Genomic DNA, 56,666 nt, shown 5'->3' with positions numbered 1-56,666 from the left:
GCCGCGGCGGTGGCGGGGGACCCGGCCCGTTCCTCCTGCTGCTGGTCGACGGCTATGAGAGCGTCGCCGCGCAGCTGGAGACGGCCGATCCCGCCACCGGCGCCGCGGGACTGCTGCGGCTCGCCCGGGACGGGGCCGCGGTCGGCCTGACCGTCGCGCTCACCGCCGAGCGCGCCGTCCCCGGTGGCCGGCTGGCCGGCGCCGTCCGGGAGCGCCTGGTGCTGCCGCTGCCCGACCGGGCCGACTACGCGGTGGCCGGGGTCGCCGCGCGGGCGGTGCCCGGTCACCGGCCGCCCGGTCGCGCCCTGGTCGGCGAGGAGGCCGCCGAGTGCCAGCTGGCACTCCCCCGCACTCCGCTCGTGCCGGCGGTCGACCCACCGGGGACGGTGCACGGCGAGCCGCCCGTCCGGGTGGTCGAGCTGCCCGAGGACCCACGTCTGCCGCTGCCCGCCCCCGCAGGCGCCGGAGCGGCCGGCGACGGACCGTGGACCTGGTGGTTGCCGGTCGGCCCCGGCGGCGACGGCGGCGGGCCGGTCGGCGTCGACCTCGCCCGCACCGGCGGCCTGCTGGTCGTCGGGCCACCGGGCAGCGGCCGGTCCAGCGCCCTCCGCGCCCTCGGCGCGCACGGCCGGTCGGCCGGGGCCGCCGTCCTGGACCTGGTCGCCTCGCCGGCACCCGCAGCGGCCGCCGAGGAGAGCTCAGCGGCCGACGGCGCACCGGCTCCCCACTGCGCCCAGCTGTCCACCAGGGACACCACCGGGGTACGGAGCTGGCTGGCCCGGCACGAGGGGCGCCGGGTCCTCGTCCTCGTCGACGACCTGAGCTCGCTCGCCGACGAGGTCGCCGACGTGCTGACCTCGTCGGGCGCCACGCCCGGCCACCTCGCGGTCGTCGGCGCCGGGACCGCCACGGAGGTCGCCGGGGCCTTCCGCGGTCCGGCGGCCGCGCTACGCCGTGGCCGCGCGGCCCTGCTGCTGCGGCCGGCACCCGGGGACGCCGATCTGCTCGGGCTCCGGTTGCCCCGGACCCCGCTGCCCGCGCGGCCGGGCGCGGGCTGGCTGGTCACCCCGCAGGAGGTCACGCGGGTTCAGGTCGCCCGGCACCGCACCGGGCCGGCCGATGCGTGAGGAGGACCGGCCGCTCAGAGCAGCTCGAGCGCCGGGCCGATCTCCTGGGTCGCGTACCAGGCCAGCTCGTGGCCCTCCGCCTGGTCGACGACGAACTGGGCCTCCTCGCTCCCCAGGTCGGCCTCCAGCACGACGGCGGTCGCGGCGCGGACGTCCGCCTCCGCCTCGGCTCCGTCGATGTGGGCGCTGGCGATGTCGGAGAGGGCCAGGCCGGCCGTGGTCCGCGCGGCACCCGCGTCGGCCCCCTCGTCCTGGATGGGGGTCACCGAGGTCTCCGGGACGTCCGCGGCGAGCACCACCCGGCGGCGGGCGGCCGACGGGTCGACGTCCATCAGCCGCAGGCTCGCCCGCGCCGCGGCGAGCAGGGCCGCGTACTCCAGCTCCTCCTCGTCGTCGCTGAGCTCGTAGAAGTCCCGCAGCTGCGGGGTGACCGTGAAGACCGTGTGCGGTCCCTCCAGTCGGCCCTCGTCGAGCAACCGCTGCAGCACGGTCGTCGTGGCCGGCAGGTACACGCGCACCGGGTTCGCCTCCTCCAGGTCGAGAGTTCCAGCGACGTCAACGTCGCCGACCCGACGATCTTCCCAGGCCCCGCTGCCGGTGCCGGGGCAGCGGGGCAGGCGTCAGCTCGACGCCTCCACCAGGTAGGCGATCTCCTGCTCGATGAGGTCGGCGAGGACGTCGACGTCGCTGACGCTGTCCCGGTCCGCGTTCAGCCCGAAGTAGACGGTGCCGTCGTAGCTGGTCAGCCCGATCGCCAGCCCCTGACCACGGACCAGGGGGACCACCGGGTAGACCTCCACCATCCGCGCGGAACCGGCGTAGAGCGGCACCTGCGGACCGGGCACGTTGGTCACGACCAGGTTGAACAGCCGACGGGAGAGCCCGCTGGCGGCGCGGGCACCGAGGGCGTGCAGCGTCGGCGGCGCGAAGCCGGAGAGGGCGCTCAGCGTGTCCGCACCGACCGACTGACCGCTGGGCGCCAGGCCCCGCATCGCGAAGCTGATCCGGGCCAGCCGCACCCGCGAGTTGGGCTCCCCCACCGGCAGGTCGACCAGGAAGGAGCGCACCTCGTTGGCCGCACCGTCCTCCTCGGCCCGCACCGACACCGGCACCAGGGCCCGGATGGACGTGCTGCCCACCACCGGCTCCCCCCGGGAGAGCAGCCACTCCCGCAGCGCGCCGGTCACCGAGGTCAGGAGCACGTCGTTGACCGTGCCCCCGTGCGCCTTGCGCACGGTCCGCAGGTCGTCCAGCGAGGCGCGGGCGACGGCCACCCGGCGCTGCCGCCCGATGGGCGCGTTCAGCGGGCTCGTCGGAGCCGGGGACACCGCGGTGCGGGCCACGGCGGCCACCAGCCCACCGGCCACGCCGGCCCAGCGGGTCGCCGTGGCGCGCAGGTCGCCCGCCGCCGTCCGGGCGGTCTCGAGCACCGCCGAGGGACGCTGCAGGTACTCCTCCACCGCCTCCCAGACCAGGGCGGCCGAGCCCGGGGGACGGCGCGGGCGCCACTCGCCCGAGTCGGTCGGCGCGGAACCCGCGTCCGGGTCGGGGTCGAGGATCACCTGCCCGATGTCGATCGCCCCGAGCCCGTCGACGAGCGCCGGGTGGGTCTTGGTCACCACCGCCGTCCGGTCCCCGGCCAGCCCCTCGACGAGGTACATCTCCCAGAGCGGCCGGCTGAGGTCCAGCGGCCGGGCGGTGAGCCGGGCGACCAGGTCCAGCAGCTGTTCCTCGGTGCCCGGACGGGGCAGTGCGGACCGCCGGACGTGGTAGGTCAGGTCGAAGTCGGGGTCGTCGACCCAGGCCGGGTTGGCCAGGTGGCCGGGCACCTCGAGGACCTTCTGCCGGTACCGCGGCACCAGGGGGAGCCGGGTGCGCACCAGCTCGATCAGGGCGTCGTGGTCCAGCGTCCCCGACGGGCACTCCAGGACCAGCACCGCACCGACGTGCATCGGGGTGCCCGGTTCCTCCAGGTACAGGAACGACGCGTCCAAGGCGGTGAGCCGCTCGACCAACGTGACCTCCCTCACCGGCGGTGCCTCCACGCTACGGGCCGGGCCCACGTCCGGTGACCCCACCCCTGCGCCGCCCCGCCGGGACGCCGCCGGGCCGCCGCTCAGCGGGAGCGCCGCCGACGACGACCGCTCGGCTCGGCGACCCCGCTCAGCTGGGACGCCAGCGTGCGCAGTCCGGCCCGCAGCGAGGACGTCGGAGCGACCTCGGCCAGCGTCCGGCCGGCCGCCAGGGCGGCGTCCGTGGCCCGCCGGTCGGCCGGGAGGAACGTGCGCACCTCGCAGCCGGCGAACCGGCTCAGCGCGCCGGCGATCTCCTGCCGCGCATCGCCGGGTACCGGTCCCCGGCGCAGCTGGTTGACCACCACGACCGGCTCGACGTCCGGCAGCACCTCGCGCAGCTCGGCCAGTGCCCGGACCGTGCGCTGCAGCGCCACCGGGTCGGCCCCGCTGACACAGAGGACCTCGTCGGCCTCCTCCAGCACGGTCAGCGTGGCCCCGTTCCGCCGCGGAGCCGCGGTGTCGAAGGAGAGCTCCTCGTCCTCCTCCAGGGAGAACCCGCAGTCCACCACGGTCAGCGAGGCCAGCCGCCGGGCCTCCTCGAGCACCACCGCGACGGCCTGCGGCCGCAGCTCGGGCCACCGGTCGGCGCGGGCCAGCCCGGTCAGCACCCGCAGGTGCGGGCCGACCGCCCACGCCAGCCGCGCCAGCGCAGCGACGTCCAGGGTCCCTGCCGCCGCCTGCCGCGCGGCCGCTGCCACGCCGGGCGACTCGTCCAGCAGGCCGAGCACCTGCGCGACCACCCCGCCGTACACGTCGCCGTCCACCAGCAGCGTGGACACCTCCAGCCGCGCGGCCTCGTCCGCGAGCCCGACGGCCACGGTGGTGCGACCGGGCGCCCCCGTCGGTCCCCAGACCGCCACCACCCGCCCCCGGCCGGCCGGGCGGGTCGACTCCTCGGGCGGGAGGCCCAGCACCGGCAGCGCCGACCGTGGGTCACCGACGTCGTGGCCGCCCACCGGCCCCCCGCTCACCGCCTCCCGCAGGGCCCGGGCGATCTCCTCGGCCGGGGCGTCGGCGGGCAGCACCCGGACGACGCCGAGCTGGCGGAGCCGATCGGTCGCCCGGGTGTCCCCGGGTTCGACCAGCCCGACGACGGCGATGCCGGCCGCGGTCAGCCGGGCCACCGCTGCGCCGTCCAGCCGGCGCAGCTCGGCCGACAGCAGCGCCGCCTGGCCGGTGCCGGTCGTCGCGGCGGCCAGCAGGTCGGCGACGTCGACGCAGCGCCGGACCACGGTGACCCCGTGGTCCTCGCGGTCCAGCGCCCCGACGAGCTCGGACTCCCAGGACGCCCCGGTGACCGCGGTGAAGACCTGCAGGGCCATCAGCCGGTCGGCCCGGCCGGGACGGCTCCGGCCGCGGCCCCACCGGGACCGTCCGTGGCCTCCACGGACTCCCGGACGACGACGACCAGGCCGCGCCCCCCGATCGAGGCGAGCACGTCGGCAGCGTCCTCGGCGGCCACGGCGACCACCACCTGGACGGTCGAGGTGGCGGTGGACAGGACGCCGTCCCCGCGGCCGGTGACCGCCTGCACCGGTGCCCCGGACACCACGACGTCGACCCCGCCGCCGGTCGGTGCGGACCCGCCCACCACCGGGTCCGCCACGGCGTAGACGTCGACCACCTGCCCACGGTCGAGCCCGGGTGGGACGAAGCCCGCCTGCACCGGGAGCGCGAGCTGCACCAGGTCACCCGGCTCCTCCAGCACCGACCGCGGCACGAGCTCGCCGTCCCGCACCGCGCGGGCGAGCACCCGGCCCGCCGGGCGGGTGCTGGTGGCCAGGTAGGCCTCCGCGACGTCGTCCAGCCGGACCGAGACCGGGACCAGGTCGGCCTCGGACAGCACCGTGCCGGCCGCCAGGTCACCGGCTGCGGACCAGACGGGCACGGTCGCGTCGGCGGCCGTCACGACCCGGGCGCCGACCAGGACCGAGCCCAGCACCAGCAGCACCCCGAGCACCAGCCGCAGGTCCAGCCAGCGGGGCGGGCGGACCCGGCGGGCCGCCGGGCCCGGCGGGGCCGTGTCGGTGCGCGCGCCGGACGGCGCCGCGCTGGAGGCGCTCATCGGTCGGTCATCCCCTCGCCCTGTCTGTCCGTCTGCGGCCGGTCACCCCGGCTGACCTCGCCGTACGTGGTCGCGGAGGGAGATCATGACCGAGGGGGCAGACGGCGCGCAGCCGTTGTCCACACCTTCGGGTGGACCGTCCGGGCCGCTGTCACCCGACTGCCACACTGGCGGGCACCTTCGACGGGAGAACACCGACCCCATGGCCACCCAGCGCTTCCTGACCCTCGACGACGTGGCGGAGATCCTCAACGTCTCCTGGTCACAGGCCTACGCACTGGTGCGCCGCAAGGAGCTGATCGCCATCCAGATCGGCGGGCGCGGTCAGTGGCGGGTCGAGAAGGACGAGCTGGAGCGGTTCATCCAGCAGAAGTACGCCGAGGCCCGTTCCTCGGCCGGAGCGGAGGAGCCGGTCCCGGACGACGCCGAGGTGGACTCCCCCCGCTGACCGCTCGCCGGGTGCTCAGCCGAGCGCCGGCCCGGCCGTCCGGAGCGCGACCAGCGCGGGGAGTGCGATCGCCCGCACCCCGGTGACCGCCGTGCGACGGCGCGGCTGGTCGATCGGGTGCTCGGCCAGTTCCAGGAAGTCCGCGCCGACCCGGTCGATCGTGCCGGCCAGCACGGCGCCGTCCGCCAGCATGCAGTGCAGGGCGGCCCGGTCCCGGCCCAGCGCCCGCGCCGCCCGGCGCAGGTCCAACGACCGGTCGACCGCGCCCTCCGCAGCGGCCGCTGCGGTCACCGCGGTGAGCCCGGACACCGAGCTGACCGCCGCCAGGGCGACCAGCACCTCACGCTGCTGCTGATCGACCAGCAGCACCCAGTCGACGCCCACGTCGACCAGCCGGCCGGCGAGCTCACCGGCGGCACAGCTCAGCGACACCCGCTGGCCGGTGGCGCCCCGTAGCCGGTCGGCCAGCCGGATCCGACCCTGCTCGGCGCGCGCCCGGGACGCCTCGTCGGCCTGGTCGACCGCGGCCTCCTGCTCAGCCAGCTGGGCCTCGAGGTCGGCGAAGAGCTGCTCCCAACGCATGCACGGAGGCTAGCTCGTCCACAAATCCTTGCGTTTGGTTGCGTTTGCTGTCGTTGGTGGTGTTTGGTCGTTCACATGACCGGAGCGGGGATGTCCGTGGTGCGCTGGACGGCGACGACGTCGGCGTTCGTCCTCGTCGCCGGCGCGCTGCGCTGGCTCGGCCCGGAGCCGGGGGCGATCGGCGCAGCGCTGGCCGATCCGCAACGGCTGGTCGACACCGCCGGGCCGGACGCCCTCGTGCTGGTCGTGGTCTCCGCACTGGCGTGGGCGTGCTGGGCCTGGGGCGCGCTGGGGCTGCTGCTGACCGCGGCGACCGCCGCGCCCGGCCTGGCCGGCCGGACGGCCGGCGTGCTGCTGCGCGGCGTGCTCCCGGCCGGCGCCCGGCGGGCCGCGGCCATCGCGATCGGCGTCGGTCTCAGCACGGCGGCCCCCATCGCCCTGCCCGCCGGAGCGGGGCCGCTGGTCACCGCCTCGGCCGAGACGAGCACCGCCGGAGCGGGGCCGCTCGTCACCGCCGCAGCGGGGCCACTGGTCACCGCCGGAGCGGGGCCGCTCGTCACCGCCGCAGCGGGGCCACTGGTCACCGCCGCAGCGGAGACGAGCACCGCCGGTGAGGACCGGTCGCCGGGCTCGCCCGCCTCCGTGGTGCAGCCCGACTGGCCGGGCGCACCGGAGACCGCCGTGGCCGATCCGCCGCCCCCGGTCCCCGACTGGCCCGGACCGGCGGCCGGGGAGCACGTCGTCCTCCGCGGCGACTGCCTGTGGGACATCGCCCGCGACTGGCTGGCCGCCGGCCGGCCCGCGCACCCGGTCGCCGACGGCGAGATCACCGACGCCGAGATCGCCTCCACCGAGATCGCCAACGCCGTGCAGGCGTGGTGGCAGGCCAACGCCGCCGTCATCGGCCCCGACCCGGACCTGCTGCTGCCCGGTCAGGTGCTCCGCCCCCCGGCCTGAGCCCGCCGCCCACCTCCCCGTTCCCCGTCGTCCCGAGGAGACACAGATGACCGCCTCGCCGAGCCTGTCCCCCGCACCACCCGCGCCCGCGCCGTCCGCAGCGCTGACCGCCGCACCGGCGCCGGCCCACCGGCGGCTGCACCTGGTCGCCGTCCCCACGCCCGGGCCTCCCCTGGAGGACGCGCGGGTGCCGGTGCGGCTGCTGGTACCGGGCCGGCGCACCCCGCGGCCGGCACCTCCGCCCGGGCCGCGCCCGCGCCTGGACCAGCCGGTCCGGCCGGCCGGTGAGGCGACGGACTTCGGGCCGGCCTGGACCCGCCGGGCCGAACTGCCCGACCCCCAGGCCGCCGGACAGCGCCTGGTCACCCTGACCCTCGAGGCGTTCGCCGGTCGCCGGCCGATCGGCCAGCTGCAGTCGCTGGTGAGCCCGGCCCTCTTCCTGGCACTCAGCGGTCGCCGCCGGCCGCGCTGGTGCACCGAGGGGACCGCACCACTGCTGCTCGGCTCGGTGCGGGTGTGTGAGCCGGTGGACGGGGTGGCCGAGATCAGCGCCGTGGCCCGACGCGGCGGGCGGGCGCACGCGGTCGCCGCGCGGCTCGAGGGCATCGACGGGCGCTGGCGCTGCACGGCGCTGCAGATCGGCTGACGGAGGTCCCGTCGAGCGCCCAGCGGGGCGGTCCCCGGACGCCGACGCCCCGCCGACCGGTGGTCAGCGGGGCGTCGGTGCGCTCAGTCCGTCAGCCGGCGACGCCGTGGCACTGCTTGTACTTCCGCCCCGAACCGCACGGGCAGGGCGCGTTGCGCGGGGTCTCCTTGGTGCCGGTGACGGTCGCCGTCTTGGCGGCCTTGGCCCGGCCGGCCTCCTTGGGCGAGGTGTCCAGGCTCGGCGCGCTGTAGCTCAGCTCCGTCTGGTCCGGGGCCTCCAGGCCCTTGACCTGCAGCTCCGGCCCGGTCCCCGTGGCCACCGGCTCGGCCGTGTCCGGCTCCGGCGCGGCAACCTGCGGCGCGGCCGCTGCGGCCGGCGCCGGCTTGCGGGTGCGCCGGGCCGAGCTCGTCGTCGTCCCGTTGCCGTTGGACGTCGGCGCAGGTGCCGGGGCAGCACCGTCGCCGTCCACGCCGGCCGGGACGGTGGGAGCGGCGGGCTCGGCGGCGACGGGAGCAGCCGACTCGGCGGCCGGAGCAGCCGGCTGAGCAGCCGGCTCGCCTGCCGGGGCGGTCGGCTCGGCTGCCGGGGCGGTCGGCTCGGCCGGCGCCCACGGCTCGGCCGGTGCAGCGGCCGCCCGGGCGGCCGCCTGTCGGGCCAGCACCCGCTCGGTGCCCGCCTGGGCCCGGGCCAGCGCCTCCGCCTCCGCAGCGGCCTGCTTCTGCGCGGCCTCGGCGGCCTGCTGCTCCTTGGTCTTGACCTCGAGGTTGAACAGGAAGCCGAGGGACTCCTCCTTGATCCCGTCCAGCATCGCGTTGAACATGTCGTAGCCCTCGCGCTGGTACTCCACGACCGGGTCGCGGTTGGCCATCGCGCGCAGGTGGATGCCGGCCCGCAGGTAGTCCATCTCGTAGAGGTGCTCGCGCCACTTGCGGTCCAGCACGGTGAGCAGCACCCGCCGCTCGAGCTCGCGCATGACCTCCGAGCCGAGCGCCTCCTCGCGGGTCGCGTAGGCGGCGTGCACGTCGGCGAGCAGCTCGTCCCGCAGCACGTCGGCGGTCAGCGCGGCCTGGTCGCCGTCGGCGACCCGGTCCAGCAGCTCCTGCCGGTCCAGGCCCACCGGGTACAGCGCCTTGAGGCCGGCCCACAGCTGCTCGAGGTCCCAGTCCTCGGCGTAGCCGGTCTCGGTGGCACCGCTGACGTAGGCGACGACGACGTCGTCGACCATCGTCTGCACCTGCACGTGCAGGTCCTCGCCGTCGAGCACCTTGCGCCGCTCGTCGTAGATGACGGTGCGCTGCCGGTTGAGCACCTCGTCGTACTTGAGGACGTCCTTGCGGACCTCGTGGTTCTGCTGCTCGACCTGGGTCTGCGCCGACAGGATCGCCCGGCTGACCATCTTCGACTCGATCGGCTGGTCGTCGGGGACCCGCAGCGTAGTCATCATCGACTCGAGCATCGGCCCGTTGAACCGGCGCATCAGGTCATCGCCCAGGGACAGGTAGAACCGCGACTCCCCCGGGTCGCCCTGACGCCCGGACCGGCCGCGCAGCTGGTTGTCGATCCGCCGGCTCTCGTGCCGCTCGGTGCCCAGCACGTACAGCCCACCGGCCTCGGTCACCTGGTCGTGCTCGGTCTTCACCTGGGCCTTCGCCGACGCCAGGGCCTCGTCCCAGGCCGCCTCGTACTCCTCCGGCGTCTCCGCCGGGGACAGGCCCCGGGCGCGCAGCTGCTCGTCGGCGATGAACTCGGCGTTGCCGCCGAGCTGGATGTCGGTGCCGCGGCCGGCCATGTTGGTGGCGACGGTGACGGCGCCGAGCCGCCCGGCCATCGCGATGATCGAGGCCTCCCGCGCGTGGTTCTTCGCGTTGAGCACCTCGTGCGGGATGCCCCGCTTGAGCAGGTACTTGGCCAGCAGCTCGGACTTCTCCACGCTCGCCGTGCCGACCAGCACCGGCTGGCCCGCCTCGTGCCGCTCGGCGATGTCCTCGACGACGGAGTCGAACTTGGCCTTCTCCGTCTTGTAGATGACGTCGGCGCGGTCGGCGCGGACCATCGGCCGGTTCGTCGGGATGGGCACGACGCCGAGGGAGTAGGTCTGGGAGAGCTCGGCGGCCTCGGTCTGGGCCGTGCCGGTCATCCCGGAGAGCTTCTCGTAGAGCCGGAAGTAGTTCTGCAGGGTGATCGTGGCGAGGGTCTGGTTCTCGTCCTTGATCTTCACCCGCTCCTTGGCCTCGATGGCCTGGTGCATGCCCTCGTTGTAGCGCCGGCCGGACAGCACACGGCCGGTGAACTCGTCGACGATGAGGACCTCGCCGTCGGTGACGATGTACTGCTGGTCCTTCTTGTAGAGCTCCTTGGCCTTCAGCGCGTTGTTCAGGTAGCTGATCAGCGGGGTGTTCGCCGCCTCGTAGAGGTTCTCGATGCCGAGCTGGTCCTCGACGAACTCCACGCCCTCCTCGGTGATGGCGATGGTCCGCTTGGCCTCTTCGACCTCGTAGTGCCGGTCGCGCTTCATCAGCGGGGCGATCCGGGCGAACTCGCCGTACCACTTGGCGCTGGTCTCGGCGGGGCCGCTGATGATCAGCGGGGTGCGGGCCTCGTCGATGAGGATCGAGTCGACCTCGTCGACGATGGCGAAGGCGTGACCGCGCTGCACCAGGTCGCCCTTGCTCCAGGCCATGTTGTCGCGCAGGTAGTCGAAGCCGAACTCGTTGTTCGTCCCGTGGGTGATGTCGGCGGCGTACTGCTGCCGGCGGACGTCGGGCTTCTGGCCGGAGACGATCGTGCCGACCGTCAGGCCCAGGAAGCGCTGCACCCGGCCCATCCACTCGGCGTCGCGCTGGGCCAGGTAGTCGTTGGTGGTGACCACGTGCACGCCGTCGCCGCTGAGCGCGTTCAGGTAGGCCGGCAGCACACCGGTCAGGGTCTTGCCCTCACCGGTCTTCATCTCCGCGATGTTGCCCAGGTGCAGCGCGGCCCCGCCCATCAGCTGCACCCGGTAGTGCCGCTGGCCCAGCGTGCGGGTCGACGCCTCGCGGACCACCGCGAACGCCTCGGGGAGCAGGTGGCCCAGGGACTCCCCGTCGCCGTACCGCGCCTTGAACTCGTCGGTCTTCGCGCGCAGCTCGGCGTCGGTCAGATCGGTGACGTCGGGCTCGAGGGCCTCGACCGCGTCGGTGATCTTCGTCAGCCGTCGGACGATCTTGCCCTCACCGGCACGCAGGATCTTGTTGAACACCACCCCCCCAGCGTAGGCGGCGCAGCTGTGAAGCGGTCCCGGCGCGGCCGAGGTGGGTACCCGGACGTGCGGACTCGTACCCTCCGCGACGTGTCCTCCGCCTCGAACCCGCCCTCCGCCGCGCTGCTCGGGCCGGGGGTGGTGGCCTTCTTCACCGAGCGGCACCTGGCCACGCTGACCACCCTGCGCGCCGACGGCAGCCCGCACGTGGTGCCGGTCGGCGTCACCCTCGACGCCGCCACCGGCACCGCCCGGGTGATCACCTCGGGCACCTCGGCGAAGGTCCGGCACGTGCGCGGCGGGCAGACCCGGGTCGCGGTCTGCCAGGTCGAGGGCAAGGTGTGGACGACGCTGGAGGGGACGGCGACGGTGCGCGACGACGCCGCTGCGATCGCCGACGCCGAGGCGCGGTACGCCGTCCGCTACCAGCAGCCGCGGGTCAACCCGGCCCGGGTCGTGCTGGAGATCGCGGTCGACCGCGTGCTGGGCAACGCCGAGCGCTGGCGGGGTCCCGAGGCACCGCAGTGACCGGGATGGACCTCAGCGGCATCGACCTGACCACCGAGGTCGTGCGCACCGAGCGACTGCTGCTGCGCCCCTTCCGCGCGGACGACGTCGACCCGGTGCTGGCCGCCTGCCAGAGCCCGGACATCGCGCGCTGGATCGCGGCGGTCTCGGTGCCCTACACCCGAGCCGACGCCGCTGCGTGGGTCACCGGCGAGGCACCGGCCATGCGGCGGGAGGGCACCGGCCTGACCGTGGCGATCGAGGCCGAGGGACGGTTCGTCGGTTCCGCCGGCGTGCACCGGATCGGCCAGCACCCGATGGGCCCCGAGGTCGGCTACTGGATCGCCCCGGAGGCCCGCGGCAACGGCTACGCCGCGGAGGCGGCGCACGCGCTGGCCGAGTGGGCCATCGGCCTCGGGGCGCACCGGGCGTACCTGGTCGCCGACGTGCTCAACACCGGGTCCCGGGCAGTCGCCCGCCGGGCCGGGTTCACCGAGGAGGGCGTGCTGCGCTCCTACCTCGCCTACCGGGACGGCAGCCGCGGCGACGCCGCCCTGTTCTCCCGGCTGCCCGGCGACTGACGGCCCGGGGTGGAGCCGCCCCGGCGACCGGTGGACCGCGCCCCGACCCGGCGCACCGGTCGGGCAGGCGGCTCCCCCTCCCCCGGGCAGCGGCCCCGGCTGCCCCTGGGCGAGCGGCTCCGGCTCCCCCGGACGGACGACGAGCCGCCCTCCGCGGGTGCGGAGGACGGCTCGCCGGGGCGACCGGGTCAGGCGTTGGCGGGCTCGAGGTCTCCCGCTGCCGCGGCGGACGCGAGGGCGGCGTCGCTGCCCTCGGCGGTCGCGGGGGCGCCGAGCCGGATCAGCCCGTAGTCGAACGCGTGCCGGCGGTAGACGACCGAGGGGACCCCGGTGTCGGCACAGAGGAAGAGGAAGAAGTCGTGGCCGACCATCTCCATCTCGTAGAGGGCCTGGTCGACGTGCATCGGCGTGGCCGGGTGGACCTTCTCCCGGACGATCTGGCCGGGCAGGTGCTCGTCCAGATCGGTCACCAGGGGCCCGTCGGCCAGTGCGGCGTCGACGTCGGCGGGTGACGTCCCGTCCAGGGCGGGTGCCGGGGCGCTGCTGACCCCGGTGAGCACCGGCTCCTCGACGGCGGGGACGCTGTCGATCCGCACGCTGGGTGGGGTGCGGCGGCCGTGGTGCACGCGGCGACGGTCGTTGGCCCGTCGCATGTGGTTCTCGAGCTTGCCGGCGGCGAGCTCCAGCGCGGCGTAGAAGTCGGGGGCGGACGCCTCGGCGCGGGCCACCGGCCCCTTGCCGCGCAGCGTGATCTCCACGCGTTGGCAGTTGGCTGCCTGCCGAGGGTTCTTCTCGTGCAGCAGCTCGACGTCGATGCGGATGACCTTGCCGTCGAACCGTTCCAGCTGGCCGACCTTGTCCTCCACCTTCTGGCGGAAGTGCTCGGGCACCTCGACGTTACGGCCACGGACCACGATCTCCATGGGACCTCCCGGTTGAGCGGGGTGTGATCAACCCGACGCTAGACGCCTTGCCCCGGTCCCGACAGTGGAAGCCCGGTCCGCCCCCTCCCCACCCCGACCACGCACCGTGAACGCCCCAGGTGGCGGCGGGGCGAACGGGCGGTGCACACGTCGTGGAGTGGCGGCGACGACCGCTGCCAGCACCGGCGTGTCCCGGCACGGCGTGTCCCCGGGACCGGCGAGGGCCCGGGCTCCCTCGGTCAGGGTCGCGCCGCTGGTGACGACGTCGTCCACCAGGACCAGCCGGCTGCCGGCGGGCACCCCAGCCCAGGCCCCGTGCCCGGCGGGCCGGGCCTGGAACCGACCGGACAGGTTGGCCCGCCGGGCGGCGGCGTCCAGCCCGGCGGAGTCCCGGGTGCGACCGGCCCTCCCGCGCAGCCGCCCCAGCACCGGCGCCGTCCGGGCGTCCAGGCCGGCGTCCCGCAGCTCGACGACGGCGCGGTCGGCGAGTTCCCGCACGTGGTCCCGGCCGCGCTGGCGGATCGCCGCCGGGGAGCTCGGCACCGGGACGAGGAGGACCGGTGCGCCCGCCGGCCCGGCCGCGCCGGCCAGCACGACGCACACCGCCAGCGCCAGCGCCGTGCCCAGCGGCCCGGCCAGCTCCGCGCGGCCGTGCTCCTTGAACGCCAGCACCGCCGGGCGCACCGGGCCGGCGTAGGCGCCGGCCGCCACGGTCGGCGGGAAGCCGGGCGGGTGCCGCCGCGGCTCGGCGAGCCGGGGCCGGGTGAGCCGGCGACGGCAGGCCGGGCACAGCACGTCGCCGGGCCGGGCACACCCGGCGCAACTGCGCGGCAGCACCAGGTCGGCCAGTGCCCGGCTGCCGGCCCGCAGCACCCCGGCGACACCGCCGTCCACGTCCGTGCCCATGCCGGGAGCCTGCCCCGTCGCGGGTCCGTCCCCGCCCCGCCGCGAGCGGCTGGGGACCCGGGGTGGACGTGGGGACGACGGCCGCCGCCGTCGGCGTCACATCGGGTAGAAGGGCGCTCTCCCGGGAATCGGCTCGGCGCCCCGCACGGCGGTCACCCAGTTGCCCCCGGGGAGCTGCCACAGCGTGCCGTCGGCGCTGACCAGCGGTTGCCGCCCCGGTGCCGCCGCGACCGCGGTCGGCTGGGCCGGCAGCCCGGCGGTGGTCAGCTCGGTGAGCCCCCAGCCGTCGACGCCCACCTCGTACGGCACGGTGCGCCCGGTGCTCGGGTCACCGGCCAGCAGGATCAGCGAGCCGGCGTTCCGCCAGGCGACGTCCACCACCTGCCGGATCGACGGGGTCACCGAGCGCAGGTCGCGGACGCTGACGGCGTCGTCGGCCCGCACCACCGTCCCGACGTAGAGCTGGCCACCCTGCGGACCGTCGATCACCACGGCGGCGCGCAGGCCGTCCGGGGAGAGCTGGAACTGGCTGGCCCGGCCGAGACCGGGCAGCGTGGGCGCGCTGACGGTCTGCGGTGCCCCGCCGTCGGGCAGCCGGATCACCTCGGCGCCGTCCCGGACGGTCCAGACCTCTGCCCGGGTGCCGGCCGTCGTCGGCTCGGTGAAGCTGCCGCCGGTCAGCGCGGGGGCCAGTCCCCCGCCGTACTGGCCGGCGTACAGCGTGGCCGGCGTCGGTGACGGCGAGGTCGCGGTGGACACCCCCGCGGTGAGCCCGAGCGCACCGGTCCGCGCGTCGACCGAGACCGCGGCCGAGTCGAGGTCGTACACGCCCTCCCCGGCGGGACCCGGTGCGGCGCTGCCGTCGGACGCGCGGCGCAGCGCACCGTCGGCGACGTAGTGCCCGACGGCGTCGGCCGGGACGACGTCCGGGTCGTACTGCTGCCAGTCGTCGATCCGCTGCTGCCCAGGGACGTCGGGCAGGCCGAGCTCCTGACCGTCGCGCAGCACCTCGACCGAGGTCAGGTCCAGCTGGTCCAGCGACCAGACCAGCTGCGCGGAGGCCGCCTGCAGGGTCGCGTCGTCGACGTCGGCGGGGAAGCTGAGGTCGACCGTCGCCGTCCGGCCGGAGGTGCTCACCGTGCTGCGCAGCTCCGCGCCGGCCAGCGGGTTGAGCACGCCGGCGGCGATCTGCGGGGACGGGCCGTCGAGCAGACGCTCCACCAGCGTGTTCGGCTGCGCACCGCCCTCGACCAGGTAGCGCGGGTCGGGCACCACCCGGGTGCCGGACTGGTCCAGGAAGTAGGCGTCGACGGGTTCGTAGGTGCGGGCGAAGTCCGGCTCGAGCATCAGCAGCCCGTCGGGTGGGTCGCTGATCCGCCACTCCCCCGACTCGTCGGTGAGCGTGAAGCTGCGGTTGTAGACCTCCCCGGTGCCGACCGTGAAGCTGCCGCGCTCATCGACCCTGCCCACCTCGGCAGCGGTGACCTCGACGGCGCCGGGGCCGGTGCGCACCGGCGCGTAGTCGCCGCTGATGACGGTCAGCCCGTCACCGTCCCGCCAGGCCGCCGCGGCCTCCTCGGTCAGGTACTGGCGGGCCACCGGGTGGTTGCGGACGGTGCTGGCGTTTGCGTCGATGAACCCGCGGACGACCTCCTCCGGGGTCGCACCCGGCACCGGCGCCGGTGGCTCGATGCCGACGGCGCCGTCCGGTGGGGCAGCCGCCTGGGTGATCCGCACCGTCGGGGAGCTGCTGGGCACCGTGCTGCAGCCGGCCAGCACGGAGACGGCGAGCACCGCGACGAGGGGGGCCAGCCGGGCGGAGCGGGACCTGCTCACGACGCGCCCCCGGCCACCCGGTTCGGCGCCGGGCGCAGCGGGAGCGGCGAGCTGGCCAGCCCGGCACCGGCGATCAGCGGCAGCGTGAGCCGGAACTGGGCACCCTGACCGGGCTGGCCCCACACCTGCAGCCAGCCCCCGTGCAGCCGGGCGTCCTCCAGGCTGATGGACAGACCGAGACCGCTGCCGCCGACGGTGCGCACCCGCGAGGGGTCGCCGCGCCAGAACCGGTCGAACACGTGCTGGGCGGCGACCGGGTCCAGGCCGACGCCGTGGTCGCGGACCGTGATGGCCGTCGCCGACCGGTTGGCCGCCAGGGCGATCTCGACGGGCTGCCCCTGCCCGTGCTCGATGGCGTTGCCGATCAGGTTGCGCAGCACCCGCTCCACCCGTCGACCGTCGACCTCCGCGATCACCGCCGACGCCGGGACGTCGACCTGCAGCGCGCAGCCGTGCCGCTCGGCGAGCGAGGCCATGCCGGCGGCCACCCGCTCCACCAGCGGGCCGAGGTCCTGGGCCTCCGCCTCGAGCGTGGCCGCACCTGCGTCGTAGCGGCTGATCTCCAGCAGGTCGGTCAGCAGGTTCTCGAACCGGTCGAGCTCGGCCTGCAGCAGCTCCGCGGAGCGGGCGACGGCCGGGTCGAAGTCGCCGCGCGCCTCGTGCAGCACGTCCGCCGCCATCTGCACCGTGGTCAGCGGCGTCCGCAGCTCGTGCGAGACGTCGGAGGTGAACCGCTGCTGCAGCTGTGAGAGCCCCTCCAGCTGGGTGATCTGCTTCTGCAGGCTCTCGGCCATCGCGTTGAAGCTGGTGGCCAGCCGCGCCAGGTCGTCCTCGCCGCGCACGGTCAGCCGCTCGGCCAGGTGCCCGGCCGCCAGCCGCTGCGCCCCACCGGCGGCGCGGCGCACCGGGCCGACGACCAGCCGGGTCACCAGGACGCCGATGCCCACGACGAAGAGCACGAGCGCGGTCCCGCTGATCACCACGGTGCTGCGGATCAGCCCCAGGCTCTCCTGCTCCTGGTCCAGCGGGAAGGCGAAGTAGACCTCCACCCGGTCACCGCTGCGGGCATCGGTGGGCACGGGCGCGCCGACCACCAGGGTGGGCACCGGCTCGCCCTGCGCCCCGGGCACCGCCGCGTACCGGTACGCCGGGGAGCCGTCGGCCACCTCGGCGCGCAGGTCCGCGGGCAGGGCCGGGTAGACGTCCAGCCGGCTCCACGCCGGGCGTTCCTGGTCCCCCGAGCCGTAGATCATCACGACCTCGAAGTCACCGGCCGCACCGCCCCGGGACGTCAGCCCCTCGACGGTGCGAGCGAGCGTGGACCGGACGCTCGCCGAGTCGCCCGTGGCGATGCCGCCGACCTCGGTCTGGGCGTACGCCACCCCGTTCAGCGCCTGGTCGATGGCGGCGTCACGCTTGACCCGGAGCAGCTGGTCGCTGATCTGGCTGAACAGCACCAGGCTCACGATCACCACGACCGTGCTCGCGACCAGCATGGTGATCGCCCCGATCCGCAGCTGCAGCGAGGACCGCCAGGCGTGCACCGCGCGGCGCAGCGCGCGCCCCCCGACCACCAGGGAGCGACGGCGCGCACGGCGCAGCCGGCGGCGCACCCGTCCGGACGGCGGACGGCGGGCCGGCCCGGGCCCGGACGCATCGGGTGCGGCCGCGCCCGGTGCCACCGCGCCCGCCCGGTCGACGGCCGGCTCACCGGTGGAGGTGCCCACGGCCGGCGGGGTGCTCACGGCCGGCGGGGCGCCCACGACCGGCGGGGTGCCCTGGTCACGGCGGGCCGGCCTTGTAGCCCACCCCGCGGACGGTGAGGACCACCTCGGGCTTCTCCGGGTCGCGCTCCACCTTCGCGCGCAGCCGCTGGACGTGCACGTTCACCAGCCGGGTGTCGGCCGCGTGCCGGTAGCCCCAGACCTGCTCCAGCAGCAGCTCGCGGGTGAAGACCTGGCGGGGCTTGCGGGCGAGTGCCACCAGCAGGTCGAACTCCAGCGGGGTCAGCGCGATCGCCTCGTCGTCCCGGGTGACCTGGTGGGCCGGCACGTCGATCTGGACGTCACCGATCGCCAGGTTCTCCGCCTGCCCGGTCTCCCCGCGGCGCAACTGGGCCCGCACCCGGGCCACCAGCTCGACCGGCTTGAACGGCTTGGTCACGTAGTCGTCGGCCCCGGCCTCCAACCCCTGGACGACGTCGATGGTGTCGCCCTTGGCGGTCAGCATCACGATCGGCACGGCGGACTGGGTGCGGATGTCGGCGCAGATCTGCAGGCCGTTGCGGCCGGGCAGCATGAGGTCGAGCAGCACCAGGTCCGGGCGGAGCTGCTGGAAGGTGGCCACGGCGCGCGCACCGTCCGAGACGAACGCCGGGTCGTAGCCCTCCCGGCGCAGCACGATGCCCAGCATCTCGGCGAGGGCGGCGTCGTCGTCGACGACGAGGACGCGGCCGCGGCTGGTCCCGGCGGTGGGAGCTGAAGGTGGCACGGCGCCATTGTGCGCGACGAACGCCAGGAGGCGGTCCGCCCCGCCAGGGAACTTCCCCGGACGGGGCGGATCAGGGTCGGGCCCCCGGGGGCCCGACCCTGATCGACGTGACGTGCTGGAACGGCCCCCTTGCAGGGCCCCGTCGCGAGCTTGCTCGTGGCGGGGGGCAAGGGGGTCCTTCGTCAGTAGCGGTAGTGGTCGCTCTTGTACGGGCCCTCGACCGGGACCCCGAGGTAGTCGGCCTGCACCTTGGTCAGCGTCGTCAGCTTCACCCCGAGGGCGGCCAGGTGCAGCCGGGCGACGTGCTCGTCCAGCTGCTTGGGCAGCACGGTGACGCCGGGGGTCTGGCCCTCGTAGGCGGCCCGGTTCCCCCACAGCTCGATCTGGGCCAGGGTCTGGTTGGAGAAGGACGCGCTCATCACGAAGCTGGGGTGCCCGGTGGCGTTGCCCAGGTTCAGCAGCCGCCCCTCGGAGAGCACGATGATCGTGTGGCCGTCGGCGAACCGCCACTCGTCGACCTGGGGCTTGATGGTCGTCCGCACCACGCCGGGCGTGCGCGCCAGGCCGGCCATGTCGATCTCGTTGTCGAAGTGACCGATGTTGCCGATGATCGCCTGGTGCTTGGTCGAGGCCAGCTGCTCGGCGGAGATGATGTCCTTGTTGCCGGTGGTGGTGATGATGATGTCGGCCTTGCCGATCACCTCGTCCAGCGTGGTGACCTCGTAGCCGTGCATCGCCGCCTGGAGGGCGTTGATCGGGTCGATCTCGGTGACGATGACCCGGGCGCCCTGGCCGCGCAGCGACTCCGCGCAGCCCTTGCCGACGTCGCCGTAGCCGCAGACGACGGCGACCTTGCCACCGATCATCACGTCGGTGGCGCGGTTCAGGCCGTCGATGAGGGAGTGCCGGCAGCCGTAGAGGTTGTCGAACTTGCTCTTGGTGACCGAGTCGTTGACGTTGATCGCCGGGAAGAGCAGCCGGCCCTCGCGGGCGAGCTCGTACAGCCGGAGCACACCGGTGGTGGTCTCCTCGGTGACGCCCTTGATCGCCGCACCGATGCGGGTCCAGCGCTGGGCGTCCTCGGTGAGGCTGGTGCGCAGCGCGTCGAGGATGACGCCGTACTCCTCGGAGTCGGCGTCGGTGGTGTCCGGGACGACGCCGTCGGCCTCGAAGCGGGTGCCCAGGTGGACCAGCAGGGTGGCGTCGCCGCCGTCGTCCAGCAGCATGTTCGGCCCGATGACGGTGCCGTCGTCGTCGGTGAACTCGAACAGCCGCTGGGTGCACCACCAGTACTCCGGCAGCGTCTCGCCCTTCCAGGCGAAGACCGGCACGCCGGTCGGCTCCTCGGGGGTGCCGTCGCCGACGACGATCGCCGCGGCCGCGTGGTCCTGGGTGGAGAAGATGTTGCAGCTGACCCAGCGGACGTCGGCGCCGAGGGCGACCAGCGTCTCGATCAGGACGGCGGTCTGGATGGTCATGTGCAGCGAGCCGGCGACGCGGGCGCCGGCCAGCGGCTGCGCGTCCCCGTACTCCTCGCGCAGCGCCATCAGGCCGGGCATCTCGTGCTCGGCGAGGCTGATCTCCTTGCGGCCGAAGCCGTGCAGGGAGAGGTCGGCGACCTTGAAGTCGCCGTCGGTCAGGACGCGGGTGCCAGTGCTGGCGGTCATGTCGCTCCAGTGTCCGGCCCGGCCCGGGACGGGCGGGCTCTGTCGGTCGCTGTGGTCCCCGCTCGTGCGGGGCGAGCGAGCATGCCGAGGCTTCGGCGGGGCTCGTGCCGTCGTCCAGGGTACCGCCGCGAGCACGGCGCCGTGCTGGAACGGCCCCACTGCAGGGTCCCGCCGGGAGCCTGCGAGTGGCGGGGTGCAGTGGGGCCCTGGCGTCAGCGCAGCGCGGTGGTGGCGCGGTAGAGGACGGCGGGGCCGCGGGCGGTGACCGCCTGCCCGGCCGGCACGAACGCCGACTCGCCCTTCCGCAGCGTCAGGTCGCCGTCCGCGCCGGTGAGGACCGCATCGCCCTCCGCGCACAGGACCACCTGCGGCCCGGCCGTGGTGAGCACCCCCGGGTCGACGTCGACCTGCACCCGGGTCAGGTCGAAGTCGTCGACCGGGGTCGGGTAGCGCAGCCCGCCGGGGCCCAGCACCGGGTGGATCACCGGCACCTTGCCGTCGGTGAAGTCCAGCACCTCGATCAGCGCGGCGAGGTCCACGTGCTTGCTGGTCAGGCCACCGCGCAGCACGTTGTCCGAGCTCGCCATGACCTCGACCCCTGCGCCGCTGAGGTAGGCGTGCAGGTTGCCGGCGGGCAGGAAGACCGCCTCGCCCGGCGCCAGCGTGAGGTGGTTGCACATCAGCGAGATGACGACGCCGGGGTCGCCCGGGTACGCCTCGGCCAGGTTCTCCGCCCACCGGTAGGTGTTGATGAACTCGGGGTCGTGCTTGGCGACGAAGCTCGCTGCCTTCTCCGCCACCGCGCTCACCAGCGACTCCTGGCGCCGTTCGGACAGTGCGAGCAGCTGGGGGATCGCCGTCCGCAGGCCGCCGTGTGCGAGCGCGGCGACGGTCGGCAGCAGCTCGGTCAGTTGGAGCTTGGCCAGGCAGTGCAGCGACTCCACCAGCGGACGGAAGCCGCACAGCGCCTCGACCGGCGTGATCGCGAGCAGGATCTCCGGCTTGTGGTACGGGTCCTTGAAGGTCCGCATCGGGTCGTCGAGCGGGACGCCCGCGGCCTCCTCGGCCGCGAACCCGACCTCGGCCTGGGCCGTGGTCGGGTGGGCCTGGAGGGAGAGCGGCTTGTCAGCGGCGAGGACCTTCATCAGGAAGGGGAGCCGGTCGCCGAAGCGGTGCCGGGCGGCTGCGCCGAGCATCACCTCCGGCTCCGCGGCGATCGCCTTGTCCAACGCACGGCCGTCGGAGAGCACGCTCGGCTCCCCCGGGTGCGCGCCCATCCACAGCTCCGCATGCGGCTGATCAGCCGGCGACGGCTGCCCCAGCAACTCCGGGATGACCGTGCGGGATCCCCAGGGGTAATGGCGCACGGCGTTCGTCATCTGCCACATCGCGCCGGACGATACCTGCGGCTCACCGGTGTCCACGGCTGAACCGCCGACCACGTTCCACCGAGTCGCGCCCCGGGGTCAGGCGTGGCGCGACCGCTCGAGGTCCAGTGCCAGCGCCAGGTAGACGGCGCTGAAGTCGGCGACGGACAGCTGACGGGCGAGCCGGGCCAGCCGGGGCTGCCGCTCCGGTTCGGCGCGCTCGGCCAGCGCGCTGACCGGGACGTTGTGCGTCCCTGCGGTGCGGAGGACCTCCTCCATCGCCTCCTCGGCCGACCGCGGCTCCCGCTCTCCCCCGTCGTGCGCACCGGCCTCCGCGTCCCGGATGGTGACCAGCCGGAGCCGCCGGCCGGCGTCGTCGGTCCGATCCCGGAAGAAGTCGTCCTCCCCCCCTTCGGGAGCCAGCGGCCCACCGAGGACGGTGCAGGCGGCGACCCGCTGGTCGGGCAGCCGGAAGCCGGTCACCGGCAGGCCCGCCAGGGTGGCGAGCTGATCAGCCACCCGGCCGGCGGCGGCCCCCGCCAGAGGCCCCTCGGCGGCGATGACCGGCAGCGCGTCCAGCAGCTCCAGCGCCAGGGTTTTCGCCGGGTTGACGAAGGACTCCCGGGCCGGGCCGCACTCCGCCGCCACCTCGTCCAGCGCCGCGGCCACCAGCTCGGTGTCGGCGGCGTCCTCCGCGACGAGTCCCAGGTCGGCGGCGAGGAGCAGCATGGGGGTGAGCAGCGACCACAGCGCGGTGTGCTGCACCCGGGAGGCCGGCAGCGGCACGTAGGGCGCCCGGGCGTTGGCACAGGCGGCGTGCAGCGGGGCGTCCTCGGCGCCGATGCCGACCAGCACGACGCCGCGCCGGGCGGCCTCGTACGCCGGGGTGACGGCATAGCGGCCTGCGCCGGTCCGGGTGGCCACCACGGCGATGTCCGAGGGGCCCATCCAGACCGGCAGGTCCGGGCCCGGGACGACGTCCACGGTCACCGGGCTGGCCGGGCCGAGCAGCGCGCGCAGCACCGACGCCGCGACCGCCCCCTCGCGCCGGCCGACGATCACGAGCCCCCGCGGACGCCCCCCCGAGGTCGCCCGCTCCAGCCCGGCCTCCCGGGTCAGCTGCGTGGTCTCCCGTACCTGGGCACCGGCGCCGGCGACCGCCGGCAGCAGTCCGCGCGGGTCGCGGGCACGCAGCAGGTCGAGGTCGTCGAGGACCTCCTCGGCGAGCTCGGGCGACGTCATGCTCGGCGCTGCCGCGCCTCGTCGAGCAGGAGCACCGGGATCCCGTCGCGCACCGGGAACGCCCGGGAGCAGGTCGGGCAGACCAGCTCGCTCGCCTCCACGTCGACGGTCAGCACCGTGTGGTGGGTGTCCGGGCAGGCGAGGATCGCCAGCAGCTCGGGGTCGATGCCGAGCGTCCGGTCCCCAGGGGCCTGCCCGGTCATGCGCGGACCACCTCGAGCACCTCGTCGCGCACCTGGGCCATACGGGTCGCGTCGGGCGCCTCGACGTTCAGCCGCAGCAGGGGCTCGGTGTTGCTGGCCCGCAGGTTGAACCAGGCCCCGTCGGGGAGGGAGACCGTCAGGCCGTCGAGCTCGTCGAGGGTCACCCCGTCCCGCTCGCCGTAGACCTCGCGGATGGCAGCCACCCGGCCGGCCTGGTCGGCGACCGTGGAGTTGATCTCACCGGAGGCCACGTAACGCTCGTACGCGGCCGTCAGCTCCGAGAGCGGACGGGCCTGCTCGCCGAGCGCGGCGAGCACGTGCATCGCGGCCAGCATGCCGGTGTCGGCCCGCCAGAAGTCGCGGAAGTAGTAGTGCGCCGAGTGCTCGCCACCGAAGACGGCGTCGGTCCGGGCCATCTCCGCCTTGATGAAGGAGTGCCCCACCCGGGTGCGCACCGGCTCCCCGCCGTGCTCGCGGACGATCTCCGGAACCGCCCGGGAGGTGATCAGGTTGTGGATGATGACGGTCCCGGTGCCCTTGGCGAGCTCCCGCACGGCGACCAGGCCGGTGATGGCCGACGGGCTCACCGGCTCACCGCGCTCGTCGATGATGAAGCAGCGGTCGGCGTCCCCGTCGAAGGCCAGCCCGATGTCGGCGCCGTGCTCGCGGACGCCCGCCTGCAGGTCGACCAGGTTCGCCGGGTCCAGCGGGTTCGCCTCGTGGTTGGGGAACGAGCCGTCGAGCTCGAAGTACATCGGCACGATCTCCAGCGGCAGGCCGGAGAGCACCACGGGGACGGTGTGCCCGCCCATCCCGTTCCCGGCATCGACGACGACCTTCAGCGGCCGGATGCCGGAGAGGTCGACCAGTCCCCGCAGGTAGTCGGCGTACTCGACGGCGACGTCCCGGGTGCTGACGGTGCCCAGCCGGCCGGGGTCGCGGCCGAAGGGGGCTGCCCCGTCCAGGAGCTGCTCGGCCCACTCCCGGATCTGGACCAACCCGGAGTCCTGGCCGATCGGTGCAGCGCCGGCCCGGCACAGCTTGATGCCGTTGTACTGCGCCGGGTTGTGGCTGGCGGTGAACATCGCCCCCGGCATCTCCAGCGAGCCGGCGGCGAAGTACAGCATGTCGGTGGAGCCCAGCCCTGCCTCGACGACGTCGATCCCGCGGGACAGCACGCCCTCGGCGAAGGCCCGGGAGAGCGGGACCGAGGAGTCGCGCATGTCGTGGGCGGTGACGACCGAAGTGGCACCCGTCTCGCCGTGCACGAACTCGGCGAAGGCGGTCCCGATGGCGCGGGCGACGGTCTCGTCCCACTGGTCAGGGACGACCCCGCGCACGTCGTAGGCCTTGATGATCGATGTCAGGTCCGGCAACGGAGCTCATCCTCGCAGTCGATGACCGCGGCCCGGGTGACCGACGGCGGGTCGACCCTAACGGCGCGGCGGGGGGTGGGCGCCCCAGCGTCTCAGGGGAGGTTGGGGAGGACGCGCAGGTGACCGCGGCGGGTGCCGCTGCCGTCGTCGGCCGGGTCACGCGGGGGCTCCGGGCGGGCGGCCTCGCGGACCGCGTCGGCGAGGGCCAGCAGGTCGTCGCCGGTCGGGCCGGCGTCGTCGACGTCGATCTCGTGCCGCACGACCTCCCAGCCCCGCGGCACGGTGAGCCGCTCGGCGTGGAACTCGCACAGGTCGTAGCTGTGCGGCTCCGAGTAGGTCGCCAACGGGCCGACGACGGCCGTGGACTCCGCGTACACGTAGGTCAGGGTGGCCGCCGCCGGTTGCGCGCAGCCGCTGCGCGAGCAGCGACGTGACTGCCTCACCACCGGTTCCTCACGCCGGGCACACTATCCGGGCCGACGCCGCCTGGGGAGGAGGCACACCGCATCACGCCCGTCCACCCCCTCCGCTCCGTCCAGGCACACCCGACCCAGCGGCCCCGCACCCCGACCCGGGAGAGACCCATGACGACCGGACCCGGCACGGTGCTGTTGCTCGGTGGACGCAGCGAGATCGGCCTGGAGCTGGCCGAGCGACTGGTCCGCGACGGCGCCCGGCGGGTGCTGCTCGCCGCCCGGCGCAGTGGTGCGCTCGACGCGGAGGAGGCCCGCCTGCGCGCGGCCGGCGCCACGGAGGTGCAGCGACTGGAGTTCGACGCGGACGACCTGACCGGGCACGAACAGCTCCTGACCGCCGCGCTCGACCCGGCCGGCGGCGGCGACCCGATGAGCACGGTCGCGGTGCTCGCCTTCGGGGTGCTCGGCGACCAGGCCCGTGCGGAGGTCGACGCCGGCCACGCGGTGGCGGTCGTCTCCACCGACTACCTGGCCCAGGTCTCGGTGCTCACCCACCTGGCCCGGCTGATGCGCGCCGGTGGCGGGGGGCGGATCGTCGTCTTCTCCTCCGTCGCCGGGGTCCGGGTCCGCCGGGCCAACTACGTCTACGGCTCGGCCAAGGCCGGGCTCGACGGCTTCGCCAGCGGCCTGACCGACGCCCTGCACGGGACGGGTGTCCGCCTGCTCCTCGTCCGGCCGGGGTTCGTGGTCGGGCGCATGACCACCGGCATGTCCCCCGCCCCGCTGTCGAGCACCCCCGACCAGGTCGCCGCGGCCGTGGCCGATGCGCTGCGCCGGGACCGGTCCGTGGTGTGGGTGCCTGAGAGGCTGCGGCTGCTCGCGGCGGTCCTGCGGCTCCTGCCGCGGCCGATCTGGCGCCGGATGCCCCGGTGATCCGGCGCGGCGGCAGCCCGGCGAGGCCGTAGGCTCCTGCCGCGATGGACCGCCTCCCTGCCCGCGCCCGGCGCGACCGTCACGGCCGCGGCCTGCGCGGTCGTCTCGTGCCGCCGACGGTGCCGCTCTCCCGGAGCCGCGCCGAGCAGTTCGACGACCTGGTCCTCGACGCGGTCGAGGACCTGGAGCGCCGCTGGGAGCGGGAGCTGGCCGGCGTCGAGTTCGCCGTCGAGGACGTCCCCTGGGTCGACCACACCAGCCCGGACGACGTGGTGCTGGACGCCGACGTGCTGGAGGACGGCAGCGTCCCGCTGGCCCGCGTGCTGCCGGCGCACCGCGAGGGCGGGCAGGAGCACCCCGCCCGGATCGTGGTCTACCGCCGTCCGCTGGAGATCCGCGCCGCCGACCGCGACGACCTCGCCGACCTGGTGCGGGACGTCGTCGTCGACCAGGTCGCGGTGTTGCTGGGGCGGGACCCCGAGGAGATCGACCCCGCCGGTTGAACGGGGCCCACCCGGCCCCTTTGCCATGCTGGGCACCGAGATGAGCGCAGTGGAGCAGCAGCCCGGCCCGCACGGTGTCCGGCGGGCAGTCGTCACCGGGGCCTTCGCCGTCCTGGTCGTCCTCGCCGCCGGCCTGGTGCTCCTGGCCCTCCAGCCCCGGACGACGACGGCCACCGCGACCCTGACCGTGACCCCCCGCACCGAGGCCGGCGCGGACGCCGCCCTCCTGCTGGCCGACCGGTACACCGCGCTCGCCGGGTCGGCCGAGGTCCTGGCGGCGGCGCGGGGCGACGAGCCGGCGCTGGCCGAGGTGCCGCTGGGTGAGCTCCAGGAGGGCGTCGAGGTCGCCCGTCCGGCCGGCACCGCCACCGTCGCGGTGCAGGTGACGCTGCCCGACGGCGACACGGCGGTGGCCGCCGCCAACGCGGTGGTCGGCCGGCTCGTCGCGGCGGGGGCCGACGAGGAGCTCGTGGACGTCGCCCGCGGGCGGGAGGCCTCCCCCGCCCGCACCACCGGCTCGTCGTCCGCGGCCCGGTGGGTGCTGGTCTCGGTGCTGCTGGCCCTCGCCGCCGGGCTGTGCGCCGCACTGGCGTCGGCCCTCCTGACCGGCGGCCGCGCGGCCGGGCGGAGTGCCGGCGGCCGGGCCGCCGAGGCCGACGCCGCGGTGGTCGACGACCTGCCCGCCTTCCTGACGGACCCACCTGGCTCCTCCGCCGACCCACCGCGCGCCACCGTGCCACCCCGAGCTCCCGGGACAGGAGCCACGGCCGTGTCGCGCACCGTCCCCCGGGGCGCCGTCTCCCGTGCGGCCGGGTCCGCCGCCACGCTGACGGCCGCGCTGCTGCTGGTCCTCGCCGCCGTCGCGGTGGGCGCCCCTCCCGGCCACGCCGGGAGCAGCAGCCCGATCGCCGCCGCGGTGGACGAGGTCGGGCCCACGCTCACCGCGCCGGACGCCACCGACCCGGAGACCACCACCCCGGACCCGTCTGCCCCGACCTCCACCGCGCCGGACCCCGACGTCACAGCGCCGGCCGACGAGACGGCCGCGGGCGCCCTCGCGCTCCGGTCGGTGCCGCTGGGCACCGACGGGGTGGCGGCCACGGCGGCCTTCGGCGGCGTGGTGCTGGAGGAGCGGGCCGTGGGGCTGACCGTCACCTACCCCAGCGTCAGCCTCACCACCGACGGCCGGCGCTCCCTGGCGCACGTCCGGCTGCCCACCTGGAACTGCCTCACCGCCGAGCCCCCCGCCGACCCGGTGGCCGCCGGCTGTGCCCGGTCGATCACCGAGTACGCCGACCTGCCCGACCCGCAGCTGCAGGTCACCCGGGACGGCGACCGGATCGAGCTGACCGGCCTGTTCCCCACCTACACGCGCCCGAACGGCGGCCCGCCCGGCTACACCGGCCGGGCGTACCAGCTGGCGGCCTCGATCGGCCCCGACGGCCCGCGCCGGAACGGCAGCACCCCGGCGACCGGCGTGGTGCGGATCGGGCTGGACAGCGCGTCCACCGCACCCGAGCGCGGCGTCAGCCGGCTGCAGCACCCCGGCTGAGCGCACCCCGGCGGCCCAGCTGGGTCAGGCCGGCGGCCGACGTCAACGTGGCCGAGGGCGCTCCGAGCTCGCGGCGCAGCCCTCCGATCTCGCTGGTCCCCCACCACGGCCAGCGCTCGGCGCCGGAGCCGCCGCGGTCGAGCAGGGTCAGCAGCAGGGCACGCGGCCCGTCGTCCGCCGGGACGACGGCGACCTCCAGCTCACCGATCGCGGCGTGCAGCCGTGCGGCCGCGCACACGAACGGCCGCTGGGGGGCCGGGAGCTGCGCCAGCACGGCCGGCAGCCAGCGCTCGACCTCCCTGGGGTCCCGGCTGCGGGAGACGTCGGCGACGGTGTCCAGCTCGTCGACCAGCCGCCGGCTGCGCGTGGTGGCCAGCTGGGCGTCCGGGAGTCCGGCGGCGAGGTGCCGCACGGTCGGGTCACCGAGCGGGAGCCCGGTGAGCCGCAGGGTCCACGGGCCACGGACCTGGTCCAGCAGGCCGATCACGCCTGCGGCGAGCCGTTCGGCGACCCCGTCGTCCTCCGCGGGGAGCCGGGTCTGGGGCCGCCCCTGGGGCAGCGGACCGGGCTCGGCGCCCAGCAGGCCGATCACGGTGCCGACGCCGCGGCGCCGGAACGACAGCAGCGCCGCCCCGGCGGGACGGCCGGGAGCGTCCCGGTCGACCAGCACTGCACGGGGCCGCACCCGGCTGAACGGCCGGCCGGCCTGCGCGTTCAGCGCGGCGGTCAGCCAGGGCCCGCGCGCGGGGAGGGGGGCGGCGAGCTCGGCCAGGAGGGGCGCGGCGGCGCGGACCTCGCGGGCCACGGCGGCGCGGCCGTCGACGACCCGGGTCTGCACGCCCCCAGTCGACCACACAGGGGCGACGCGGGGAGCTGGGGAGTGGCCGTGCCCGGCTCGAGGGAACGCGTCGCCGGGCTGCTCGTCGGCGCGTCGTCGCGCCGGCCGTGCGGGAGGGGATCAGGTGGTGCGGTCGTGCGGGTGGACCTCGCTCAGCCGGCCTGGCGGCGCAGGCGGCGACGCTCGCGCTCGGAGAGCCCGCCCCAGATGCCGAAGCGCTCGTCCATGGTCAGCGCGTACTCCAGGCAGTCGACGCGGACCTCGCAGCCGGTGCAGATCCGCTTCGCCTCCCGGGTCGAGCCGCCCTTCTCGGGGAAGAACGCCTCCGGGTCGGTCTCGGCGCACAGGGCACGCTCCTGCCAGCTCTGGTCCTCGCCGTCCAGGCCCGGGAGCCCGGCGTCGAAGACGCCGGTCACGCCCAGCACGTCCCGTCCACGGGAGGCCGGGGCGGACCCTGCTGCGGAGCTCGTGTGCTCGCTCAACCACGACACCTCGGCCATCACGTTGCGTCCCCTCTCGCTCCGTCACGACGCGTGCTCCTGGGCGGATCCCAGTCGCCAGCGCCTGATGACGACATCGGAATTACACGCGTGTCGTTGAGTCGAGGTCAAGTCGGGCCGGTGTAACGCGGCACCACATCGATCACACCGGTCACAACTCGTCCGCGGGTGCTCACACCCCACCCCGACACGCCGCCCGCTGGCACACCATCTGCCATCGAGACCGGGCGGTTTCGTGGAGATCGACCGGGCTGGACCCGGTGCCTCCGTGCACTTCTGCCGGTCAGGCACCATGGTCGGGTGCACATCGTCGTACTCGCCGGTGGCGTCGGTGGCGCCCGCTTCCTCCGCGGCCTGCTGGCGGCGGCGCCCAGCGCCGAGGTGACCGCCGTGGTCAACACCGGCGACGACGTGACCCTGCACGGGCTGCGCATCTGCCCCGACCTGGACACCGTCATGTACACGCTGGGTGACGGGATCGACGAGGAGCGCGGCTGGGGCCGCCGCGGCGAGACCTGGACGGTCAAGGACGAACTGGCCGCCTACGGTGCGGAGCCGACCTGGTTCGGTCTTGGTGACCGCGACCTCGCCACCCACCTGGTCCGCACCCGGATGCTCGACGCGGGCTTCCCGCTCTCCGACGTCACGGCCGCGCTCGCCCAGCGCTGGCAGCCCGGGGTGCGGCTGCTGCCCATGAGCGACCAGCGGGTCGAGACCCACGTCGTGGTCACCGACTCCGACACGGGCCGCCCCCAGGCCATCCACTTCCAGGAGTGGTGGATCCGGCACCGGGCCGGGCTGCCCGCCGACGGCTTCGTCCAGGTCGGGGTGGAGGACGCCCGCCCCGGTCCTGGCGTGGTCGAGGCCCTCCGCACCGCCGACGCGGTGCTGTTCGCGCCATCGAACCCCGTCGTCTCGATCGGCACCGTGCTCGGGGTCCCCGGCATCCGCGACGCCGTTCGGGCAGCCGCCGGGCGGGTGGTCGGGATCTCCCCCATCGTCGACGGCGCCGCGCTGCGCGGCATGGCCGACCGCTGCCTGCCCGTGGTCGGCGTCGAGGTCAGCGCGGAAGGCGTGGGCCGGCACTACGGCGCCCGGTCCGACGGCGGCGTCCTGGACGCCTGGCTCGTGCACACCGGCGACCAGGCCACCGTGCCCGGCGTCGACGTGCGTGCCGTCCCGCTGCTGATGAGCTCGCCCGAGGCGACCCGGGCGCTGGCCCGGGCCGCGCTGGACGCCGCAGGCGTCGCGACCACCGAGTGACCGTGGCCGGCCTCCCCCCGGGCATCTCCGTGCACCCGGTGCACGGCCTGCCCGAGTTCGCGCCCGGCGACGACCTGGCCGCCGCGATCGCCGGGGCGGCGCCGTGGCTGGACGACGACGACGTCCTGGTGGTGACCTCGAAGATCGTGTCCAAGGTCGAGGGCAACCTCGTCCGGGTCGAGCCCGGCACCGACCGCGAGACCGCCCGGCAGCGAGCCATCGACGCGGAGACCGTCCGGGTCGTCGCCCGCCGGGGGCCGCTGCGGATCGTGGAGACCCGGCACGGCTGGGTGGTCGCCGCGGCGGGGATCGACGCCTCCAACGTCGCCGCCGACGCGCTGGTCCTGCTCCCGGCCGACGCCGACGAGTCCGCGCGCCGACTGCGTGCCCGGCTGCGGGAACTGCTCGGCGTCGACGTCGCCGTCGTGGTGAGCGACACCTTCGGCCGCCCGTGGCGGGACGGCGTCACCGACGTGGCGATCGGTGCGGCCGGGTTGCCCGCGCTGGTCGACCACCGGGGTGCGGTCGACGCACACGGCAACCGGCTGGAGACCACGCAGGTCGCGGTGGTCGACGAGCTGGCCGCCGCGGGGGACCTGGTGAAGGGCAAGCTGGGCGGTGTCCCGGTGGCGGTGGTGCGCGGGCTGCACGTCGAGGCGCCGGAGCCGGACGAGGGCACCCGCCCGCTGGTCCGGCTGGGTGCCGGCGACCTGTTCGCGACCGGGACCCGCGACCTGGTCGGCAGCCGCCGGACGGCCACCGCACTGGCCCACCGGGACGGCGCCCTCGCCGCGGTCACCGAGGCGTTCCGCACGGCCGTGGCCGCGCTGCCGGAGTTCCCGGTGGTCTTCCGCTACGGCAGCGAGGACGGGGACGACGCAGACGTCGTCGACGTCCACCTGGCCGACCCCATCACCCCGGTCACCTCCCTGGCGCTGGGCGCGGTCGTCGGCGCCGCGCTGGTCCAGCTGCAGGCCGAGGGCTGGGCGACCCGCTGGGAGCCGGCCGGCACCTTCGGCGGTGCGTCGTTGGCCGGGCGGCTGTGGCTGGGGCGCACCCCCACCTGAGGGGGAGAGCCCGTGCCCGGCTCCGACGGCGGTCGTTAGCGTCGAGCCGTGCAGATCCGCGAGCTCGCCGTCCCCGACGCCTACGCGCTGGACCTCCTCCCGCACGGTGACGCCCGGGGCCGGTTCACCGAGTGGTTCCGCGCCGACGTGCTGGCTGAGGCGATCGGCCCGGGGTTCCGGATCGCCCAGGCCAACCACAGCGTCTCCGCCCGCGGCGCCCTCCGCGGGGTCCACTTCGCCTCGGTGCCCCCCGGCCAGGCGAAGTACGTCTACTGCCCGGCCGGCACGGTGCTCGACGTCGTGGTCGACCTGCGGGTCGGGTCGCCGACCTTCGGCGTGCACGACACGGTGCTGCTGGACAGCGAGCAGCCGCGCGCGGTGTACCTGGCCGAGGGCCTGGGGCACGCTTTCGTCTCCCTCGCCGACGGCAGCTCGGTCACCTACCTGGTGTCCACCGGCTACTCCCCCGGCCGCGAGTTCGGCGTGCACCCGATGGACCCCGAGCTGGATCTGCCCTGGCCGGCCGACGTCGAGTTCGAGTTGTCGGCCAAGGACCTGGCCGCGCCCACGCTCGCCGAGGCCCGTGCGCAGGGCCTGCTGCCCACCATGGCCCAGTGCACCGCCCGCTACGAGGAGCTGCGCGGCAGCTGACCCTGGGTGCCGGGAGCGCGGCTCCGGCCCCGCGACCCGGGTCAGTCGCGGAGAGCGCCGAGCCGGTCGACGCAGGCGCGCACGGAGGCCGCCCAGGGCGGCAGCGGCGTCAGCCCGGCCGCCGCCCAGGCGGCGGGGTCGAGGACGCTGTAGGCAGGGCGCACCGCCCGGCTGGGGAAGGCGTCGGTCGTGGTCGGCCGGACACGCTCCGGATCGGCACCCGCGAGCTGGAAGACCAGCCGGGCGAGACCGAACCAGGTGGTCGAACCGCCGTTCGTGGCGTGCAGCAGACCGGTCGCCGGCGTCAGCGCCGCTTCGATCAGCCCGCGAGCGAGGTCCGCCGCCCAGGTCGGGCTGCCGGTCTGGTCGTCGACGACAGAGACCGTGTCCCGTTCGCGTTCGAGCCGGAGCATGGTCCGCACGAAGTTGTTGCCGTGCGCGGCGTGGACCCAGGAGGTCCGGACCACGACGGCGTCGTCGTCCACCGCCGCGATCGCCCGCTCGCCGGCCAGCTTCGTCCGGCCGTAGGCGGTGCGCGGTGCGGGCTCGTCGTCGACCCGGTACGGCGTGCTGGCCGTGCCGGCGAAGACGTAGTCGGTGGACACGTGCACCAGCCGGCCGCGCCCGGCCAGCTCCTCGGCCAGCCACCCCGGGGCGGCCCCGTTGACCAGCAGCGCGGTCGCCTCGTCGTCTTCAGCCGCGTCCACCGCCGTGTAGGCGGCCGCGTTGACCACCACGGGTCGTGCGCCAGTCGTCCGGGCCCGTTCCAGCCAGTCGCGGACCCGTGCGCGCAGCTGCGCCTCGTCGGTGAGGTCGAGCTGGGCCCGGCCGAACACGGTCACCGGGTCACCCGGGCGCTCCGCCGCCAGCACGGTCTGCAGGTCGGTGCCGAGCTGGCCACCCGCGCCGGTGACGAGCCAGGAGGTCGGCGTCATCACGAGCGGGCGGTCGCCGCGGCCGCCTTCAGCGGCTCCCACCAGGCCCGGTTGTCCCGGTACCACTGGACCGTCAGCGCCAGCCCGTCCTCGAAGGTCATCCGCGGGGCATAACCGAGCGCCGCGGTCTTGGAGTGGTCGACCGAGTAGCGCAGGTCGTGACCACCGCCGCGCGGGTCGACGATGTTCTCGACGTAGCTCCAGTCCCGGCCGGTGGCCTCGAGCAGCTTCTCGGTGAGTTCCTTGTTGGACAGCTCCCGACCCCCGCCGATGTTGTAGAACTCCCCCGGCGCGCCCTTCTCCAGCACCAGCTGGATGCCACGGCAGTGGTCGTCGACGAACAGCCAGTCGCGCACATTGGCGCCCTCCCCGTAGAGCGGCACCTTCTCCCCGTCGAGCAGGTTGGTGACGAACAGCGGGATGACCTTCTCCGGGAAGTGGTACGGCCCGTAGTTGTTGCTGCACCGGGTGATCGAGACGTCCAGCCCGTAGGTCTTCGCGTATGCCCGGGCGATCAGGTCGCTGCCGGCCTTGGACGCCGAGTACGGGGAGTTCGGCTCCAGCAGGTGGTCCTCGGTCCAGGACCCGTCGTCGATGGAGCCGTAGACCTCGTCGGTGGAGACGTGCACGACGCGGCCGACCCCCGCCCGCAGCGCGGACTCGAAGACCTGCTGGGAGCCGAGCACGTTGGTGAGCACGAAGCCGGCCGCGCCGGTGATGGAGCGGTCGACGTGGGACTCGGCGGCGAAGTGGACGACCGCGTCGTGCCCGGGCAGCGCGGCGTCCAGGTCCTCGGCCGAGCAGATGTCCCCCTGCACGAACCGGTAGCGCGGGCTCTCGGACACCGGGGCGAGGTTGGCGAGGTTGCCGGCGTAGGTGAGCTTGTCGAAGACGGTGACCTCGGCGTCCTCGAAGCCCGGGTAGCCGCCGGAGAGCATGGTGCGCACGTAGTGCGAACCGATGAAGCCGGCACCGCCGGTGACCAGGACGCGCATGGCCGAGACGCTAGGCGACGAGGATGCGGGGTGGGGCGTGCCACGTCGGACCTCCTCCGCCGGGGTGAGTGCACCACCGCTCCCGGACACCGGCCGCTTACGGTCAGCCGATGCGAGGGATCATCTTGGCCGGTGGGACCGGCAGCCGGCTGTGGCCCATCACCCTGGGCGTCAGCAAGCAGCTCATGCCGGTCTACGACAAGCCGATGATCTACTACCCGCTCTCCACGCTGATGATGGCCGGCATCCGGGAGGTCTTGGTCATCACCACCCCGGAGGACCGCGACTCCTTCGCCCGGCTGCTGGGTGACGGCAGCCGGTTGGGCATGCGGATCGAGTACGCGGTGCAGCCCCGGCCGGAGGGCCTCGCGCAGGCCTTCCTCATCGGCGCGGACTTCCTCGACGGCCAGGCCGCGGCCCTGGTGCTGGGCGACAACATCTTCTACGGCGCGGGCCTCGGCACCGCTCTGTCCCGGTTGCCCGAGCCCGACGGTGGCCACGTCTTCGCCTACCACGTGGCCGAACCGGCGGCCTACGGCGTCGTGGAGTTCGACGACGCCGGCCGGGTCCTCTCCATCGAGGAGAAGCCAGCGGCGCCCAAGAGCTCCTACGCGGTCCCAGGGCTGTACTTCTTCGGCCCCGACGTCGTCGAGGTCGCCCGGGGCATCACCCCGAGCGCACGGGGTGAGCTGGAGATCACCGCCGTCAACGAGCACTACCTGCGGCAGGGCCGGCTCACCGTCACCGTGCTCGACCGTGGGACCGCCTGGCTGGACACCGGCACCTTCACCTCGTTGCGCCAGGCGACCGAGTTCGTCTCGGTGGTCGAGGAGCGGCAGGGGCTGAAGATCGGCTGCATCGAGGAGGTCGCCTGGCGCAACGGCTGGCTGGACGACGACGGCCTGCGAGCCGTGGCCGAGCCGCTGGCCAAGAGCGGCTACGGCGCGTACCTGCAGGGCCTGCTCCCCCGCTGACCCGAGTTCCGGCCCGGCGCCGGCCGCCGCGGGTGCCGTAGCCTGCAGGAGCCCGCGGTGCCCCCGTCCCGGGCAGGCAGGCGTCGACGCCCCGCCGATCGGCGACCGACCCCCAGGAGCTCATGTCCACCGCGCTGTCCGCCCCAGGCACGACACCCGAGGCGGGCGACGGAACAGCGGTGCGGCGGCACTCGCTGCTCACCCTCGGCGTGGTCGTCGGGATGGTCCTGCTGACCCTCGCCGTGGCCTGGTACTGGCGCTGGACCGCGGACGACGGGTTCATCAACTTCCGGGTCGTGCGGAACATCCTGGCCGGCAACGGTCCGGTGTTCAACGCCGGGCAGCGGGTCGAGGTGGGCACCAGTCCGCTGTGGGTGGGCCTCCTGGCCCTCGGCACCTTCCTGCTGCCCCTCGACGTCGCCTGGGTCGCGGTCACCCTCGGTGCGCTGGGTTCGGCACTCGGTGTGGGGCTCGCCTGTGTCGGGGCCGTCCGACTGCACAGCGACGGTGCGACGCGACCGAACCGGCTGTTCCTGCCCGCCGGTGCCCTCGTCTTCCTGGCCGTCCCCGCCACCTGGGCCTTCCTCACCTCGGGGCTGGAGACGGGTCTGTCCTTCGCCTGGCTCGGCGCCGTCTGGTTCGGCACCGTGCGCGTGGCGACCGCAGCCGCGCCGTCCCGGCCGCTGTGGCTCCTCGTGGTGCTCGGCCTGGGCCCGCTGGTCCGGCCGGACCTCGCCCTGGTGTCCGGGATCCTGGGCCTGTGGTTGCTGGTCGCCGTCCGCTCCACCTGGCTGCGGCGGGTGCGCGACGTCGCTGTGGCTGCGGCGCTCCCGGTTGCCTACCAGGTCTTCCGCATGGGCTGGTACGGGCTGCTGGTGCCCAACACCGCGGTGGCCAAGGAGTCGAGCCGCCAACTGTGGAGCCGCGGATGGGACTACCTGACCGACTTCGCTGTCCCCTACGCCCTCTACGTGCCCGCCGCACTGGGTGCCGTGCTGGTGGCCCTGACCCTGTGGCGACTGCGCCCCGCGCCCCGCGCGCTGAGTCTGGTGGCCGTGACCGTCCTCGCCGGGGCGCTGCAGGCTCTCTTCGTCGTCCGGGTGGGCGGGGACTTCATGCACGGCCGGCTGCTGCTGCCCTCGCTGTTCCAGCTGCTGTGCCCCATCGCGATGGTCCCGGTCGCGCTGCCCCGTCTCTCCGCGCGGGCATGGGAACGCTGGACGGCGGCCGCGGCGCTGACCGCGCTCGCCGTGTGGGCGGCCGTGAGCGTCGCCACGCTGCGCATCGACTACCAGGGCAGGGTGGGCCCGCAGGGCATCTCCGACGAGCGGGGCTTCTACGTCGCAGACGCCTCGAGTAAGCGGCCGGTGGTGCTCAGCGACCACGGACTCGGTCGGGTCGTCGCCTGGGGTGAGCAGGTCGGGGAGTCGGCCGACCGCGGCGACGACCTGGTCTTCGCCCAGAACAGCTTCAGCGGCAGCCCGCCCGACACCCGGCTCGTGCCGCTCGGGGAGGCGTCGGACGACACGTTCCTGCTCGTCTTCCAGGCGGGTTATCTGGGGTACGCGGTTCCCGACGACGCAGTCGTCACCGACTTCTTCGGCCTCGCCGACCCGGTCGGGTCCCACCTGGAGCCCGGCCCACCTGGCCGCGCCGGGCACGAGAAGGTCATGCCCATCACCTGGTTCTGGGCTCGCTGGTCCGACGGCTCCCCCGACCGGCAGTCGCCCGACCCGGCGCTGGGCGTGGTCACCCCCGAGGGACTCGACGCGGCACGGACGGCTCTGGGCTGCGGCGAGCTCGCCGAGCTCATCAAGGCGACGGACGGGCCCATGAGCTGGGACCGGTTCTGGCACAACGTGACCGGCGCGGTGGACCGCACGGTCCTCCGCATCCCCCTCGATCCGGTCGAGGCACGCGAACGCTTCTGCTGACGGCTCAGATCGAGCGGTACTGGGTGGGGGCCATCCGGGGGCCCCGCTTGGGCGGCATGCTGCCGCCGACCTCGAGCAGCCGGACGACGCGCTGCCGGTGCCCGCGCCAGGGCTCGAGCAACTCGAGCATCCCGGCGTCATCGGTCTTCCGGCCGGCCAGCGACCAGCCGACCAGGTTCTTCAGGTGGTAGTCCCCCACGCTGACCGAGTCCGGGCAGCCGACGGCCCGCTGGGCGACCTCCGCGGCCGTCCACACCCCGATGCCGGGCACCGACTGCAGCCGCCGGCGCAGGTCGGCGCAGTCGTCGTGGACGCTGGCCTCCAGCCGGGACGCGACCGAGGCGACCGCCCGCAGTGACCGGCGGCGGGCGCCGTCCAGGCCGCAGCCGTGCCACTGCCAGTCGGTGACCGCCAGCACCCGCTCGGCCGAGGGCACCACCCGCATCCCCGCCGGCGCCGGGCCGGGCGCCGGCTCACCGGCCAGCCGGAGCAGCTCGCGGAAGGTGCGGTGCGCCTCGAGGCCGGTCACCTTCTGCTCGAGGACGGCGGGCAGGAGCGCGTCCCAGACCCGCCCCGTGCTGCCCAGCCGCAGCCACGGCGCCCCGCGGTGCAGCCGGGCGACGAGCGGGTGCGGGGCCGGGTCGAAGTCCTCCGGCCGGTCGTCGGCACCCAGCCAGCGGGGCACACGCCGGCCCGCCCATGACGCCCCCGGCCCCCACGCCTGCACGCGGATCGCCGACGGCCCGCCGGTCAGCCGCACGGTGGCCGGGCCGTCGGGGGTGGTCGTCGTCCGCCAGACGCCGTCCTCGGCGTAGCGCAGCGTCGGGTCGCCGGTGCCCCGGCGGTCCCGGGACAGCGTCCGGCGCACGTCCAGCGGCCAGTCCGGCGTCCAGACCTGGTCGTGGGCCGGCGCGTCGACCACCGACAGCGGCTCCCCCACTGCGTTCCCCCCGGTGCGCGTCGCCGTCAGCGGGGAGCCATCCGCAGCGCGCCGTCCATCCGGACGACCTCACCGTTCAGGTAGCCGTGCCGCACGATGTCCAGCGCCAGCTCGGCGAAGTCCTCGGGCCGGCCCAGCCGCTTGGGGAACGGGATGCCGGCGGCGAGCGCGGTGCGGGCCTCCTCGGGCAACGAGGCGAGCAGCGGGGTGTCGACCAGCCCCGGGGCGATGGTGCAGACCCGCACGCCGACGGAGGACAGGTCGCGCGCCGCCGGCAGGGTCAGCCCGACGATCCCGCCCTTGGAGGCGGCGTAGGCGATTTGGCCGATCTGGCCGTCGTACGCGGCGATCGAGGCGGTGTTGACGACGACGCCCCGCTCGCCGTCCTCGTCGGGCTCGGTGCGGGCCATAGCGGCGGCGGCCAGCCGCAGCACGTTGAAGGTGCCGATCAGGTTGACCGTCACGGTGCGGCTGAACGGGGCCAGGTCGTGCGGAGAACCGTCGCGGCCGAGCACCCGCTGCGCCCAGCCGATGCCGGCGCAGTTGACCGCGATTCGCAGCGGGCGGTCCTTGCCCGTCGCGTCCTCGATCGCCGCCTGCACCGACGCCTCGTCGGTGACGTCGGTGCGCACGAAGGTCGTGTGGCCCCCCAGCTCGGCAACCAGCTCCTGCCCCCGGTCCTCCTGCAGGTCCAGGACGGTGACCGCCACACCGGCGGCGGTCAGCGCACGGGTGGTGGCCGCACCGAGGCCGGAGGCACCGCCGGTGACGACAGCGGCGACGTCGAGGTTCTTCATGCGCCCGAGGTTAGCCAGCCGGCCGGCGTGCGCCGAGGGGTCACCCGAACCGGGAGCCGAAGCGCTCCTGGGCCGCACCGAGCAGCGCCTTGACCCGCTCGGCGTCGGAGACCGGGCAGACCATGGTCACGTCCGCCGTGTGCACCACCACGCTGTCGCGCACCCCGACCAGCGCGACGAGGTGCTCCGGGTCTTCACTGAGCACCACGTTCCCCGAGCTGTCCAGCAGCACGGTCAGCCCGCGGGTGGCGTTGCCCGCGTCGTCGGCGGTCAACGTGTTGGCCAGCGCCGGCCACGAGCCGACGTCCAGCCAGTCCACGTCCAGGTCGACCACGGCCACCCGGCCCGGCTCCGCGGCCGCCGGCTCCAGGACGGCGTAGTCGACGCTGATCTTGGGGAGGGTCGGGAAGACCTCGGCGAGCACGGCGTCCCGCTCCTGGCCGGCCGGCGCGGCGACGATGCGCCCGAGGCCGGCCGCCGACTCCGGGAGGTGGTCGGCGAGCGCGTCGAGCACGGTCTGCGCACGCCAGACGAACATCCCCGAGTTCCAGACGTACTCACCACTGGCCAGGTACTGCTCGGCGGTGGCCAGGTCCGGCTTCTCCCGGAACGAGGCGGCCTCACTGGCGCCGTCGACCTCGGTCGGCGCGCCCTTCTGCACGTAGCCGAAGCCGGTGGCCGGCGACGTCGGGGTGACCCCCAGCGTCACCAGCGCCCGCGGCCGGACGGCGAGGAGGTCGTAGGCGGTGCGCAGGGCGTCGGCGAACCGCTCGACCGGGCGGATCACGTGGTCGGCGCTGACCACGGCCAGCTCGGCGTCGGGGTCGACGTCGGCGACGAGCGCGGCGGCCAGACCGACGGCGTTCGCGGTGTCCCGGGCGACCGGCTCCAGCACCAGCCGGTCGGCGCGGAGCTCGGGCAGTGCAGCCCGCACCTGGTCGCCGTACCGGGCCGCGGTGCACACCCAGATCTGCTCCGTGGGGAGCACGGCCTGCAGCCGGCTGAACGCCTCGGCCAGCAGGCTGTGCGCGGAGCCGTCCTCGGCGGCCACCACGTCCAGCAGTTGCTTGGGGCGCTCGGCCCGGGACAGCGGCCAGAGCCGGGTCCCCGACCCGCCCGCCATGATCACCGCGTGTCGCATGGTCGTCCGTCCTTCGTCCTGGTGGTGACTGAGGTCAGCGGGCGCGCCGTCGGAGGCGGCTGCGCTGAGCCGGCAGTTCGTCGGCCATCTGCTGCGGCTGGGCGCCTGCGCCCACCCGGCTGCTGACGTAGGAGACCAGCATCCGGCCGCCCAGGCCGGCCCGCAGTGCCGCCCGCAGAGGGGCGTGCCGATGCCCCGGGTAGTCCGCCGACAGGTACCGCAGCGCGCTCGTGTGGTGCACCCGTTGCATCCGGTGGGCCGAGCGCCTGGTGGCGTGGCCGCCCTCGTGCGTCACCACGGCGGTGGGCACGTAGACGTTCAGCCAGCCGCGCCGGCCGAGCCGGCGGGCGAGGTCGACGTCCTCGAAGTACATGAAGTAACCCGGGTCGAAGCCACCGACCGAGGCGAAGGCACCCAGGTCCGCCAGGAAGCAGCTGCCGGAGAGCCAGCCCGCCGGGCGCTCGATGATCTCCTCGTGCTCCCGGCGGTACCGGGCCGTCCAGGGGTTCGCTGGCCAGACCCAGCCCAGCAGGGCGTGCCCGATGCCGGTGGACAGCGCGGGGAGGTCCCGGGCCGAGGGGTAGATGGCCCCCTCCGGCGTGCGGATCGCCGGGCCGAGGGTCGCCGCACGGGGCCACCGGGCCGCCGCGGCCAGCAGCTCGTCGACGGACCCTGGCTCGAAGCGGACGTCGGGGTTGGCGATCAACGCGTACCCGGTGGGCAGGTCGGCCAGCCCGGCGTTGGCCGCCGCCCCGTAGCCGACGTTGCCGCCGGTCCGCAGCAGCCGGACCTCCGGGCGCTCACGGGCCGTCCGCTCGGGCACGCCGTCGGTGGACCCGTTGTCGGCCAGCACCACCTCGTACCGGCGGGTGGTCGCCTCGGCCAGTGAGTCCAGGAAGGCGGCAAGCGTCTCCCCGGGTGAGTAGGTGACGACGACAACCCTCAGCAGGTCGCCGTCCGGCCCCGCAACGACGGTCACGCGACCGCTCCGGCGTAGCTGGCGAGGTGCCCCCGGGCCGCGGCAGCCCACGTGAAGGTGGCGGCCCGGGCGACGGCCGCCTCTGCCAGCCGTACCCGTTCCGCAGGGTCGTCCAACAGTGCACGGATGCCTCGCTCGATGTCCGTCACCTCCGGCTCGCAGTAGGCCACGGCCTCGCCGCCCACCTCGGGCAGTGCGAGCCGACGGGTGGTGAGCACCGCGGCCCCGCAGGCCATCGCCTCGAGCACCGGCAGGCCGAAGCCCTCGGCACTGCTGGGGTAGGCGACCAGCTCGGCGCCGCCGAGCAGGCCCGCCAGGTGCTCCAGCGGCACGTACCCCGAGCGCACCAGGCGCAGGTCTGCGGGCACCTCGGCCACGGCCCGGTCGACCTCGTCGTCCCAGCCCCGACCGCCCGCGAGCACCAGGGTCGGCGGCTGCGACCGCGATGCGCAGACCCTCACCCAGGCGCGGACCAGCGCGGGCACGTTCTTGCGCGGTTCCAGCGTCCCGAGGAAGGCCAGGTACGGCCCGTCGCCGATCCCGGCCGCCGAGCGTGCGGCGGCCACCTGGTCCGGGATGGGGCGGGCGAACCGGAGCAGGTCGACACCGTGGTGGACCACGTCGACCCGGTCGGGGCGGGCACCGGCCACCCGGACCAGCTCGTCCCGGGTGGCGGCAGACGGGGTCACGGTGCGCCGGGCCCGGCGCAGGCTGATCCGGGTCCAGGCGCGGAAGAAGCGGGCCTTCAGCGCCAGGTGCACGCCGGGGTCGGTGAAGAACGTCGCGTCGTGCAGCGTCACCACGACGGGCAACCGAGTGGCCAGCGGCATCGTGTAGTGCGGGCAGTGCACGACATCGGCGCCCGCGGCGCGGGCCTCAGTCGGAAGCCGCAGCTGCTCCCACACCAACCGTCCCGGCACGGAAGCCGCCCAGCCCGGGGCGGAGCGCACCCGGTCGGCACCGACCAGTCGGGCGTAGTGCGCGGTGTCCCGCTGCTGGCAGACGACACGGACGTCGCCGCCTTCGGCGACCAGCTCAGGCAGCAGCTCGTCGACGTAGCGCCCGACTCCCCCGCGGTCGGCGGGGACGGCCGTGGCGTCCACCAGGACGCGCGGCGGGACCTCGGGCAAGCGGGCTCTTCCTCCGGCTGACGGCGCGACGGGTCACCGGCGAACGACGCCAGGACCCGATGAGCCTAGCCCTCGGAGATCACCCGGCCCCGACCGGTGGACGGAGCCACCAGCCCCCGGTAGAGCTCCCACAGCCGGTCGGCTGCGCTGGTCCAGCTGAACTCGCCCGCACGGGTGGCGCCACGCGCCAGGAGATCGGCGCGCAGAACCGCGTCGTCCACCACCGAGGACAACGCCGACGCCAGCGCCGACGCGTCGCCGACCGGCGTCACCACCGTCGCCCCGCCGCCGACCTCCACGAGCGCCGGCGCGTCGGAGGTGACGACCGGGACGCCGGCGGCCATCCCCTCGAGCACCGGCAGACCGAAGCCCTCGGCGCGGCTGGGCACCACCAACGCTGCCGCACCGTCCAGCAGGGCGGCGAGGTCGGCATCCGGCACCCGTCCGAGCGCCCGGACCCGACCGGCCGGCAGACCGGCGTCCGCGGCGAGCCCGGCGAGGTCGACCCCTCCCCAGCCGGCCTGCCCGGTCACCACCAGCGGCAGGTCCGGCGCCCCGGGCGCGGCCAGAGCGCGCACCAGGACGTCCAGGCCCTTTCGCGGTTCGAGCGTCGCGGTGGTCAGCACGTAACCGCCCGCCCCGACACCGAGCGCGGAACGCCGGGCGGACGCGTCGGTCGGCCGCGCCAGCCGGCCCGACACTCCCTCCCCCACGACCACCAGCGGACAGCGGACGTCCAGGTGCCGGGCCAGCTCGGTGGCGACGGCCCGAGTGGGCACGACCAGCGCGGCCGCCCGCTCGGCCGCCCGCTCGGCCATGTGCCGATGCCAGCGCACTCCCCGGGGGGTCAACGTCTCGGGATGGGTCCAGGGCACCGCGTCGTGCACCGTGACCACCACCGGGCCCCGTCCGCCGAGCGGGGCCAGCAGGGTCGGGGCGTGGACCAGGTCGACACCCCGGAGCCCCGGCCAGGAGCCCCGCTCCCACGCCACCGTCAACGGTCGCCTCGGCAGTGGCAGCCGACGCCGTCCTCGCAGCCCGGTGACCACGGCCTCGGCGGTGCGCCGGTGCCACGCCGTCCAACCGCGCACCCCGTCCTGTGGCCCAGCGGTCGCGGCGAGCGCCTGCGCGACCTCGGCCGCGTACCGACCGGTGCCTCCGGGAACGGGCGCCAGCAACTGCTCGAGGACCACTCCGACCTGCACGGCCCCGACCCTAGGCGGAGGAGGTGGGAGAGGATGCCCGCGTGCGGATAGGACTGGACGCGACCCCCCTCCTGGGCCCACGTACGGGCATCGGCCGGTACACCGCCGAGCTGCTCCGCGCACTGGCCGCTCGCGACGGTGCTGCCCACGGCCTCCCCGACGAACTGGTCGCCACGGCGTTCACCCTGCGCGGCGCCGCAGACCTCCAGCAGGTCGTGCCTCCCGGCGTCGAGGTGCGCAGCCGGCGGGTGCCCGCGCGGCTGCTGCGGGCCCTGTGGAGTCGCGTCGAGCTTCCCCGGGTGACCTGGACGACCGGTCGCCTGGACCTCTTCCACGCGACGAACTTCGTCCTGCCGCCGATGGGGAGGACCACGGGGGTGGTCACCGTGCACGACCTGTCGTTCCTGCGGGTCCGCGAGGCGGTGGACGCCGCCTCCCTCGCCTACCGGGAGCTCGTCCCCCGCAGCATCCGGCGGGCCTCGCTCGTGCTCACGCCGAGTGACGCGGTGGCCGAGGAGGTCGTCGACGAGTACCGGCTCGACCCGGCACGGGTGATCACCACGCCACTCGGCGTCTCACCGGGCTGGCTGACCGCCGGACCACCGACCGCCGAGTGGCTCGCGGCACGGGGGCTGCCGACCGACTACGTCGTGGCGGTCGGGACGCTGGAACCCCGCAAGGGCCTCCAGACCCTCGTCGACGCGTTCCGCCGGCTCGTCCAGGAAGACCCAGCTGCGCCGGACCTCGTGCTGGTCGGCCCGCCCGGCTGGGGTGCCGAGCTCGAGCTGGACCGGCTGCCGGCCGGGCGGGTTCACCTGACCGGTTTCCTCGGCGACGACGCGCTGCACCAGGTCGTCGCCGGCAGCCGGGGGCTCGCGTTCCCCTCCCGCTACGAGGGCTTCGGGCTGCCGCCGTTGGAGGCACTCGCCTGCGGTCGGCCGGTGGTGGTCAGCGACCTCCCGGTCATGCGGGAGGTGCTCGCCGACCACGCCGCCTATGTGCCGGTCGGGGAGGTGGAGGCCCTCGTGGAGGCCCTGCGTGCCCTGCCGGCGGAACCGGACGCCGAGGCGGCGGCCCGCCGCCGCACGCACGCCGCGCGGTACACATGGGAAGCTTGTGCGTCCCGTACGACACAGGCGTACCAGCTCGCTCAGCGACACGCCGACCCGGCCTGAGTCACCAGCCGGTTCTGAGACCATCGGGTCTCGTGCACGGACCGGAGGTACCTCAGACATGGCCGATCGACCGGTGACGACCCCGCGGGTCACCGAGCCCGACCCCCTGGTCGATGCAGCCCCGCACACGGAGGCAGGCGTCGCGACGGACGCCGTCGCCACCCGGCGTGGACGGCTGGAGTTCCTGGATGCGCTGCGGGGCATCGCCGCGCTCACCGTGGCCGTCCAGCACATCGGCGAAGCCCACTGGGTCGAGGTCCTCGGGTGGTCACACCACTGGTTCCGGGCCGGCGAGTTCGGGGTTCTGGTGTTCTTCCTGTGCAGCGGTTTCATCATCCCGGCCTCCATGGAGCGCCGGAACGACCTCACCGAGTTCTGGATCGGCCGGTTCTTCCGGCTGTGGCCCCTGTACGTGCTGGTGATGTCGCTCATCCTGCTGGCGTACGGCCTGAGCGATCGGCTCGCGCCGCCGGCCGGCTACCGGGTCGTCGGCGACTCGCTGCTCAACCTGAGCATGCTGCAGGTCTTCAGCTCCCGTCCCCTCGTCATCGGCGCCTCCTGGACGCTCGGGTACGAGCTGGTCTTCTACCTGCTCGTCTCCGTCCTGTTCGTGATCGGCCTGCACCGCCGTTCGGCGACCACGGCCACCGTGCTGCTCGTGGCCGCACTGGGGCTGGGTGGCGTGGGCACGCTGTTGGCGCTGCAACTGCGACCGGACCAGTGGTGGGCGCTGCCCGCCGCCGGCTTCGCCCTGCTGCTGGCCGGGCTCGCCCGCGTGGGTCGCAACCGCGGCCAGCTCGCCGCCCTGGTGATGGGTGCCGTGGTCGTGCTGGCACTGTCCAACCGTCCGCACCCGATGTACTTCGTGCTGCTCCTTCTGGGCTCGATGTTCGTCGGCACCGTCCTGTACCGCTGGACCACCGGGCAGACCTCCGGGCGCACCGCGGTCGGCGTCTACGCCCTCGGGCTGGTCTCCACCATTCTGACCCTGCGCGCCTGGCACATCGGCTACACCGAACCGATCAGCGGCGCAACGCCGCAGTGGTGGACCGAGGTGCTCACCTTCCTGGCCGCATACCTCCTCTTCGGCGCGGCGCTGCTCACTCGGCAGCGGTCCTGGCCGCGCGTGCTGACGTACCTGGGCACGATCAGCTACTCCGTCTACCTGCTGCACGCGCTCGTGCTGATCGCCTTCCCCGCCGTCCCCGGTGGGCCGTGGGCCGGCTTCGCCGCGATGCTGGCGGCCACGCTGCTCGGGTCGGTGGTCACCTACCACCTGGTGGAGAAGCCCGCGATCGCGATGGGCCGCCGGGTCACCACCGCCCGGCGCCGCCGGGTCGACGGGGGCACCGACAGCACGCCGGGCGGCGGACAGCACCCCCCTTCGCGGCAGCCTGCCGCCGCGATGGGGAGCTGACCGCGCGAGCCCAGGACCGGCCCCGCCCCGACCCCCGGTCCCGACGTTTCGGGGACGGGAGGTGGGCCTCGTGGTCAGGAGCTGGCTCGGTCAGTCGCCGGGCGACCGGCCGGCGACAGGCGGCGGCCCCTGCTCCGCCCGGGCGCGATTGCTCTCCAGCGCCAGCACGGTCGCCGACTGGAGTTCGTTGATCTGGTGGAGCAGCGGGTCGATCTGCCAGGCGTTCGCCCGGCGGAGCAGCCGCTTCACCAGTCGGACCGGGCGCAACCGGTGGTTGGTGTCCGGCGGTCCGAGCCGCCCGAGACGGCGCAACGGCGCAGAGTTCAGCGCCACCACCGGGTCCAGCACGGCGGCGGACCGGCGTGCTCCGGGGGCAGTGGGACGCCGGGACGCCCGGGCCCGCACCCGCTCCTGGACCGCGGCGTGCAGGTCGTCGGCCGTTGCTGCCGCGGACCAGCCCATCGTGGGCGTCAGCTCCTGGACGGGCAGTCGCTCGACCATCGCCCGGCGCAGCTCGTCGTCGTCCTCGACCAGCCGGACGTCGGTCTGCGCGGCGGCCTGCTCGGTGAGGCCGCCCACCCGGGTGGCGATCACCGGGACGCCGAACAGACCGGCGCGCTCGAGCACGCCCGAGGACCAGATGTTGCGGTACGGGAGGACCACCGCGTCCGCGGCGACGATCCACCGGTCGAAGAGCTCGTCACTGACGTAGCCGCTGTGCAGGGTGGCGCCGTCGACCGTGGCGCAGAGGTCGGCGAGATCGGCCTCGTACCGGAGCATGTCCGGGTCGTCGACCCGCACGGAGCCCACCACGTCCAGCCGGGCCCCCCGGGAGGCAAGGCCGTCGAATGCCTCGACCGCCCGGTCGAAGCCCTTCGACGGCTGGACGAAGCCGATGGCCAGGAAGACGAAGACGTCCTCGGGGACGTCCAGGGAGGCGCGCGCGGACGTGCGGTCGAGGTGTGTGTGCCGGGTGAAGTCGGCCCCGTGCGCCACGAGGCTCACCCGACTCGGGGAGACGCCGAAGTCACGGATGAAGGCATCCCGCTCGGACAGGGTGTGCACCTTCACCTCGTCGACCAGTGCCCACAGCCGGCGGGCGGCCAGACCGTCGGGGCGCAGCGGGTTCCCGTGGCGACCGTCGATCTCGTGCACGACGACCTCCAGCCGGGCGGCCAGGGCGAACGGGACGGCCAGCGCCAGACTCTCCCGCAACCGTGAGGCGGCGCTCGCCGGGTCGGGGTAGAAGAAGTCGGGATGGAACTGGACGATCACCCGGTCGAAGTCGCGGACCCGCTTGGCCAGCGCCAGGGCGCCGCGCGGCCCGACGAGGTCGAGGTGGTGGTGCGCTGCTGAAGGACCGGGCGAGAGGACCTCGACGTGGTGTCCCTGCCGCCGCAACGCGCGCACCGTCTGCAGGGCGTACGCGGCGATGCCGTCCCTGACAGGCGGGTACGGCGACACCACGAGGATGCGCTCGGGCGTCCCACCGGCCAGCGCGCTCACGCCGTCGTCCATGTCGTCAGCCCCTCCTCGACACCGTCCAGGACCCGGTCCCAGGTGTAGTTGGACAGCACGTAGTCGCGTCCCCCGGCCGCCAGCTGACGGGCCAGGTCGGGGGCGTCGGCGACGAAGGACAGGCACTCGGCGAACTCCGACTCGTCGTCGTAGACCAGCCCGGCTCCGGACCGTTCACAGTGCCACCGCACCACGTCACTGCCGCCGTTGGCGATGACGGGGGTGCCCGCCAGCCATGCCTCCATGACCGTGCGCGAGAAGGCCTCGTACCGGCTGGGCTGCAGATACGCCTCGGCGGCAGCGAAGGCGTTGTCGCGCTCGGCATCCGGGAGGAAACCGAGGTCGAAGACCCGGTCCGCGACGGATGCGGGCGGATTCACCTCACCGGACCCGAACGTCACCAGGGCCAGCGGCAGACCACGGGTCTCCACGGCGCGCGCGTAGGCGGCGAGCATGTCCTCCCAGCCCTTGGCACCCTCGCGGCGGCCGGCGTAGAGGACGAACCGCTCGGGCAGCCCGTATCGCTGGCGGAAGCCGGCGGGGTCGTAGGACTCGGGCACCTCCACGCCGCAGCCCACCACCGAGTGCGGGGCCAGTCGCCGCGTCACCCGATGCGCCAGGGCGTGCTCGGGCTCGGTCTGGAGGAACAGGCCCGCGATGCCGGACAACACCGGGTCGAACAGGTCGAGGTGGGCGGCCGGCTCGTCGTGCAGGCACGTCCACAGCATGCTCTTCTCGGGGAGCAGCTGGCTGCAGGCGTAGGCCGGCCAGAACACGTACGGCCCGTAGATCAGACCCCGGTAGTCCTCGGCGCGGTCGAGCAGGTGGTGGTACAGCTCTGGGGATCGCATGCCGGAGTTGATCCATCGCTGCTGCTGCAGGAGGGACAACGGCTGACCGGTCGCGACGGCGACGTCGAGTGCACCACGCTCGGGGGTGTCGTCGAAGACCGCCGGGAAGCGACGGACGTTCAGCCCCTGCTCCACCGACTCCCCGGCCGGGAGGACGTTGTCCCACCGGAAGTGGTCCAGGGCGGTCGTCGTCAGGATCTCGACGTCCCACCCGCGGGCCTGGAGACGCTTGGCCATCTCGGCCAGCACGATCTCCGCACCGCCCACCATGCCCTCGCCGAACCGCGCCGGGACCAGGCCGATACGCCCCGTCCGGTCGACTGACGTGACCGAGCTGATGTCGCTCACCCGTCCTCTCGTGTCCTGTCCTGCTCGGGTCATGCCTCGCTGGCCACGGACTCGGGGACGACGAGCGACGCCGACACGTCGCGCCCCGCGACCCGGTACTCCGGGTCCAGGTGCACGGTCCCGTCCTCGACCACGTTGGTGACCACGCGGAACGTCGCCAGCCGGTTCACCCGGTGGAACACCGTGCGGTTGCCGGTGTCGGCGATGGCGATGCTGCACTGGTAGACGCTCTCGGTGAGCGGCACGTTCGGGAAGCGCACGACGACCTGGTGCCGACCGGCGGGCAGGTCGGGCAGCTCGACCCCCAGCTTGTCGCTGTTGGCTCCCCAGACCACCTGGCCGCCGGTGTCCTCAACCGCGACACCGACGATCCAGTCGCTCAGTGGGCGGGCGGTCTCCACTTGGAAGGAGAGCGACAGCCCGCCTCCCGTGGGGATGGTGCGCACCGGCCGTCCGTCGGGCCCGGCGACGGAGACGTCGGAGATGGTGACCCGGCGGTCCCCGAGCTCCAGCACGTCCTCGTCCTCGCCGCTGGTCTCCTCGGCCTCCTGGTTGAGGTCCCGGAAGGCGCGGACCGCCTGCGTGGGGGTGCCGTCCAGGAGCATCTGGCCGTGGTCGAGCAGCACCGCCCGGTCGCACAACTGCCGCACCTGGTCCAGGCCGTGGCTGACGAACACGATCGTGCGGCCCTCACGCTGGAACCGGCGGATCCGGTCCAGGCACTTGCGCTGGAACGGCTCGTCGCCGACCGAGAGCACCTCGTCGACCAGCAGGATCTCCGGGTCGACGTGGACGGCGACGGCGAAGGCCAACCGGACGTACATGCCGCTGGAGTAGAACTTCACCTGGGTGTCGATGAACTCCTCGATGCCGGAGAAGTCCACGATCTCCTCGAAGTACTCGTCGGTCTGCCGACGCGACAGACCGAGGATCGAGGCGTTCAGGTAGACGTTCTCCCGGCCGGTCAGGTCACCGTGGAAGCCGGCGCCGAGCTCCAGGAGGGCGGCCAGCCGGCCACGGCGCTCCACGTAGCCGCTGGTCGGCGTGAGGATGCCGCCGATCACCTTCAGCAGCGTGCTCTTCCCCGAGCCGTTGTGACCGATCAGCCCGGTGGTGCTGCCCGAGGTGAAGGTCAGGTCGATGTCTCGCAGCGCCCAGAAGGACTCGGCGTGCTCCTTGGACCGCCGGGCGTTGACCAGCCGCTCCTTGAGCGACTTGTCCTTGCGGAGGGCGAACTGCTTCGACACGTCGTGCACGCGGATGACGTCGGTCACGGTCAGAGCTCCTGCGCGAAGTTGCCCTGCGACCTGGCGAAGATGCGCTGGGCGAACCAGACGAAGGCCATGCCGACGACGATCAGCACGCCGAGCCGCAGGTACAGGTTGCCGTCGTAGTAGAAGGCCTGCCCCTTCTCCGTCATGCCGCCCGGCCACAGCGCACGCTGGAACGCCAGCACGATGTTGGCCATCGGGTTCGCAAGGTACAGATGGAAGAGGGCGGTCAGCGAGTTGTCCTCGGTCAGCGTCGTCTGCACCTTGGTCCAGTCGTAGACGATCGGCGTCATCCAGAACCACAGCAGCAGCCCGACCTCGACGAGGTAGGTGATGTCGCGCAGGAAGACGTTGCCGGCCGCCAGGAGCAGGCCGAGGCCGGTGGCGAAGAGCACCAGGGCCGTGAGCGCGAGGGGCACGAGCAGCAGGTTGGACGGCGAGGGCCAGGTCCAGGTGAACAGGTAGGCCGCGATGAGGATGACGGCCTGCAGCAGGAAGTTGACGACCCCGGCGCCCACGACGGCCAGCGGGAACAGCTCGCGCGGGAAGTAGACCTTCTTCACCAGTCCCGCGTTGCCGACGATCGAACCGGTGCAGCCACCCACGATGTCGGTGAACAGCGTCCAGGCGAGCAAGCCGGTGAAGAGGTAGATGCCGAACTGTGGGATCACCCGGCCCGATCCCAGGAAGACGCCGATCGCCACGCTGTAGACCAGGAGGTAGAGCAGCGGGCGGAGGAGGGTCCAGAAGAACCCCAGCAGGCTGTCCTTGTACTTGACCTTCAGCTCTTTGCGGACCAACTGGCCCAGCAGTTCCCGGTACTGCCAGATCTCGACGGCGGTCGGCCCGAAGCCACGCCAGAACGGTGTCGCCTGGTTGACCTTCTCCATCGGCTGGTCCTCGAGGGACGGCCTGTCCCCGGCGAGGTGCCGCGCGGCCGGGACACCTCCCGGGACGTCGGCCTGCAACACGTGATCGGTCCCGGGCATGCAGCGATCGTACGGTCGACGTGGACGCGCAGCGGTTCCGGCGTCCAGTTCGGCGCGCCCGGCGGCCACCCCGTCACGACTGCACCACCCGCCCCGGCCGACGGCGGGGTCGGCCCGCACCCGATAGGGTCGCCGGGTATTGGCCGGTGGGGACGGGTGTCCCCGGAGGGAAGGCGTCCAGCTGGACATCGTCGTCTGCGGGGCTCAGATGCCCTTCGTCCGCGGCGGGGCCGAGCAGCACCAGGAGAACCTGGTCCAGGCGCTGACCGAGGCGGGGCACCGGGTCGACCTCGTGCGTCTGCCGGTCGCCTGGGAGAAGGGCCGGCTCTTCGACTCGCCTCTGGCCTGGCGGATGGTCCCCATCGACGCGGACATGGTCATCGCGACCAACTTCCCGTCCTATTTCGTGCAGCACCCCAACAAGGTGGTGTGGCTGCTGCACCAGCACCGCGGCGCCTACGACGGCTTCGCCGCCGGGGCCTCCTGGTCCGACTTCGCCCTCGACGACGTCAGCCTCGAGGAGCAGCGGCTGATGACCGAGTGGGACGTCGTGGCGCTCGGCGAGGCCCGGCGGGTGTTCAGCAACTCCGGCGTGGTCAGCGATCGCCTCGCCCGGTTCAACGGGTTGCCGAGCACACCGCTGGCCCATCCGCCTCCGCTGCACGACCGCCTGCACCCCGGCACCTCGGGCGACTACGTCCTGTCGGTGCAGCGACAGGAGGCCAACAAGCGGCCCGAGCTGCTGGTCGATGCCATGACAGAGGCGCCCCCGGGGATCCGGGCCGTCATGGCCGGCCGGGGTGAGCTGCTCGACTCGTTGCGCGACCGGGTCACCCAGCGCGGCCTGCAGGACCGCGTGGCGCTGCCCGGCTTCGTCTCCGACGAGGAGCTGATCGACCTCTACGCCCACGCACTCGCGGTGGTGTACGTGCCGGAGGACGAGGACTACGGCTACGCGACGCTCCAGGCCTTCTACGCCGGCAAGCCGGTGATCTGCGCCGCTGACTCCGGCGGCGTCCTGGACTGGGTCGAGGACGGGGTCACCGGGCTGGTGACCGACGGGACGCCCAGCGGTGTCGCCGCCGCGGTCCGGCGGCTGGCGGAGGATCGCCCGCTGGCCGAGCGTCTCGGCGCCGCCGGGCGCGAGCGCGTCGCGCACCTGTCCTGGAGCGATGTCGTGACGAGGCTGACCACGTCGTGAACGGGTTGCCCCGGCTGGCGGTGCACGTCGGGCGCCAGGTGCCGGACCTGCTGCTCGACGTCCTCACCGCCGCGACACCCTGGTGCGTCCCGGTCGCCGTGAGCTCCCACGAGACCCCACCCGACGGCGTGGTGGCGCAGCTGTACTGCAGCGAGGTGCTCCCCCGGCGTCCGGCCCCGCCGTTCGCGGTGTGGCGGTCCGGCACGGAGACCGTCCCGGCCGGACCCAGCCTGGTGCTGGCGGCTGCCGGCGCCGCGGTGGTGGGCGACCTGGTCGTCAGCCCGACGCCGGTACCGGCCGACGCCCGGCCCGTGCTCCCGTACACGCGATCCCGATACCGGGAGCTGCGTGGCCTGCCCACCCGGATGATCGCCGTCGCCGAGGGCGATGAGCTGACCTGGGACAGCGGAGACGACCTGCCGCGCCCCGCGGCGGCCGGGAGCTGGCCCACCTTGGCCGCCCTGGCCGCCGCCGTCGTCGTCACCGGCGAGCACCTCTGGAGCGCCCTGACCTGGGCTGCCCCCGTGGTCACCGACTCGCAGTCGGCGCGGCACTGGGGTCTGACCGACGGCACCGAGGTGCTCGTCGCGGACGACCCCGCCGCCCGTCGTGCGCTCGCCGGGGCCCTCGCCCTCGACCAGGCGCGCGCGGCCGGGCTGGCCGCCGCGGGCTGGACGGCGGCTCAGCAGCGCGTCCCCGCCCGGGTCGCCGAGCGTCTGACCAGTGCCCTGGGGCTCACCCGGCGGCACGACCTCGTTCCCGCAGCCGGGCTCACCACAGCCCTCGACCGACTGGGCACGCCGCGGTCGGCGTTCATCCGGCGCCGGGCCCGTGCGGCCGCCGCTCCCCTCCCCGGCGCGGTCACCCACGGCTGGCTCCCCACCGAGAGGACTCTCGATGCCCCCGTCTGACCCGGTCAGCCCCGAGGCCGTCGACCGGCTGCTGGCGGCGCCCCCCGAGGACGCCGCGGAGCAGTCACCGGCGGCTCCGCAGGAACGCCCGTCGCTCCGCGGACGCGCGGTCGCGCGTGCCCGCCGCACGGCACGAGCGGCCGCTGCGCGACGACTCGGGGCCGTCTACCAGCGTGCCGCAGAGCCGGTGAACCGCCGGCTCGAGCTGATGGTGCGCGACGCGGTGGACGGCGACCCAGCGGTCGAGCAGGTCCGCGAGCTCGCCAGCCGCGGGAGCCTGGACGAGGATCGGCTGCGCCACCGCGACGAGGCCGAGCGCGTGACCCGGGTCAACCTCGAGCTGCTCAAGGGCGAGGTCCGGCACGTGCAGGAGCTCCTCGACGAGCTAGGCATGGCCTTCGCACCCGCGACCGGCCTCGCCGGCGCCGGGGCCCGCTTCGCCGAGCTCCGCGAGGCCGTGCACGGTCTCGAGCGCCGGATGCGCAGCAGCGCCGGTCCGACCGACCCCGGGAGGTCGACCGGTCCGGCGGCACCGTCCACGGCCGACGCCCCCGAGGGCGCCGCTGCTGGGTCGCTGCCGGACCGGTCGGACCAGCTCGAGTCCACCCTCTTCGACTACGTCGGCTTCGAGCGCCGCTTCCGAGGCGACCCCGAGGAGATCCTCACCACGCTGGTCGACCGCTACGGCGACCTGCTCCGCGACCACCAGCCGGTGGTCGACATCGGCTGTGGCCGCGGCGAGCTGCTGGGCCGACTGTCCGAGCAGGACGTCGCGGTGATCGGGATCGAGCCCGATCCCGGGATGGCGGTCGAGGCACGTGAGCGTGGCATCGAGGTGCACGAGGAGCTGGCCGGTCCCTGGTTGCGGTCGGTGCCGGACCACTCGCTGGGTTCGATCATCACCACGCACGTCCTGGAGCACCTGCAGCTCGACGACCTCATCGAGGTGCTCGAGCTCGCCGTGACCAAGCTGCGACCGGGCGGGGTGTTCATCAGCGAGACGCCCAACCCCGCCTCGCTGATCGTGCTGGGCAACTCCTACCTCCTCGACCCGACGCACGTTCGCCCGCTGCACCCCAGCCTGCTGGCCTTCCTCTGCGAGACGGCCGGCTTCCGCGACGTCCGGCTGCAGTTCTTCTCCCCCGCCACCGGCTACCACCTCCCGCGGGTCGACCTCTCCGGGCACCGAGAAGCCCCGGACTGGGCGGTGGAGCTGGCCGGGTCCGTCGACCAGGGGTTCTCCCGACTGAACGAGGTGCTGTTCGGTCCGCAGGACTACGCGGTCGTCGCCACCACTCCTCCGGCGGCGGACTGACCCCTCCGGCCCTCCGGCGGCACACTGGCTCCTCCGGCGCGTCGGAGCCTCCCCCGCCGGCGCGGCTCCGGCGTCCCCCGTGCGCTGCGCGGAACGGTTCTCCGGGGCTAGCCTGGGCGTGCCCCAGCTGGCCGACCGACGCCGTGCGTCGAGGGCCCGCGACGGCACGAGGGTGGTCATGGCGGAGTGGCCAGTGCCCGTGTCTGCACCCCGTACCGCTGGACCAGGTCGTGCGGCAGGCCGTCGGCGTCCCGACGCGCGACTGATCACCCGCCCCGAGGGGGCAGCCGACGAGGGAGTTCCGTGGCCAGCACCGTCCGTATGCCGCACCAGACCGACGCGGCGCTCGCTCCTCCCCCCAGGAGGGTGCGCGGAGTGCTGCCGCTGGCGCTGCTGCTCCTCCTCGCACCCTTCGTCGTGGTGGCCGTGCGGATCGCGCTGCGGGACGGGGCGTTCGAGTTCGCCGGCGACCAGGCGGTGATCGGTCTGGCCGTCCGCGAAGCATCCGCGCTGGCGCAGGAACTGGGCCCGTACTCCCGCTACGGGTGGTCGCACCCGGGCCCGAGCTGGTACTACGCCCTGGCCCCCGGGGCTGCCCTCTTCGGGCGAGACGACGCCGCGCTGGTCGCCGCTGGGCTGCTGGTGCACGGACTCATCGCCGCCGTCCTCGTCGCCGTGGTGCACAGATCCGGCCGCCCGGTGCTGACGCTGGTCACCGCGCTGGTGGTCGCCCTGACCATGCTCCGGCTGCCTGCCACTTTCCTCCTGGACGTCTGGAACCCGTTCGCACTGCTGCTGAGCACCGCACTGCTGCTGGTGCTCGCCTCCCGAGCCCGGGACGGGCGGTGGACGACCCTCCTCCTCCTGCTGATCACGGGCAGCCACCTGGTCCAGACCCACGTGGGCACCGCAGTGCTGGTCAGCTGCGTCGGCCTCGCCGGACTCGTCGCCACCGCACTCGGGCGCCGGGACGCCCGGGTCGCTACCGCCGAGCAGGACCAGCCCGGGGCCCGGGGCCTGCGCCGGTGGTCGACCCCGCTCCTGGGGCTGCTGCTCGCGGCGATGTGGCTCCCCCCGGTGGTCCAGCAGCTCACCGCACCGGCGGGCGAGGGGAACCTCCGACGGCTGTTCTCCTTCTTCGTGCTCGACCGGCAGGAGAGCGTGCACCCCACGGTCGAGCAGGCGGTGATCGCCGTAGGCCGGCTGCTCGCCGTACCGGTCCAGGGCTGGGGGCCGGGGCCCTGGGAGATGGACGTGAGCACGCTCCCCGCCTCGGTGGCGCTCGTGTTCGCCGGCCAGGTGTTCGCGGCCCTCGCGCTGGTGGTGGTCGGCCGACGCTGGTCGTCGCAGACCGCAGCCTGGACCGGCATTGCCGTCCTCGTCGCCCTGGCGGCCGCGGTCGTCTCCGGGACCACCGTGACCGGCACCCTCTACTGGTACCTGCTCGTCTGGGTCTGCGTCCTCCCCGGCGTCACGGCGATCGGGTACGCGCAGCTGTTCCTGGACCGGCGTGACCGGACGGGGGTCACGGGCACGGTCCGGAGGATGGACAGCACACCGGTCCTCGCCGCACTGGCGGTGGCCCTGGCGGTCGTCGTGACCGGCCTCGGGCTCTCCTGGAGCCGGGGTCTGGAGCTGCTCCCCGACTCCGGTGGTGTGCGCGCTGCTGCGGCGCTCGTCGAGGACGCCCTGGGGAGCCGGGAGCCCGGCACGGTCTACGTCGACATCCACTCCGACGACCGGTGGCCGATCGGCGCAGGCCTCATCGAGGACCTCGCGGCCGACGGCTGGCACGTGCGGGTCAGCAGCACCTCGGCCGACCTGTACGGCAGAGACCGCGTCGGCACCGGGGAGGAACCCGTCCGGCTGACCCTCATCGCCCCGGACGACACCGAGCTGCCCACCGTGGCCACGGCAGGGGGCCGAGACCTCGGCACCGTCGAGACCGAGAACGGGCCCCTCACCGTCTTCCTGGAGGAGACCCCGTGACCGAGCGGAGCACCGTGGCCGACGACACCAGCCGGGGTGCGCTGTCCGCTCCGGCCGGCCCGGACCGCGCCGACCGCATGTCGCCCGGGTCATGGCGGCACACCCCCCGGGGACGGACCCCGCTGGTGGCTGGGCTGGTCGTGGCACTGTCCGGGATCGGCCTGCTGGTCAACGGCACCGTCCTGGCCTTCCGTGGCCTGCTGGTGGACGACGAGGGTTGGTACCTGCAGGCAGCCCGGGCGGTCGCGCAGGGCCAGCTGCCCTACCGCGACTTCGCCTTCACCCAAGGCCCGTTGTCCCCGTACGTCTTCGCCCCCGGCCAGGCGCTGTCCGGCGGCAGCCTGCTCGCCGGCCGGCTCACCGCGCTGGTCCTCGTCCTCCTGTTGTTCGCGGTGGCAGTGGGCTCGGTCTGGCGGGCCGTCGGGCCGCCGGCAGCTGCGGCCGTGGGGATCCTGCTGGCCGCCGACACCGGCACCACGTGGGCGCTGAGCATGGCCAAGACATACGGCATCGCCGCGCTGTGCCTGGTGGCCATGTCGGCCTGCTTGCTGGATGCCCGGCACCGTGACCGGTCGATGGCCGGGGCGACACTGCTCGCCGGCCTCGCGGCCTTGGACCGCTTCTCCGCCGTGACGACCTGGGTCGTGGTCGGCCTGGGCTGCCTGTTCCTCGCCCGGTCGACCCGCGGACGG

General features: G+C 74.5%; 52 protein-coding genes (2 of these 52 only partly in view). 21 read left to right on the top strand and 31 right to left on the bottom strand.

The window, feature by feature from the left end; translation table 11 throughout:
* Nucleotides 1-1,127, top strand: the 3' portion of a protein-coding gene (locus tag FB380_RS11065; protein WP_166755091.1) for an FtsK/SpoIIIE domain-containing protein. Its footprint begins 3,085 nt before the window's first position; the window shows 1,127 of its 4,212 coding nt (coding positions 3,086-4,212); the start codon falls outside the window, past its left edge; the stop codon is at nucleotides 1,125-1,127.
* A gap of 14 nt (nucleotides 1,128-1,141) precedes the next feature.
* Here the strand turns inward: FB380_RS11065 and FB380_RS11060 are convergent, their stop codons facing one another.
* From FB380_RS11060 to FB380_RS11045, 4 genes are all read right to left on the bottom strand, one after another.
* Entirely contained in the window at nucleotides 1,142-1,645 is a 504-nt protein-coding gene (locus tag FB380_RS11060) for a DUF6912 family protein (protein WP_166755090.1), read from the bottom strand.
* Between the two features lie 102 nt (nucleotides 1,646-1,747).
* Nucleotides 1,748-3,157: a WS/DGAT/MGAT family O-acyltransferase gene (locus FB380_RS11055; RefSeq protein WP_229682118.1), complete on the bottom strand. Its 1,410-nt coding sequence runs from the start codon at nucleotides 3,155-3,157 to the stop codon at nucleotides 1,748-1,750.
* 86 nt (nucleotides 3,158-3,243) lie between these two features.
* On the bottom strand, nucleotides 3,244-4,524 hold the full coding sequence (locus FB380_RS11050; protein ID WP_166755089.1) for a CpaE/TadZ family protein: 1,281 nt from the start codon (nucleotides 4,522-4,524) through the stop codon (nucleotides 3,244-3,246).
* Complete coding sequence (locus tag FB380_RS11045; protein WP_166755088.1) at nucleotides 4,524-5,267, bottom strand: SAF domain-containing protein; 744 nt, start codon at nucleotides 5,265-5,267, stop codon at nucleotides 4,524-4,526. Before FB380_RS11045 ends, FB380_RS11050 begins: the two co-directional genes overlap by 1 nt.
* A 202-nt stretch (nucleotides 5,268-5,469) precedes the next feature.
* On the opposite strand from FB380_RS11045, the gene FB380_RS11040 reads away from it, so the two are divergent.
* On the top strand, nucleotides 5,470-5,715 hold the full coding sequence (locus tag FB380_RS11040) for a helix-turn-helix domain-containing protein (protein ID WP_166755087.1): 246 nt from the start codon (nucleotides 5,470-5,472) through the stop codon (nucleotides 5,713-5,715).
* Between the two features lie 15 nt (nucleotides 5,716-5,730).
* Here the strand turns inward: FB380_RS11040 and FB380_RS11035 are convergent, their stop codons facing one another.
* Nucleotides 5,731-6,297, bottom strand: a complete 567-nt coding sequence (locus tag FB380_RS11035; RefSeq protein WP_166755086.1) for a hypothetical protein — start codon at nucleotides 6,295-6,297, stop codon at nucleotides 5,731-5,733.
* Nucleotides 6,298-6,372: 75 nt separating this feature from the next.
* Between FB380_RS11035 and FB380_RS11030 the strand changes: the two genes are divergently transcribed.
* Both FB380_RS11030 and FB380_RS11025 read left to right on the top strand, forming a co-directional pair.
* Nucleotides 6,373-7,254 (top strand): LysM peptidoglycan-binding domain-containing protein, encoded by an 882-nt coding sequence (locus FB380_RS11030; protein ID WP_229682119.1) that lies wholly within the window; start codon nucleotides 6,373-6,375, stop codon nucleotides 7,252-7,254.
* Nucleotides 7,255-7,300: 46 nt separating this feature from the next.
* The gene (locus FB380_RS11025) at nucleotides 7,301-7,900 is read left to right on the top strand and encodes an Rv3235 family protein (RefSeq protein WP_229682120.1); all 600 of its coding nucleotides are present in this window, start codon (nucleotides 7,301-7,303) and stop codon (nucleotides 7,898-7,900) included.
* A gap of 91 nt (nucleotides 7,901-7,991) precedes the next feature.
* On the opposite strand, the gene secA is transcribed toward FB380_RS11025, so the two are convergent.
* On the bottom strand, nucleotides 7,992-11,141 hold the full coding sequence (secA, locus tag FB380_RS11020) for a preprotein translocase subunit SecA (protein ID WP_166755085.1): 3,150 nt from the start codon (nucleotides 11,139-11,141) through the stop codon (nucleotides 7,992-7,994).
* An 87-nt stretch (nucleotides 11,142-11,228) separates the two neighbouring features.
* Between secA and FB380_RS11015 the strand changes: the two genes are divergently transcribed.
* Both FB380_RS11015 and FB380_RS11010 read left to right on the top strand, forming a co-directional pair.
* A complete protein-coding gene (locus tag FB380_RS11015) occupies nucleotides 11,229-11,666 on the top strand; it encodes a TIGR03618 family F420-dependent PPOX class oxidoreductase (RefSeq protein WP_229682121.1) in 438 nt (145 codons plus the stop codon).
* Nucleotides 11,667-11,671: 5 nt separating this feature from the next.
* Entirely contained in the window at nucleotides 11,672-12,226 is a 555-nt protein-coding gene (locus tag FB380_RS11010; protein WP_229682143.1) for a GNAT family N-acetyltransferase, read from the top strand.
* A 188-nt stretch (nucleotides 12,227-12,414) separates the two neighbouring features.
* Here FB380_RS11010 and hpf read toward each other — a convergent pair whose 3' ends face one another.
* The 11 genes from hpf to FB380_RS10955 form a co-directional block, all read right to left on the bottom strand.
* Nucleotides 12,415-13,149, bottom strand: coding sequence for a ribosome hibernation-promoting factor, HPF/YfiA family (gene hpf / locus FB380_RS11005; RefSeq protein ID WP_166755083.1), 735 nt, complete (start codon nucleotides 13,147-13,149; stop codon nucleotides 12,415-12,417).
* Between the two features lie 27 nt (nucleotides 13,150-13,176).
* On the bottom strand, nucleotides 13,177-14,055 hold the full coding sequence (locus tag FB380_RS11000) for a ComF family protein (protein WP_188959607.1): 879 nt from the start codon (nucleotides 14,053-14,055) through the stop codon (nucleotides 13,177-13,179).
* 96 nt (nucleotides 14,056-14,151) lie between these two features.
* Nucleotides 14,152-15,891, bottom strand: a complete 1,740-nt coding sequence (locus tag FB380_RS10995) for an LpqB family beta-propeller domain-containing protein (protein WP_166755082.1) — start codon at nucleotides 15,889-15,891, stop codon at nucleotides 14,152-14,154.
* The gene (mtrB, locus tag FB380_RS10990) at nucleotides 15,888-17,618 is read right to left on the bottom strand and encodes an MtrAB system histidine kinase MtrB (protein ID WP_166755081.1); all 1,731 of its coding nucleotides are present in this window, start codon (nucleotides 17,616-17,618) and stop codon (nucleotides 15,888-15,890) included. Before mtrB ends, FB380_RS10995 begins: the two co-directional genes overlap by 4 nt.
* A gap of 55 nt (nucleotides 17,619-17,673) precedes the next feature.
* Nucleotides 17,674-18,381, bottom strand: a complete 708-nt coding sequence (gene mtrA, locus FB380_RS10985) for an MtrAB system response regulator MtrA (protein ID WP_166755080.1) — start codon at nucleotides 18,379-18,381, stop codon at nucleotides 17,674-17,676.
* Nucleotides 18,382-18,563: 182 nt separating this feature from the next.
* On the bottom strand, nucleotides 18,564-20,048 hold the full coding sequence (ahcY, locus tag FB380_RS10980) for an adenosylhomocysteinase (protein WP_166755079.1): 1,485 nt from the start codon (nucleotides 20,046-20,048) through the stop codon (nucleotides 18,564-18,566).
* A gap of 212 nt (nucleotides 20,049-20,260) precedes the next feature.
* Nucleotides 20,261-21,427, bottom strand: a complete 1,167-nt coding sequence (manA, locus tag FB380_RS10975) for a mannose-6-phosphate isomerase, class I (protein WP_243850794.1) — start codon at nucleotides 21,425-21,427, stop codon at nucleotides 20,261-20,263.
* An 87-nt stretch (nucleotides 21,428-21,514) separates the two neighbouring features.
* Nucleotides 21,515-22,657: an SIS domain-containing protein gene (locus FB380_RS10970; protein WP_166755077.1), complete on the bottom strand. Its 1,143-nt coding sequence runs from the start codon at nucleotides 22,655-22,657 to the stop codon at nucleotides 21,515-21,517.
* The gene (locus tag FB380_RS10965) at nucleotides 22,654-22,860 is read right to left on the bottom strand and encodes a Trm112 family protein (RefSeq protein WP_166755076.1); all 207 of its coding nucleotides are present in this window, start codon (nucleotides 22,858-22,860) and stop codon (nucleotides 22,654-22,656) included. The genes FB380_RS10970 and FB380_RS10965 overlap by 4 nt, the downstream gene beginning before the upstream one ends.
* The gene (locus FB380_RS10960) at nucleotides 22,857-24,236 is read right to left on the bottom strand and encodes a phosphomannomutase/phosphoglucomutase (RefSeq protein ID WP_166755075.1); all 1,380 of its coding nucleotides are present in this window, start codon (nucleotides 24,234-24,236) and stop codon (nucleotides 22,857-22,859) included. Before FB380_RS10960 ends, FB380_RS10965 begins: the two co-directional genes overlap by 4 nt.
* 92 nt (nucleotides 24,237-24,328) lie before the next feature.
* Nucleotides 24,329-24,679, bottom strand: coding sequence for a DUF3499 domain-containing protein (locus FB380_RS10955; RefSeq protein WP_166755074.1), 351 nt, complete (start codon nucleotides 24,677-24,679; stop codon nucleotides 24,329-24,331).
* 141 nt (nucleotides 24,680-24,820) lie between these two features.
* On the opposite strand from FB380_RS10955, the gene dprE2 reads away from it, so the two are divergent.
* The 3 genes from dprE2 to FB380_RS10940 are packed head-to-tail and all read left to right on the top strand — an operon-like array spanning nucleotide 24,821 to nucleotide 27,640.
* The gene (gene dprE2, locus FB380_RS10950) at nucleotides 24,821-25,585 is read left to right on the top strand and encodes a decaprenylphospho-beta-D-erythro-pentofuranosid-2-ulose 2-reductase (RefSeq protein WP_166755073.1); all 765 of its coding nucleotides are present in this window, start codon (nucleotides 24,821-24,823) and stop codon (nucleotides 25,583-25,585) included.
* Between the two features lie 44 nt (nucleotides 25,586-25,629).
* Complete coding sequence (locus FB380_RS10945) at nucleotides 25,630-26,088, top strand: metallopeptidase family protein (RefSeq protein WP_036333828.1); 459 nt, start codon at nucleotides 25,630-25,632, stop codon at nucleotides 26,086-26,088.
* A 40-nt stretch (nucleotides 26,089-26,128) separates the two neighbouring features.
* The gene (locus tag FB380_RS10940) at nucleotides 26,129-27,640 is read left to right on the top strand and encodes a hypothetical protein (RefSeq protein ID WP_166755072.1); all 1,512 of its coding nucleotides are present in this window, start codon (nucleotides 26,129-26,131) and stop codon (nucleotides 27,638-27,640) included.
* Here the strand turns inward: FB380_RS10940 and FB380_RS10935 are convergent.
* Together FB380_RS10935 and FB380_RS10930 are read right to left on the bottom strand one after the other, a co-directional pair.
* Complete coding sequence (locus FB380_RS10935; RefSeq protein WP_188959608.1) at nucleotides 27,615-28,478, bottom strand: GNAT family N-acetyltransferase; 864 nt, start codon at nucleotides 28,476-28,478, stop codon at nucleotides 27,615-27,617. The genes FB380_RS10940 and FB380_RS10935 overlap by 26 nt on opposite strands.
* Nucleotides 28,479-28,630: 152 nt before the next feature.
* On the bottom strand, nucleotides 28,631-28,960 hold the full coding sequence (locus tag FB380_RS10930; protein WP_425563422.1) for a WhiB family transcriptional regulator: 330 nt from the start codon (nucleotides 28,958-28,960) through the stop codon (nucleotides 28,631-28,633).
* 318 nt (nucleotides 28,961-29,278) lie between these two features.
* On the opposite strand from FB380_RS10930, the gene cofD reads away from it, so the two are divergent.
* Genes cofD through FB380_RS10915 form a run of 3 tightly spaced genes read left to right on the top strand, consistent with a single transcriptional unit; the run spans nucleotide 29,279 to nucleotide 31,959 of the window.
* Entirely contained in the window at nucleotides 29,279-30,241 is a 963-nt protein-coding gene (cofD, locus tag FB380_RS10925; RefSeq protein ID WP_166755070.1) for a 2-phospho-L-lactate transferase, read from the top strand.
* 2 nt (nucleotides 30,242-30,243) lie between these two features.
* A complete protein-coding gene (locus FB380_RS10920; protein WP_166755069.1) occupies nucleotides 30,244-31,308 on the top strand; it encodes a coenzyme F420-0:L-glutamate ligase in 1,065 nt (354 codons plus the stop codon).
* Nucleotides 31,309-31,356: 48 nt separating this feature from the next.
* Complete coding sequence (locus FB380_RS10915) at nucleotides 31,357-31,959, top strand: dTDP-4-dehydrorhamnose 3,5-epimerase family protein (RefSeq protein ID WP_166755068.1); 603 nt, start codon at nucleotides 31,357-31,359, stop codon at nucleotides 31,957-31,959.
* A 41-nt stretch (nucleotides 31,960-32,000) separates the two neighbouring features.
* Here the strand turns inward: FB380_RS10915 and rfbD are convergent, their stop codons facing one another.
* Nucleotides 32,001-32,894 carry a dTDP-4-dehydrorhamnose reductase gene (gene rfbD, locus FB380_RS10910; protein WP_166756225.1) on the bottom strand — a complete coding sequence of 298 codons (894 nt, stop codon included), beginning with the start codon at nucleotides 32,892-32,894 and terminating at the stop codon, nucleotides 32,001-32,003.
* Nucleotides 32,894-33,889 carry a dTDP-glucose 4,6-dehydratase gene (gene rfbB / locus FB380_RS10905; protein WP_166755067.1) on the bottom strand — a complete coding sequence of 332 codons (996 nt, stop codon included), beginning with the start codon at nucleotides 33,887-33,889 and terminating at the stop codon, nucleotides 32,894-32,896. The genes rfbD and rfbB overlap by 1 nt, the downstream gene beginning before the upstream one ends.
* A gap of 110 nt (nucleotides 33,890-33,999) precedes the next feature.
* Here rfbB and rfbA point away from each other — a divergent pair, with 110 nt between their 5' ends.
* Together rfbA and FB380_RS10895 are read left to right on the top strand one after the other, a co-directional pair.
* A complete protein-coding gene (gene rfbA / locus FB380_RS10900; protein WP_166755066.1) occupies nucleotides 34,000-34,863 on the top strand; it encodes a glucose-1-phosphate thymidylyltransferase RfbA in 864 nt (287 codons plus the stop codon).
* Nucleotides 34,864-34,985: 122 nt separating this feature from the next.
* Nucleotides 34,986-36,797 carry an arabinofuranosyltransferase AftB family protein gene (locus FB380_RS10895; protein WP_166755065.1) on the top strand — a complete coding sequence of 604 codons (1,812 nt, stop codon included), beginning with the start codon at nucleotides 34,986-34,988 and terminating at the stop codon, nucleotides 36,795-36,797.
* Between the two features lie 4 nt (nucleotides 36,798-36,801).
* Here FB380_RS10895 and FB380_RS10890 read toward each other — a convergent pair whose 3' ends face one another.
* The 6 genes from FB380_RS10890 to FB380_RS10865 form a co-directional block, all read right to left on the bottom strand.
* Nucleotides 36,802-37,737, bottom strand: a complete 936-nt coding sequence (locus tag FB380_RS10890; protein WP_229682123.1) for a DNA-3-methyladenine glycosylase family protein — start codon at nucleotides 37,735-37,737, stop codon at nucleotides 36,802-36,804.
* A gap of 26 nt (nucleotides 37,738-37,763) precedes the next feature.
* Nucleotides 37,764-38,534 (bottom strand): SDR family NAD(P)-dependent oxidoreductase, encoded by a 771-nt coding sequence (locus FB380_RS10885; RefSeq protein ID WP_166755064.1) that lies wholly within the window; start codon nucleotides 38,532-38,534, stop codon nucleotides 37,764-37,766.
* A 40-nt stretch (nucleotides 38,535-38,574) separates the two neighbouring features.
* A complete protein-coding gene (locus tag FB380_RS10880) occupies nucleotides 38,575-39,675 on the bottom strand; it encodes a mannose-1-phosphate guanylyltransferase (RefSeq protein WP_166755063.1) in 1,101 nt (366 codons plus the stop codon).
* Between the two features lie 34 nt (nucleotides 39,676-39,709).
* Complete coding sequence (locus FB380_RS10875; RefSeq protein ID WP_166755062.1) at nucleotides 39,710-40,654, bottom strand: glycosyltransferase family 2 protein; 945 nt, start codon at nucleotides 40,652-40,654, stop codon at nucleotides 39,710-39,712.
* A complete protein-coding gene (locus FB380_RS10870; RefSeq protein ID WP_229682124.1) occupies nucleotides 40,651-41,784 on the bottom strand; it encodes a glycosyltransferase family 4 protein in 1,134 nt (377 codons plus the stop codon). The genes FB380_RS10875 and FB380_RS10870 overlap by 4 nt, the downstream gene beginning before the upstream one ends.
* Before the next feature lie 65 nt (nucleotides 41,785-41,849).
* The gene (locus FB380_RS10865; protein WP_166755061.1) at nucleotides 41,850-42,989 is read right to left on the bottom strand and encodes a glycosyltransferase family 4 protein; all 1,140 of its coding nucleotides are present in this window, start codon (nucleotides 42,987-42,989) and stop codon (nucleotides 41,850-41,852) included.
* Nucleotides 42,990-43,030: 41 nt separating this feature from the next.
* On the opposite strand from FB380_RS10865, the gene FB380_RS10860 reads away from it, so the two are divergent.
* Both FB380_RS10860 and FB380_RS10855 read left to right on the top strand, forming a co-directional pair.
* A complete protein-coding gene (locus FB380_RS10860; RefSeq protein WP_166755060.1) occupies nucleotides 43,031-44,164 on the top strand; it encodes a glycosyltransferase family 4 protein in 1,134 nt (377 codons plus the stop codon).
* Nucleotides 44,165-44,222: 58 nt separating this feature from the next.
* Nucleotides 44,223-45,581, top strand: coding sequence for an acyltransferase family protein (locus FB380_RS10855; RefSeq protein WP_166755059.1), 1,359 nt, complete (start codon nucleotides 44,223-44,225; stop codon nucleotides 45,579-45,581).
* A 90-nt stretch (nucleotides 45,582-45,671) separates the two neighbouring features.
* On the opposite strand, the gene FB380_RS10850 is transcribed toward FB380_RS10855, so the two are convergent.
* From FB380_RS10850 to FB380_RS10835, 4 genes are read right to left on the bottom strand one after another with little or no spacing between them, the layout of a single operon-like run.
* Entirely contained in the window at nucleotides 45,672-47,099 is a 1,428-nt protein-coding gene (locus FB380_RS10850) for a glycosyltransferase (protein WP_166755058.1), read from the bottom strand.
* On the bottom strand, nucleotides 47,084-48,298 hold the full coding sequence (locus FB380_RS25980) for a glycosyltransferase family 4 protein (RefSeq protein WP_166755057.1): 1,215 nt from the start codon (nucleotides 48,296-48,298) through the stop codon (nucleotides 47,084-47,086). The genes FB380_RS10850 and FB380_RS25980 overlap by 16 nt, the downstream gene beginning before the upstream one ends.
* A 29-nt stretch (nucleotides 48,299-48,327) precedes the next feature.
* The gene (locus tag FB380_RS10840) at nucleotides 48,328-49,572 is read right to left on the bottom strand and encodes an ABC transporter ATP-binding protein (protein ID WP_229682125.1); all 1,245 of its coding nucleotides are present in this window, start codon (nucleotides 49,570-49,572) and stop codon (nucleotides 48,328-48,330) included.
* A 2-nt stretch (nucleotides 49,573-49,574) separates the two neighbouring features.
* A complete protein-coding gene (locus FB380_RS10835; protein ID WP_166755056.1) occupies nucleotides 49,575-50,558 on the bottom strand; it encodes an ABC transporter permease in 984 nt (327 codons plus the stop codon).
* Nucleotides 50,559-50,766: 208 nt separating this feature from the next.
* Between FB380_RS10835 and FB380_RS10830 the strand changes: the two genes are divergently transcribed.
* The 5 genes from FB380_RS10830 to FB380_RS10810 form a co-directional block, all read left to right on the top strand.
* Nucleotides 50,767-51,759, top strand: coding sequence for a glycosyltransferase family 4 protein (locus FB380_RS10830; RefSeq protein ID WP_208382816.1), 993 nt, complete (start codon nucleotides 50,767-50,769; stop codon nucleotides 51,757-51,759).
* On the top strand, nucleotides 51,756-52,670 hold the full coding sequence (locus tag FB380_RS10825) for a hypothetical protein (RefSeq protein ID WP_166755055.1): 915 nt from the start codon (nucleotides 51,756-51,758) through the stop codon (nucleotides 52,668-52,670). The genes FB380_RS10830 and FB380_RS10825 overlap by 4 nt, the downstream gene beginning before the upstream one ends.
* Nucleotides 52,657-53,985 (top strand): class I SAM-dependent methyltransferase, encoded by a 1,329-nt coding sequence (locus tag FB380_RS10820; protein ID WP_166755054.1) that lies wholly within the window; start codon nucleotides 52,657-52,659, stop codon nucleotides 53,983-53,985. The genes FB380_RS10825 and FB380_RS10820 overlap by 14 nt, the downstream gene beginning before the upstream one ends.
* A gap of 366 nt (nucleotides 53,986-54,351) precedes the next feature.
* Nucleotides 54,352-55,974, top strand: coding sequence for a hypothetical protein (locus tag FB380_RS10815; protein ID WP_166755053.1), 1,623 nt, complete (start codon nucleotides 54,352-54,354; stop codon nucleotides 55,972-55,974).
* Nucleotides 55,971-56,666 carry the 5' portion of a hypothetical protein gene (locus FB380_RS10810; protein ID WP_166755052.1) on the top strand. It continues 939 nt past the right edge of the window, so only the first 696 of its 1,635 coding nucleotides appear in the window; the start codon lies at nucleotides 55,971-55,973; its stop codon lies beyond the right edge, outside the window. Before FB380_RS10815 ends, FB380_RS10810 begins: the two co-directional genes overlap by 4 nt.

This window comes from Modestobacter marinus (assembly GCF_011758655.1).
Lineage (GTDB): Bacteria > Actinomycetota > Actinomycetes > Mycobacteriales > Geodermatophilaceae > Modestobacter > Modestobacter marinus.
The sequence above is the reverse complement of the archived record's forward strand: the minus strand, read 5'-3'. Positions and strand labels throughout refer to the sequence as shown.

Coding starts and splice junctions, on each gene's coding strand:
- FB380_RS11050 (WP_166755089.1), bottom strand. CDS start 4,524: ATGGCCCTGCAGGTCTTCACCGCGGTCACCGGGGCGTCCTGGGAGTCC.
- FB380_RS11045 (WP_166755088.1), bottom strand. CDS start 5,267: ATGAGCGCCTCCAGCGCGGCGCCGTCCGGCGCGCGCACCGACACGGCC.
- FB380_RS11040 (WP_166755087.1), top strand. CDS start 5,470: ATGGCCACCCAGCGCTTCCTGACCCTCGACGACGTGGCGGAGATCCTC.
- FB380_RS11035 (WP_166755086.1), bottom strand. CDS start 6,297: ATGCGTTGGGAGCAGCTCTTCGCCGACCTCGAGGCCCAGCTGGCTGAG.
- FB380_RS11030 (WP_229682119.1), top strand. CDS start 6,373: ATGACCGGAGCGGGGATGTCCGTGGTGCGCTGGACGGCGACGACGTCG.
- FB380_RS11025 (WP_229682120.1), top strand. CDS start 7,301: ATGACCGCCTCGCCGAGCCTGTCCCCCGCACCACCCGCGCCCGCGCCG.
- FB380_RS11010 (WP_229682143.1), top strand. CDS start 11,672: ATGGACCTCAGCGGCATCGACCTGACCACCGAGGTCGTGCGCACCGAG.
- hpf (WP_166755083.1), bottom strand. CDS start 13,149: ATGGAGATCGTGGTCCGTGGCCGTAACGTCGAGGTGCCCGAGCACTTC.
- FB380_RS11000 (WP_188959607.1), bottom strand. CDS start 14,055: ATGGGCACGGACGTGGACGGCGGTGTCGCCGGGGTGCTGCGGGCCGGC.
- ahcY (WP_166755079.1), bottom strand. CDS start 20,048: ATGACCGCCAGCACTGGCACCCGCGTCCTGACCGACGGCGACTTCAAG.
- manA (WP_243850794.1), bottom strand. CDS start 21,427: ATGACGAACGCCGTGCGCCATTACCCCTGGGGATCCCGCACGGTCATC.
- FB380_RS10970 (WP_166755077.1), bottom strand. CDS start 22,657: ATGACGTCGCCCGAGCTCGCCGAGGAGGTCCTCGACGACCTCGACCTG.
- FB380_RS10965 (WP_166755076.1), bottom strand. CDS start 22,860: ATGACCGGGCAGGCCCCTGGGGACCGGACGCTCGGCATCGACCCCGAG.
- dprE2 (WP_166755073.1), top strand. CDS start 24,821: ATGACGACCGGACCCGGCACGGTGCTGTTGCTCGGTGGACGCAGCGAG.
- FB380_RS10945 (WP_036333828.1), top strand. CDS start 25,630: ATGGACCGCCTCCCTGCCCGCGCCCGGCGCGACCGTCACGGCCGCGGC.
- FB380_RS10940 (WP_166755072.1), top strand. CDS start 26,129: ATGAGCGCAGTGGAGCAGCAGCCCGGCCCGCACGGTGTCCGGCGGGCA.
- rfbD (WP_166756225.1), bottom strand. CDS start 32,894: ATGACGCCGACCTCCTGGCTCGTCACCGGCGCGGGTGGCCAGCTCGGC.
- rfbB (WP_166755067.1), bottom strand. CDS start 33,889: ATGCGCGTCCTGGTCACCGGCGGTGCCGGCTTCATCGGTTCGCACTAC.
- rfbA (WP_166755066.1), top strand. CDS start 34,000: ATGCGAGGGATCATCTTGGCCGGTGGGACCGGCAGCCGGCTGTGGCCC.
- FB380_RS10895 (WP_166755065.1), top strand. CDS start 34,986: ATGTCCACCGCGCTGTCCGCCCCAGGCACGACACCCGAGGCGGGCGAC.
- FB380_RS10885 (WP_166755064.1), bottom strand. CDS start 38,534: ATGAAGAACCTCGACGTCGCCGCTGTCGTCACCGGCGGTGCCTCCGGC.
- FB380_RS10880 (WP_166755063.1), bottom strand. CDS start 39,675: ATGCGACACGCGGTGATCATGGCGGGCGGGTCGGGGACCCGGCTCTGG.
- FB380_RS10855 (WP_166755059.1), top strand. CDS start 44,223: ATGGCCGATCGACCGGTGACGACCCCGCGGGTCACCGAGCCCGACCCC.
- FB380_RS10850 (WP_166755058.1), bottom strand. CDS start 47,099: ATGGACGACGGCGTGAGCGCGCTGGCCGGTGGGACGCCCGAGCGCATC.
- FB380_RS10835 (WP_166755056.1), bottom strand. CDS start 50,558: ATGCCCGGGACCGATCACGTGTTGCAGGCCGACGTCCCGGGAGGTGTC.
- FB380_RS10830 (WP_208382816.1), top strand. CDS start 50,767: ATGCCCTTCGTCCGCGGCGGGGCCGAGCAGCACCAGGAGAACCTGGTC.
- FB380_RS10820 (WP_166755054.1), top strand. CDS start 52,657: ATGCCCCCGTCTGACCCGGTCAGCCCCGAGGCCGTCGACCGGCTGCTG.